Source organism: Eubacterium segne (assembly GCF_014287775.1).
Classification (GTDB): Bacteria; Bacillota; Clostridia; order Lachnospirales; family Lachnospiraceae; genus Eubacterium_G; species Eubacterium_G segne.
On sequence record NZ_JACOOZ010000004.1, the window covers coordinates 230686 to 288356 of the forward strand.

The window sequence follows — 57671 nt, forward strand, 5'->3', positions numbered from 1 at the left end:
TTAATTATATAGTTTTTTATGGTATCATTTGTTAATAAATATGGATTTTGGAGGAATATACTTAATGAGTAGCCGTACATCTGTTAATAAAAACACAAATCAGGAACAAAAAAACACTAAAAACAGTGCACCTTACATAATTATTGCATCTTTGTGCATTATTGTTGTCTTTGTGGTAGTAATATTCGCACTGAAATTTGGAGATTTCAATAAATCTGCACCTTCCAACCAGACAGCTGAAAGTCAGACGGCAAAAACCATTTCCGTTGTTGCGGAATCCGGTGCCCAGGATGGAACATGTAACGCTAAAATCACCAGCGAAAGAAAGATTAAATTTTCTGATTCCTACAAAGAAATAAAAAAATACGAAGATAAACAGTATGATACTGTAGATGGAGATTATAAGGAATCCACAGACGGTTACGGATATCTTACTTACAAATTTGATATTGCCAACACCGCTTCATTCTTTGGAATGTCTGTGGCACCGTCAGACCCCAATGCCCTTTTACAGTATGTTTTTTTTAATGATAAATTATTGGAAATCCGTATACAATACGGTTCTTTAGGAGAAACTTCCTATGAAACCATTTTATCAAATATTACGAAAAAATATGGTGACGCTACATATTCAAGAGAATATTCTAATGGAAATAAAGAGAGTTGGTGGAAAACCAAGTCTATAACCCTTACGGCTTATTACCAAAATGAGGGAGTAAGTGTATACTATCGTAAGAACTAATTTTTAGGAAGGATTGTGATAATCTTAACTGATTATCATGTTAAATTTATGTCATATAATGATTACGTCCGTGCCTCAAAAATGGGGCAAAAAGATTATCAGTCAAAACTTATTGCAGGTGAAATTCCTACTTTAGCAGCCCTTGATGATATTTTACACGAAACACGAAATTATAGAGAGGTTTCTATTGGATTGGTACAAATTCCATTAGACCAGATTGTCGGCACTAAAACCAGCGGAAGAAGTAATTCTTTTTCCAGCAATTTTATGCCTATTCTTGATGTGGACTCAGAATTTGCCTCCAAATGGATAAATCTTAGCATAAGTCAGGTTAATGAAGGAATTAATTCGCCTATTATTGCCTATGAATACATGAACAGATTTTATGTTTTAGAAGGTAATAAACGTGTCAGTGTTTTAAAGTACTTTAAGGCTACCTCTATAATGGGTGAAGTTACCCGTATTGTTCCGAGAAAAACTGACGATAAAAACATAAAAATCTACTATGAATATATGGATTTTTATGAACTTAGTCATATAAATTATATATATTTTTCAAGGCTTGGAAGCTTTGAAAAGCTTCAGGCAGCCGTAGGTAAAGGTCCTGATGAACATTGGTCTGACGATGAAATGGCAGACTTCCGTTCATTATACTTATTATTTAAAAGCGAATATATTTCCCACGGAGGAGATGAATTAAAACATATAACTCCGGGAGATTCATTTTTGTCTTTTATTACTTTATACGGATATAAAGAACTTTTAGCCAAAAGCGACAATGAAATTAAGAAGCTGATTTCCCTTAATTACACGGAATTTGAATTAATGTCCAAAAAACAGGTTGATTTGAGAATGACTGCTTCCATGAAAAAGCCTTCCGTTTTAACTAAATTGCTGACACCTTCACAAAATTCCCTGAAGGTGGGATTTATATATGAAAAGACCTCTGCCTCTTCTTCATGGACTTACTCTCATGAATTAGGCAGGGCCCATTTAGAAGAGAGTCTAAAGGACGAAATAACTACAGTATATTATGACAATGTTACTGTAAATACCATAGAAGCCACTTTGGCAAAGGCAATTGCTGAAAATTGTGATGTTATATTTACCACTTCACCTGCTTTTTCCCAGGCAAGTCTTAAATATGCCATTGCCCACCCTAAAATTCATATAGTAAACTGTTCTCTTCATGCTGCTCACAGTCATATGCGTACTTACTATGCACGTATGTATGAGGCGAAATTTATTATGGGTGCCATTGCCGGTGCCATGTCTGAGCATGACAAAATCGCTTATATTGCTGATTACCCTATTTATGGAACCATTGCCAATATAAATGCTTTTGCCCTTGGTGCTAAAATGACCAATCCCCGTGCCCAGATACACCTTTTGTGGCGCTGTCTTAAGGATTTTGATTTTGACAGACAGCTTTCGGATTTACAACCGGATTGCGTTTCAGACCATGATTTGTCTGTTCCCGAAGCCGGTAGCCGCTATTATGGTTTATATAAAATGTACAGTGACAGTGTCTGGAATCTTGCCATTCCCGTGTACCACTGGGGACCTTTTTACACCCAGTTAGTGCGTTCCATATTAGACGGCACATGGAAATCCGGTGAAGGCAAAGATGCCACAGCCATTAATTACTGGTGGGGAATGTCCCAAAAAGCCATAGACATTATTAGCTCTCCATGGCTTCCTGAAGGCATAAAACGTCTTCTGGGACTTTTAAAGAAAACTATCTGTTCCGGTGAATTTAACCCATTTTCCGGTGTTATTTATTCTCAGGACAGAACCATTAGAAACAGCGAAAATCAGACATTGTCTGTAAATGATATTATTACAATGGATTGGCTTTCTGATAATATTATTGGAAAAATTCCGGTTATTGAAGAATTAACGGAGCATGCCAAGCCTGTTACCCTGCAACAGGGATTACATGACAAATAACGGATTAATAAGATAAAGGACTTTAAAATGAAAATATTAGTAATTGCAGATGTAGAATCCCCTTATTATTGGGATTTCTACTCCGAGGACAAACTTAAGGGCATTGATTTGATTATATCCTGTGGTGATTTGGCACCTCAATATTTATCTTTTCTTGTAACCCTTTCTCATGTTCCTGTTTTGTATGTACACGGGAATCACGATGGATGCTACAAGGATACCCCTCCTGATGGATGTATTTGTATTGATGACCGCATATATGTACACGATGGATTGAGAATTATGGGACTTGGAGGTTCCATGAAATATCACACAGGTCCGTATCAATATACGGAAAAACAAATGCGAAGACGTTTTAAAAAGCTTATACCCAGGATTTTCCGGCATAAGGGGATTGATATTTTAGTCACTCATTCTCCTGCTCTTAAAATTAATGATGGTGAAGACCTTCCTCATAAGGGATTTGAAGTATTTCGGGAAATAATGGATAGGTATCACCCTAAATACTTTTTACACGGTCATGTACATAAATCATATACCAGCAAATTTAAACGCTATGATGAGTATCAGGGCACTATTATAGTCAACGGTTGCGAAAGATGTATTATAGAAGTGGAACAAAAAGACTGATTCGGAAAATTTCCGAGTCAGCCTTTTTGCGTAAAAAATCATTTTTTAATTTTCCACATACTCCACACTATATGTTGAGTCTCCTTCATTTATGATATTTATCACCATTTTATTTTTCACTTTTTTCTCCTCTACCAATGAAACTGCAACTTTAGATACCTTACTTTTTTATACTTTCATAAATCTTTTCTTTATCATATTCCGGTGCGAATTTTTGTGCTACCTCACATATACTTCTTATATTATCAATATTTTCTTCCAGTTCATCTGCTATCTGTTCAACCGATTTGTTTTTACTTAGCTTCCTGCAAACCATCTCAATAAGTTTTATTTCTGTTCCTTTTTCCACCCCTGCCTGTTCGCCTTCTTCGTAGGAGTCCTCCCGTATGTGTGCCATGGTTTTTGCCTCATCATATTCTATTTTGAGCATATCCGTCACCTCCGATTTATGCTCCAGCAGGAACTCCTTTAAAATGTCATTACTTATACAATACTCAATTGCTTCTACAATTGCCTCTTTTAGCTCCTGAGCATCCTGCCGAAACTCTCTTATTTTACCAATCAGTATACCATATTCGCCTAAAATTGAACACTGTTCAAGTAATTTTTGATTATGCCCGTGATTAATATTTAATACTACAGCAGTCCACTCAAACTTTCCCTCTTTTACAGGAACCTGAAATGCATCAGATAATTTAAGTACTTCCCTCTCCGGTCTTTCTTCTTCCCCATTGTAAAATACATAAAAGAGCCATACTCTAATGATTAATCATCAAAGTATCAGCCCTTTCATTTTAATTATAATGTTTTGCCTGAGTATTATACATATTGAAATACAGGCCTCTGGTGTTTTTCATTAATTCCTCATGAGTTCCCTCTTCAACTACCAAGCCATTCTCAAGAACTATTATTCTGTCGCAGAATCTGCAAGATGATAGCCTGTGAGAAATGTATATTGCCGTTTTTCCATGAACTAGTCTGTCAAAGTTTTTGTAAACCTCATATTCAGAAATAGGATCAAGAGCTGCCGTAGGTTCGTCCAGTACGACTATTGGTGCATTCTTATATAATGCCCTTGCGATGGCAAGTTTCTGACCCTGCCCTCCTGATGGTTCAACACCATTTTCCACAAACATCTTGTAAATATGGGTTTCATCTTTATCTTCAAGGCTGCCAATCCATTCTTCAATTCCGGCAATTTTGTATATTTCTTCTAAATCGACATTTTTATCCTCAAAAACTGTTACGTTTTCCTTAATCGTAAAAGCAAAAAGTCTGAAATCCTGAAATACCACAGATAACAGCCTTACATATTCTATGAAACTGTACTCTCCGGCTTCCCTGCCGTTTATTAATATTTTTCCTTCGTAATTATCGTATAGATGACATAGTAATTTTATGAAGGTTGTCTTTCCGGCACCGTTTTGTCCTACAATGGCAATATGTTCCCCTGCCTTGATTTTTGCAGATATATTTTTAAGAATATACTTTTCAGTATTTGGATATTTAAAGCTTACATTCTTAAATTCAATTTCACACTTATTAATTTTTGCCAAAATATCTTCTGTTTCTTCCAATTTTATATTGTCTGACAATCCGTTTTCTACTGTTGTTTTATCAAATTCATTATCTTCCACCGCCACATTTTCAACAAAATCAATATAATACTTCAATACTGAAGATGTATAATTCATCTCCAAATATGAATTAATTATTTTTCTAATTGCATGTCCAAACTCACCCGTTGCCTCAAACAAACTTGAAAACTCACCGATAGAAATATATTTTTTAAAAACATTTACCACCAGCAATATATAAATTGCCATATCACTTATAGCACCAAATATAATGTTTACATCCCAATATTTTAAAAATCCCATATGGTATTTCCTACTTATCCTATATATTCTGTCCACATATTCATCATATTTCTTTTCAAATATTGCAGATGCATCATAAAGACGAATGTCCTTGGCATACCTGCTTTCCTGCAATTCAGTATTAAAATATGTACTTCCTCTTTCCACCGTGCTCATTTCTTTGAAGAATTTACGTCTGCCCTTGTTTACTTTCGATGTAGTATAGGAGTTTACTGCAAAGGAAATAATTACCGGAATCATCAGCCACGGAATCCTTGTACAAACAAGAACTACAACTCCCAATGCTACAAAGAAATTAGTAATTATGTTTGCCAGTGCTGTAATAAGACCGTTAACCTGCCCTGTTTCGTTTAATGCTCTCTCCGCATTTTTAATAATATCTAAAACATCTGTGTCCTCTGTATTTTGAAACTTCATGTTAACGCAACTCATACACAAATTGGTTTTAAGTATTCTATCAAACTTTTCGCAAATCTTAGAGATGTTTTCTCCTGTCCACTTCTTCACATTTGCACAAATAAAGTTTCCGCCACAAATAAAGGCTACCCAGAACACAATCCACCCCATGTTTCTTTTAGATGCATCTGCAATTTCATCAATAAGGTACTGGGTTCCTAAAATTGTAATAAAAGGAGACACGGAATTAATAATTATGTTTACTATAAGAAACATATAATACATTTTATCATTTTCCCATGCGAATTTTCCAAAAAACTTAAAGCATCGGATACTTTCTTTACTATTTTTCATACTACTGTCCTCCTTCCATTTCAACTTTCAATGCTTTTGCATCTCCATTATTAGTTGTTTCGGTGCTTTCCGCATTATCGCTATTTTTTTGTTTTTCCTCATAATACTGGGACTGAATGCCAAACATATATGCGTATTTTCCATTCTTTGCCATTAATTCCTCATGAGTTCCCTCTTCCACAATCATTCCGTCTTCAAACATTGCAATCTTGTCACAAAATCTTGTACTTCCTAATCTATGAGATATGAAAACTGCCGTCTTACCCTTTATCATGTTTTCAAATTCACGATACATTCTGTCTTCTGCCAAAGCATCAAGGGCAGCTGTAGGTTCATCCAAAATAACAACTTTTCCATCTTTATACAAAGCTCTTGCCATGGCAAGTCGCTGTTTTTCACCACCTGACAAATCAATTCCCTCTTTATCAAATATTTTTAATAAATTGGTATGCACACCTTTTTCATAAGAGTTGATTTTTTCACCTAATCCGCTTTGCTCTAATACCTTATGTATCTTATTCATATCTGTTTTGTCTTCCTCGGCAAAGGAAATATTCTGATAAATCGGCATTGCAAAGCTTTCCACATTTTGAAATACAGGTGAAAACAGTTTAAAATATTCCTCTCTGTTATATTCTTTTATATCAATGCCATTTAAAAGGATTCTGCCTTCACTTGGTTCATATAACTTCATCATAAGTTTTATGAAAGTAGTTTTCCCGGCACCGTTGACACCAACTACCGCCAGTTTTGCTCCATCCTTAATGGTTAGATTAACATTCTTTAACACATAATTATCATGTCCCGGATATTTAAAACTTACATTTTCAAATCTAAATTCAAACCTATTAAGATTTATATCTGTAATATAACCGTCCTTTTCGTCCGCTGTTTCTTTATCCTCTTTCCAGTCTATAAAATTTCTGTAATCATTAATCATAAGACAATTGCCTCTTATGCTTGAATAAATCCAGTTAACATATCCCACTGAATTATGAAAAGTTGTTACCAGTCCCACATAAAGGACAAAATCCGATATTTGGTACGCACCTGTAACAACATTGTAAACAAGCCATGTATACATAAGAACCTTCTGAATAAGTAATATCAGTTCCATATCAACATTACACACAATCCATCTGTTATGATGTTCCTTGTTTTTAACATTGTAAACGTTATTTACGTCATCTAATTTTCTTTGGAAAATATTTGACATGTTAAAAAGTCTGATATCCTTCGCAAAATCAAAATTCTTAGTGGTTGACTCTAAGTAAGTCATTTTACGCCATGTAGGCGCCATGGCATCAGAAAATTTTTCCTTATCAAGCTTCGTGAAATAGGTTAATATTTTTGCCGTTCCAAATGATATTATAATAAAACATACCATCATCAGTAAATTTTGAATACCGATTAACACGGCTGACAAAATCATCAATGTCCCCTGAGCTATAAAATTTCTGCTTTCATATAACACTCCATGAAATCCACTTCCTCTGGTAACTGCTGTTTTCGCTCTTTGGGCATAATCAAGGAAATCCGGGGATTCCATATTTTTAAAATCAGTGTGAAATAGCTTGTCCATTCTCTTCTTTTCAACATAGCCCTCTGTCTTCCGGTATTCAAACTCAAAGCTGTTGTAACAGGAAGTGCTGATAATATCAAAAATCAACATTATCAGGCAAATAACTATTGTATAAATAATTATTGTTTTAAGGGGCAAATCATTCTCAATAAATGACAACACATATTTAGGAGCATATGAATTTAACAAAGTTCCCACTATGTCTCCTATAGGCTTAATTAATGTGATTGCCAGCAATCTTAAATTGCTTTTTCTCTCAATATTCAGGGCATAAATAAAATTATTTAAAAACCCGTATGTCTTCTGTTTTTCCATAAATCTCCTTATTATTAAATTCTTTTACTTATACCAATTCTAACAAATGTAACGTTTTTATACAAGGTGGATTATGATTTAGAAGAACTTCTTTTTAATGCAAAAATAAAAGGCACAAGCTGACCTGTGCCTCAAATAATCATATACGTTTTTTATAATTTTATAAATAATCTGCCACGGCCATGTAAACATTTACCAGAAAAATTGCAACGAATATAACCAGCAAAATCCGACCTAACCAGACTTCTCCTTTTCCTCTTTTTACCGTTTGTTTCTTTTTTTCAAATCCATTATCTTTTGCTATTTTTACTGCTTTTTCCCAGTCCTCATCACGAACCAGAACGCTCTTGTATATCATTACATCTGAGCCTTTTACCCTGAAGTAATCCCCGGCTCCTCCTGCACGAACATTTGTCTGAATGTTGCAACTCTCTAACAAGCCTACGAGCATCTGTAATTCCACTTCATTATTTGTTGAATATACTTCTTTCATTTCTTCCCTCCGTTAAGTATTTCTAAAATTTTATATGTAAGTTGTTTTTGCTAATACAAATTTTAGCAGATACCAGGTGTTAGTGCAAGTAGGGGGTGATTGGATTTACTTATAACGATTTACCTATAAATCTGTTTAATATTTTATTTTACAACTACCGACACGGCTTTGTTTTCATCGTTTATGATACTTATGCATTCCTTGATTTCTAATTTTTCCGCCTCTTTTTTAGTAATTCCAACAGTTTTCTTTGTCTTTATATCATATGCAAATGCATCTTCTGCCATAGCGTATACCTCTTTGTTTTCTGCATCGTCCCAAAATGTATCTCCCTTAGTAATTGTATAACCATCACTGCTTTTGCCCTCAGGATAAACCACTTTGAAATCCAGACCGTTCAGTACCTCTGACCATTCCATTAATGTAAGTTTAGAAACCTCTTGACCCCCATCATTTATGGTATGTTTATCATTAAAATTCAGAACTACCTTTTTATCTGATTTTTTAGAATACCCACACAAAGTAACAGATTTTCCATTTTCCCCTGATACTGATATCCAATCCTTACTATTTTCACAATATGCATTTATTGACACTAACGAACTATTATCCAAAACTTTATTTCCGTCGCATAAAATTATAATTTCTGATGGATAACATTTACATTGATCCATTTCTTTAATAGTAGTTGCTGCCGTTTTCAACACTGATGGTACATTCCTGGTATGTACTTCAACCTCTTTCTCCATAGTACCCCCTTCATTTCCTGATATCATTAATTCTGATATTTTATCATGATAAGAAAATGTAAAAAAACACATTCCCAGTATAAGCATTAGCGAAATCATACACACCATAATTGACAGAAACTTTTTCTTTTTACTTAACAACAAATCTCTCTCCTCCACTATATTTTTCATACACTATTTTTGTTGATGAATCTATGCAGAATGCCGGTCTCACTCCTGCACTATCAAATGCATTTTGTGTTGTTAACTTATTTTTTCCCGTATAAACGTAATTTAAAGATATTGTATAATTATCCGGAGTTCTTAGCATCCACGTGATTGGTTTTCCATCTAACAAACATAATCTATTATGATAGTTCTCAAAATACTTTATTTCTTCACCCTCTATGACATCATACTCTCCACTTAAACATAGTTCTTCAAGTGAAAGTAAAAATACTTTTCTGTTAATTTGATTACAAATATTTTCAGATTTACCTAACGCTTCCTTAGCAGCTATTGTAATGTCAATTGATTCTACCTTATCACTTATTTCATCTAAATAAGTTATGTATTCATTACTTAAGAACTGATCAATTTCACTGTCCTCATAATACGAACTGTAATCATTAAATCTACGTACTTCCAGCAAACATTCCTTTCGTAGCAACAAAGTTTTACCATCTTGATAATCACTCTGCAACACAAGAAATGGCACATACTTACCGTTTTCTTTAACATATACTTCGTATTCATCTTTATTATTATCATAGGAAATATCTGATATGGTTGCGTTATTTTTATCAAAACCACAAGAAGATAAGATAAACATCATAAGACAAATTAAAATACTTAGATAAGATACTTGAAATATTTTCTTCATTTTCTCTTTCCTCCATTTGAGCAAAACTATTCCAACAATTTGCACTTGCTCATTTATGTATTAGTGCAATAATGCATATTATAAACAATCAATTCAATAATACAATACTTGATTTTTATTTTATTCTATGTTATCGAAAACGTATCTCGTAAGTAAAACAGGTGTGCAATTTTCAATTTTGTACACCTGCCGTCTGTAAATCCTCCGTCTGAAAGTACTTGTTATCCGCATAGGAGCTCCCTCTGATAAAGAGTGCACAATAAGATTTGTTCATGTTTACTAACTTCTTGGTGTTTATTTTTGCTATATTTAATTGTTTGTCATGTGGTCCGAGATATCTGACACATATGGATTAACACTTCTTGTCAAAATCTTCTAAGCCCCAGAGTGACAAGTTTTAATGAATTTATGGATTGAGAGACATAAATTTGCAAAAAAGTAATCTTTACAAAAATCTACTTGACTTTGATTTTTATAATTTTAGTTGCTTCATAGTACTTTTTTGTTTTACACGCAACGATTTTTATTTTGTATATTCCTTTTTTTATGCCCTTCTTCAATGTTACTTTTCCTAATTTATTAACAGTTATATACTTTGATTTTTTGGATTTGCATACATAGTAACATAATCTTCCATCACCAGTTGTTGTTGCCTGCAATTTAAAAGATACTCTTTTATTTTTCAATTTTTTTGCTTTGTATCTTTTAATTTTTGCAGTCTTTATTGTTTGCTTCTTTAACACGGGTGATTTTGGAGCATTTTGCTTTGTTTCTTCTTGAATTGTTGTAGACTCTTCAATTTTATCAAATGTTATAACATTGTATCCATTATTTTTTGCATACCAATATGTCTTAGAATCACTATCACAATGAATTGTAACTTTTTCTGGTAATATTATATCTGAAATATCAATTGAATCACCATGAATATAAAAATCTTTTAGATTGCAATCTCTAAATGCACCCCAACCTATACTTGTTATATTTTCTGGTATTTCTGCAGTTTCAATCCATTTCCTCGCAAATACTACTCTGTTATTTTCTATACAAAGTCCTTGTTCTTCTTTATTTACTATAACCAAACCCGTTTGGGATAAATCACATGTTCCATTATATTCAAAGTTATCTTTTGTAACAAAGCATCCTATAAATGATTCTATACCCATTTTTGTTACACTATTAGGTATTATTATATTCGCTAAATTTATACATCCACTAAATGCATCACGACCTATACTAGTTGCATTTTCTGGAATAGTAATTCTATTTAAACTTTTACATCCACTAAATATCCCCTCGTTTATTTTTATAATATTTTTGGAAAGGTATATACTTTGTAAACTTTCACACTCAGCAAATGCATAACTTCCTATTTCCAAAACATTATCATCTAAAGTAATTTTTTCTAATTTCACACAGTCATTAAAAGCTCCACTTCCTATTCTAGTGACCTTATTTGGTATAACTATTTCATTTATTTTTAGACACCCTCGAAACGCATAATCTCCAATACTTGTTACATTATTTGGAATATTAATGTTAGCTAAATTTCTGCATCCTTGAAATGTGCCTTTTTCTATATTAATTATATTGTCAGACAATTTTACATCAACCAAACCTGTACAATCATCAAAAGCATAACTACATAGTTTTGTAATATTATTTGGTATCGTTATATCCGTTAAACCTCTACAACGATAAAAAGCATAACTGCCTATGTTCGTTAAACTGTCAGAAAATATAACTTCTGTCAAGTAATCACATCCATAAAAAGCTCGATTTGGAATACTTTTTTTCCATCCATATTCAATATTACATCCGCTTCCTATTGGGCCTGCTGTTTTTAGACTACTGCATCCATCCAACGCATATTGCTCAATATTTGAAATTTCCTCTGGAATAATTACTTTAACTAAATTTGTGAAATTTTTAAAAGCAAAACTAGGAATGTATTCATCCCATCCAAATTCAATATCGCATCCACTTCCTATTGGACCTGCTGTTTTTAAACTTTTGCACCCATAATATATATTGTCTCCTATTTTAACAATTTCCTTAGGAATAGTTACTTTTTTTAAATTAACACAATTTGCAAATGCATAACTAGGAATGCTTGTATCCCATCCGTACTCATAATCGCATCCACTTCCTATTGGACCTGCTGTTTTTAAACTATCGCATCCATAAAAAGATAATTTATTTATACTTGTTACACTCTGAGGAATTGTAATGCTTATTAAATTTCTACAATTATAAAATGCATATTTACCAATGCTTACAACACCTTCCGGAATAATAATGCTTACTAAACTACCACAGTTATAAAAAGCTTCATTGCCAATACTAGTTAAACTTTCTGGCAATTCTATATTAGTAAGACTTCTGCAATATTCAAAAGTTTCTTCATATATTTTATTGATTTGACCTAATATAATTACACTTTTTATGTTCTCGCATCTATAAAAAGATTTTTTGCCTATACTTGTTACACTTTTAGGGATAGTAATGCTCTCTAAACTACTACAATTGTAAAATGCTCCTTCACCTATGGTTGTTAAACTTTCTGGCAATACTATTTTTCTAAGATTGTTGCAATTTTTAAATGCATCATTTTCTATATTTGTGACTGTATTGGGGATTTCAACATCGGTTACCCCTTTTCTTACATGAATTACACTGCTGTCTTTTATGCATACTCCTTGAACTTCATCATCTAATAATGTTAAGCCATCTAAATCACAGTTACTGTTATTTATTATATTAACTTTGGCAATATAACAACCTGAAAATGCTCCACTTCCAATATCTGTTACACTTTCAGGTATCTCAATATACATTAAATTGTCACATCCACTAAAAGCATAGCTTTCTATATTTATAATTGAATTAGGAATATCAACTTTTTCCACCCATCTTCTTGCATATACTACTTTATTATCTTTTATACAAACACCGCCAATTTCATCGTCGATTACTGTCAATCCCCGTATTTCACAAGAACTCTGGTTAATTATATTGTCTTTTTTTACATAACATCCTGAAAAAGCACCATATGCTATATCCTTTACACTTTCAGGAATCGAAATATTAGTTAGATTAATACATCCGGAAAATGATGCACTATATATGTTTGTTAAATTATTTGATAACTTTATATTTTTCAAATTACTACATCCACAAAATACTCCATATCCCATATTTGTTATACTATCTGGTAATATAATGTTTATTAAATTACTACACCCAGAAAAAGTATAATTTCCTATAGTTGTTATGCTATCCGAAAAAATAACGTTTGTTAAATTACTGCAACCAGAAAATGTATTATTTCCTATACTTTTTAAGCTATTTGGAAAGCTTACACTCGTCAATTGTAAGCATGCTGAAAATACACCATCTACGATATTTGTTATTCCATTTTCTATCTTAATATATTTAATATCGTTCCTTATAGAATAATATGATGAATCAAAATAATCTTTTACTTCCCCTTCTCCAGATACAACTAATGTCTCAGTATCGCTATCATATGTCCACTTAATACTATCTCCACATTTTCCATTAGTGTCTTCTGCAAAAATGTTGTTAATTTTTATTCCATTAATCATACATATTGTCATTACAATAATTAAAATTTTTGATAATAATTTTTTCATGTAAGTACTCCATTAATAAATTTTGTATCATAAATACTACTTAGAAATTATTTTGTCTTCCTTTTTTTGCTCTTTGACCAATTCGAATACAAAACATAACCATCAACCTTTTTGAAGGTTCTAATTTTAACATAATAAATTTTATTCTTTTTTAATTTTTTAATAAATTTAGAATGCTTTTTATAAGTAAGCGTCAACGTCTTTGACTTTTTAAAACTTTTCTTCAAAGAATATTTTATTTGGTACCCACTAACTTTTGAAACTTTTTTCCATAATACTTTTAACCCTTTATTTTTAGCAATAACTTTTGTAATTTTTGATGTACCAACTTTAATTTTTTTAAATTTAGCGCTAACCGTTTTATTACCTTTGACGCAAAATCTATATTCTTTTTTATCAGAAAGCTTTTTGTTTCCACAATACCAACCTATAAATTTGTAACCGTATTTTGCTGTAGCACTTATCTGAGCAAAATTTCCATATTGATAAACTCCACCACCTAATACTACTCCTGCTTTTGAGTTATTATTTGTAAGTTTTACTGTATAATATGCATTCATTGCATCTTTTCCACGCAAGTCTTTTGACGCTTTAAGAATCTTGCCTAGAGTTTTAACTTCATAATTTACACTTGATCCATCTGTAATTCCACTTGTTAATTCATCAGAACTAATTGATGGGACATCTACATCAATTGCTTTTCCGCTTTTAAGACTGATGTCAAAATAATTTATATCCCTACTATAATCTCCTTCCCTTGAACTGTATTCATTTATTCCTATATTTACAGTTCCATCTTCTCTTGCTTTAATAGAAATATTATAGTTCTCGTCAGGTGGTAAAATCACATATTTCTCACCGTTCTCATCTTTTCCTGAAACAATACTACTGCCATTTATCTTCTTTGGAGACTCGTTAACGATACTAGCAACTATATTTCCATCGCTATCCTTAACAGTAATATCCACTTTACAATTAATCCTAATTATTCTATATACTCCACTATTAAGTGTTATCTCTGTGTTTTCAATACTGTCGCTATAATTTTCATCCATAGAAGCTAACCAAGAATAGCATAATTCAGGATAATGCGCAGAACCTATTCTATCTATGTTACAAATTGCCGTAGTCAAATAGTTCGGATGACTTGATGCAACTGCCAAAAGTAAATCACCTAGATATATTCCCGCATTTTCTATTTCATTGCTATTAATTCCTTTTATTCCAGAATCTTTAACGGCTTGGTTTAACCAACCGGAAACTATCTTTAAAGCATCTTTTTCAGTACTAAACGGATTTATGTACTCGAGTAGAAAATCAGACCAATTATTTTTTATTTGGTTAGTAACACTTTCAGTAAATTTTTCTGTTTCGCCATCTTCACATCCAAACATTACCTTGCATATTTCTCTGATTCCATTTTGATATTTGCTCACATAGTTTTCTCTTGAAATTATAAATTCCGTACTAATCTTCTTTATATAATTTTCTAAAAACTGACCTTGACTCATATTATTTTCTGAATCATTCTGTATTATCGTAAAATCCTCTCCACTAAATATTCCAGTTTTAAGTTTGATTTTTTTCATTTGGAAATCATCTATTGTATATGATTTTGTATTATCTAATGTATTGTAAATACTGCTCATTTTATCTTTCTGTGAAGAATACGATGCCGTCGTTCCTTCATTTGGTAAATAATAATCAATTCCATATCTAGAAAAACCCAGTTTTTTTGGAGCAACATAAGGAACTGGGTCATTTTTGTTTACAATATTAAAAATATTGTTATAAACACTTTTTCCATCAACATCACTAGCCAATGCTCCAGATGGAGGTTCAAAACAATATGTATATATGTCTTCTTTATTGTATGTGACACTACTACTTATTGTACTTGAATTATCCAGTTCCCCACCAACCAAATTGGCTGTTGCTCCAGCTCTGGAATATCCCGTTATCCATAATTTAACTTTGCCTGTTATATTTTGATTGCTTATATATTTTTTTAAAAAAGCAATTACATTATTTTTTGCTGTATTAAATCCTACATGTTGACCACTACTTCCTATTGTAAAATTACTGGCCCATTCTTTTTCGTATCCACCACCTCTTATTGCTACAGCAATTAATGTATAATTTTCCTCTCCTACTTTTATACTTTTGTTTCCTGCTATTACCCCTATTGAATCAGTCGTTGGTTTTGTTTTAAACCAATCATTAGTTTCAATGGTATTGTCTGAGACTCCTATTATTGAATTAAGCATATACCTGGCATTTTTACTTTTATTCTCATAATCATTAACTTGTCCGGCTCCAAAAGCAGATACAGCAAAACACAAAGACATCGTTGCCAAACTTGCATTATAATTGTAAGAACTCTCATTAAAATAACTGTCTTTATAATAACATCTTTCTGTGTAACCATTATCATATGTAAATTCTTTAGAACCATCTAAAATATCATCAGAAATGTCATCGAATGCAAATTCCAATTCTTCTGGATATATAACATCATAATATCCGGCATTTTGAATATCCTTCATAAATCTTCTTGCAAATAACAAGTCTTTACCAGTTGCATGATGAAAAAAACCTAAAGTATATATCTTAGACTTAGTTATACTTTTTGCTGTTTCATAACATTTATTTGCATATTCATAATTTTCATAGTCCCCATAAATATATTGACCAGAATATGAATATGAACCAGATTCCGGCAATCCATCAGTACAAAGAATTATGTTTTTCTTTGCTTTATCATCTGCATCATTTAGTAAATCATTAGATTCTCCCAATGCATCTGTAATATTAGTTCCACCATATGCCTCTAGTGCTTCTATCTTGTTTTCAAGAAGTGCATAATCATTAGTGAATTCTTGTATTACACTTGACTCTGTGTTAATTTCTACTATTGCCACATAATTTTCGCCCCCTGCTTTCAATGCAGAATCACAAAACTTAAGTGCAGCAACTTTTTGTTTTTCCATAGGCGTACCATACATACTACCTGAACCGTCGAGAATTAAAACTGAATACCTTTTAGAAGTTTCAGCTTCAATTTTTTCTTGATAATTAATTCCTGAAATTGTTAAAATACATGAAAGTATTAATGCGATAATTCTTTTTAATTTTTTCTTTTTACTTAACAACAAATCTTTCTCCTCCACTATATTTTTCATACAATATTTTTGTTGATGAATCTATACAGAATGCCGGCCTTACTCCTGCACTGTCAAATGCATTTTGTGCTGTTAACCTATTTTCTCCCGTATAAACGTAATTTAAAGATACTGCATAATTATCCGGTGTTCTTAGCATCCACGTGATTGGTTTTCCATCTAACAAACATAATCTATTATGATAGTTCTCAAAATACTTTATTTCTTCACCCTCTATGACATCATACTCTCCACTTAAACATAGTTCTTCAAGTGAAAGTAAAAATACTTTTCTGTTAATTTGATTACAAATATTTTCAGATTTACCTAACGCTTCCTTAGCAGCTATTGTAATGTCAATTGATTCTACCTTATCACTTATTTCATCTAAATAAGTTATGTATTCATTACTTAAGAACTGATCAATTTCACTGTCCTCATAATACGAACTGTAATCATTAAATCTACGTACTTCCAGCAAACATTCCTTTCGTAGCAACAAAGTTTTACCATCTTGATAATCACTCTGCAACACAAGAAATGGCACATACTTACCGTTTTCTTTAACATATACTTCGTATTCATCTTTATTATTATCATAGGAAATATCTGATATGGTTGCGTTATTTTTATCAAAACCACAAGAAGATAAGATAAACATCATAAGACAAATTAAAATACTTAGATAAGATACTTGAAATATTTTCTTCATTTTCTCTTTCCTCCATTTGAGCAAAACTATTCCAACAATTTGCACTTGCTCATTTATGTATTAGTGCAATAATGCATATTATAAACAATCAATTCAATAATACAATACTTGATTTTTATTTTATTCTATGTTATCGAAAACGTATCTCGTAAGTAAAACAGGTGTACAATTTTCAATTTTGTACACCTGCCGTCTGCAAGACTTCCGTCCAAAGGGACTGCTATCCACATAGGATCTACCTCTGAGAAAGAGTACACAATAAGATTTGTTCATGTTTACTAGGAATTACAGGCAATGCCTTATACTTTATTTATATTTTGAAGATGTAATATTTTCCTCTACTCACCATTTAAAATATTTTATTTTGAAAATTTATTAATAATGTTCATTATTTTTTCTCCTTGCTCTGAATCTATATCATAAAAATATCCAGACAAGATTATTTTTGTAGGTGTATTAATGACTAACTCCTCTGCATTATTATCACCACATATAACTATTTTTTATTCCAGCCTATGCTGTCAACTTTCATTTTATTATTTAATTTCAAACTATCTAGTGCTTCATACATTTCATCAAAATAATTCTCTTCAACGTCTGTAATATTTCCTGTATTTCCATCAACAATATAAATACGAGTTACATCTTCACGAGAAATATGTAATACTTTTGTATCGGTCATTTTTGAATAAAATATCATTCCCAACACAATAAGTATGACAATAGAACCTATTAATAAACCTACCCTTTTCATATATGCTCCCACCTTTATACTTTTGTTCCCTGCTATTTCCCCTATTAAATCAGTCTTCTTTTTATTTTTCTTTTTACTTAACAACAAATCTCTCTCCTCCACTATATTTTTCATACACTATTTTTGTGGATGAATCTATACAAAATGCTGGTCTTACTCCTGCATTATCAAATGCATTTTGCATACTAAGTTCATCATTAAATGTATAAACGTAAATCAATGAACCAAAAGATGTAACTGGTGTTCTCAACATCCACGTAACTGACTCACCATTCATCATACACATTCTATTTTTATATTCTTCAAAATAGTCTATTTTTTCACCCTCATTAACATTATATTTACAATCTTGACAAGACTCTTTTAATGAAGGTAAAAAAACCTTTCTATTTATCAACTTCGTTTCATTTCCTTCAATATTCAACGCTTCCTTAGCAGCTATTGTAATGTCAACTGATTCTACCTTATCACTTATTTCATCTAAATAAGTGATGTATTCATTACTTAAGAACTGATCAATTTCACTGTCCTCATAATACGAACTGTAATCATTAAATCTACGTACTTCCGGCAAACATTCCTTTCGTAGCAACAAAGTTTTACCATCTTGATAATCGCTCTGCAATACAAGAAATGGCACATACTTACCGTTTTCTTTAACATATACTTCGTATTCATCTTTATTATTATCATAGGAAATATCTGATATGGTTGCGTTATTTTTATCAAAACCGCAAGAAGATAAGATAAACATCATAAGACAAATTAAAATACTTAGATAAGATATTTGAAATATTTTCTTCATTTTCTCTTTCCTCCATTTGAGCAAAACTATCCCAACAATTTGCACTTGCTTGTTTATGTATTAGTGCAATAATGCATATTATAAATAATTAATTCAATAATACAATACTTGAGTTTTATTTTATTCTATAATACCAGAAACGTATCTCGTAAGTAAAATAGGTGTACAATTTTCAATTTTTGTACACCATTTGCCTCATAGTTTTGTAGTAAACTTATTTAATTTCTACAAGCTCTTCTTCATTAATGTAAACATTTCTTATCATACCTAAATCGATTAAATCATCAAATTGATTAGTGTATTGAACTTTGGTTGTACCGTTAAATTTACAACCGGATTTACTAAACATATTATCATTATTGCTAAGACTTTTGATAATGTTATCATTTTCGCCCTTTATAACAACATTCAAATCAGTCATTTCATTGTTTGTTAGAAGTCTTAATCCTAAAGGTGAAACATATAAAATATTATCATTATATTTATATTTTCTACAATTATCACTAAATTTTAAATCGAAAGTATATTGTCTATATTCGTTATTAACCTTTTCTTTAGTATCAATTATTTTAATACAATTATTTAAATCTATATTTTCTAAATCATTTGTGCTAATGTCAAATGATGCATAAACAAATAATTTATTATTTGCATATTCTGCATACTTATTAAACGTCCCCGATGCTTCATATTCAAATATAAATCGTCCGTCTTTTCCAAATGATTTTATGGTCTTATTATAGTCATTTATATTAGATTCAACTTTGTTACCATTTTTATCGCAAATTGAGAATACTAAATACCCCAATTGTGTATTCTTTTCGCATAAGCTTTCTTCTAGAGAAATAATATAATTATCAATTTCTATTTTCTGATTTCCCTGTGTTAATATTTTTTTAACAATACTTTCCTGATTTGCATTATTTGAAAAGAAAAACTGAAATAAACTTTTATTTAAATGAGTATGTATGACTATATTTGATGCCAAAATTAAAAGTATTATTGTAACTAAAGCAATCACTATCTTTTTCTTCATTGTTTAAAACTCTTTCTTATATATTATAATATCGCTCTTTTATGGTTAGGGTTATTTTTTAAGTATTATTATATTTAATGATTTTACATATAACTTACTTATTATGTGCACGACTGCAATTGTATCATGCTAAATTTAAGATAGCAATATATAACTTTATGGTATCCAATGCTCACTTTACTTTTATGAGTCACATTCAGCTCGATTTCGCTTCGCTTCATCTCGCTGATGCGGCATTCGCCGCATCAAAAAAACATCATATATAACGTCTTGTATGCAAGCATACAGACCGTTATATATGATGTTTTTTTATGTGACTCATTGCTTACGCACAAAGAAAAGTACCACCCCAGGCAATTTAATGTCCGAAACGGTACCCGCAAGTGCGCCTCCAGGGATGCGGTTGTCCTGTGGACAACTCTGCCCTTGGCAGAAGCATCGACCGAAATGACAATTGAGACCTCGAACCCTGCACACCCTGAAAGCCCTAGGGCATTTTATATCAGTTTATTAAGCATTATTTTGTGTTATAAAAATACCCGCAATCCCTTTGTTTATCTGGCATTGCGGGCAATATGAAACTTTATGGTATTTTATAATAAAATGTAAAAAGTTCAAGTGTTTGTGGGAAGGATTTTAGGTTTTTATTCATTTTCCTTATTAGTTCCTAATATCAGACGTCCATTATCCATAAAGCATACTCTGTCACATAGAATATTTATATCCTCCTTTGTATGACTCGCCATAATAATTGTTTTTCCCTGTTCTTTTAATGTCAGTAACAGTTTTCTGATTTGTTTTACTCCATCATTATCAAGTCCATTGAACGGTTCATCAAGAATTAACAAATCCGGATTATCAATAATTGCCTGTGCTAATCCAAGCCTCTGGTTCATACCAAGAGAAAACTTTCCAACCTTCTTTTTACTATCAGGATCCAGACCAACCAACTCAATTACTTCCCTGATTCTTTGTTTATTCACTTTTGAGTTAATGGAAGAAAGAAACTCAAGATTTTTGTATGCCGTATAATTTGGCATAAATCCCGGTGTCTCGATAATAAATCCGAGATTTTCTGCAAACTTATCCTTTACTCCCACTTTCTGATTATTCACTAGAATCTCCCCCTCTGTTACCGGAATAAATCCACAAATACACTTCATCAGCATTGTCTTTCCCGAACCATTTCTTCCTACCAAACCACATATGCTTCCTTTTTCTACACTTAAATTAACTTTGTCAAGAATTAATGCATCTTTTATATTTAATGTCACATTTTTCACTTTTACCATTTCATTCATTATCGTTGCCTCCTGTTATCTATGCTTATACCCTTTGTAAATTTTGCACTAACCATTACAATTGCCATAAGTATTAAACTTCCACCTATTAATACGCTAGTTGCATATAAGAATGTAGGATTCCATTGGTTCACTCCTGTTATCACTGACAATTTCATCAACGACACTGGTGAAAATCTATATAAACTGTCACTAAAGAAATTGTATATTGCCAAATCTCCAAATATAATCATTGCTGCTAACAATACTCCCACCTGATTTTTTAACAGATAATTCAAAGCAAATACCAACATTCCAATAAACCACAAAAGTAATGTACATAAAAAAATAGTTTTTGCAGTTGCTTCAATAGGCATATAATTCTCTACTACCGTCTGGTTGAAATCATGTATACCAAACTGTTGTGCTGCATCAGTTCTTGTTAAGGTAAGTATTGCCTTTCCCCAACTTGTGCCAAATTCAATTTTAGTTCCGAAATTTATAATGGTAAAAACATACATTGATAACGTATATAATGCAGAATAAGATAACATAAACAATGATTCACCTATTATCCATGATTTTTTCCCGCATCTTGCTACCAGAAAAAGATATCCATTACCTATAAATGGAGCATCGCATACTAGAATAAGGTATCCCAATAAAATTATAATTGGAAACACTATGTCATTCATCAATATGGGATACAAATATGGCTCAATACCAATTCCCACTGCTTTTAAGAAATCCATAATAGGTTCTTCATAGGCTCTAATATACAAAAACATTATTAAAAAGATAATTAAAGTTTTTATATTAATAATCTTTGAAATCATTTGAAATTTCCATACTGCATATATCTTTCTAATATTTTTCATATACCAATTTTCTCCTTAATCCTTTTCTAAACATAAACTGCCCTGCAATGATAATTAATATAAGAATTAATAATATTATTGTTTCAGTTTGCCAAAATGACTTTCCAATCTCTTGTCGTCCAAACAAATAGTAATCAATTCGCTGATTATATGGTATATTTATAATTTTAGAAATTTCTACGTAAATTCTATATATAAGGTATGGCGATACCATAACAAAATACTTATTTGTTATCAACGTGGACATACATATAGCAATTACGGATGCCAATGCTCCCACTATAAAATAAAGAGTTGCCATTATTATAATATATTTTATTCCACTATGAGTATTCAGTGTATATCCATAATTTGCTGTCGTTTTAAGATTTTCTAGTAACTCTGGATTAAGCAATGATACATTATGCATCTTTATGGATATCACATACAATATAAATCCAACTATTGCAATACTTCCTCCTGAAAGTGTTGCAAGAGAAACGTACAGTCTTGCATATTTTTTTAGCCCGCATTTTCTAACCATCCACGGAACAATTCCCGCTTTCCATTCCTCGCAGAAGCGTAATCCAAATCCTGCTGTAGATACTATATTTATCATTTGAATATACATTCCAAAATATATTGCATCCAGAAGAGTGCTTATAATATCCCATTCTTTTGCAGTTACACTCCAATGATAAGAAGAAAACATCATAGGTATTCCTGTATCTAGTTGAAACAATAAAAAAATACAGGCAACACACAAACAGAATCTTACATTGAATACAATTTCTCCATAGTTTTTAATTTCTCTTTTCAACATTATCGTAACACCTCTCCTGTTACGGCATCCACCATGTAAATCTCTTCACCATTATCGTCATCTTTATTTTTTTGTTCAAGCTTAACCATAACATCAAATATCCACACCGGTCGTATTTCTATTTTCTTATTGTCTGATGTACTAATCATTACATATCTAAATTGTGCATCTTTAATGGTCTTTTCATCTGTAAGTATAATTGACGTCAAATCATCTTTTAATGATTTTAATGCTTGTGCCACTGTTACTATTTCATCTTCCTTTCTATTCTTTACTTTAATAACACTACTGAAATCAACATACACAAAACCATTCTTATTATATATTATTGTTATATAAACAGGATTAATGTTTTTTCCATTAGACAACTCCATAGTCTCACCACTATTTATATTTATCCCATCCAATGACAATTCTGCTACAACATAATATGCATCGTCTTTTTTTCGCCAATTTTTTTTCCATTGTTGTTGTTCTTTATACTCCTCACGTATCATCTCATCACTACTTTTTTCCGCTTCCTCAAAATATTTATTTTGTATACTATTTAAATAATCACTTGTAAGGGATCTAACATTAAAATTTCCTACAGAAAAACCTGGTAAGATTTCTTTTATTCTTTTTTCTATTTTTTCATCCAATTTCTTTTTTGAAAGAAAACTTAGTTCATCTTCGGTACCTAGGTTTGTCGGCATATTATTCACATCCCATGCATCTGAATCATAGCCAAGAAATGCTCTATAATAATCACTTTCCTTTGTTCTTCCATTTGTTCCTTCTATTGTGGAATATATATATAACCCATTTTCTGATGTTAACTCTTCCATATCCGAGTCATCTTCTCGCTCTTCTTTCGTTATACTAGTTTTGCTTTTGTCTTTATCGAAAAATATATCTTTTATTTTTTTCACTGGTACTGACGTATATTCAACCTCATAAGAATTATAATTTTTTCTGGGAATATTATCTGCTTTAAAATCTGCCACCAATTTGTCATCTAACTTCTCTCTTTTCCACTCCTTTTGAGCCTTATTATAATTATTTGAAGTCTTACTATTATTGTTACACCCACACACAAACATACTTGCTAATGCAATTATCAAAAAGATGCCTACTCTATTTATTTTTAAATGCATAACCTTTCTCCTTTAATATTTTCAAATGCATGGGATATATATCCCATGCACCCACCTAAAATTTATATGTAATAAAAATATTTCAAAGCTTATGGAAGCCACACACCTTGCACTTTTAAACTAGAATAATCTCCGCTACTATCAATTTGTCCCACTAAATGATACTTTGTATTTTTATATCCTTTTGCCGTATATGGCAATTTATACTTCTTAATTTTCTTAATTAGTGTATAATTTGTTACTGCCGCATTATTAGATGCCTTTCTTACACGGCATCCAAATACATCACCTGATAAAAAATTACTGTAGTTCGTATCCTTCAATGTAACATATGCATTTTGTTCATTATCTTCTTTTGCATAATTAGCTGTCTGCTTTTTTAGTTCTTTAGCTTTAAAATCGAATTTAAAAGACTGGTTTGCCGCAAAAACTCCTGTACAACCTAATGACATACATAACGCCAATGTTAACGCTGTTACTTTTCCTATTTTCTTTCTCATTTTAAATTCCTTTCTTCAATTAATCTGTTTTCCCTATAAATATTTCTTATGTTTTTCAACGTTCCCAATAATAGTGTCAATGCAACTAAAATAATAAAGACTATCTCGCTTGATGCCATTGTTAAATTAAGCTTATAGAAAACTGCATACAGGACAAAATCAACAGCAATCATTCCATATATTATCTTTTTATTTCGCTTAATCTGGTACTTCTCCAATGGATGGTTTGAATTAATCAATGGTGAAAATACTATTATCACTATAATTGACAGTATCCCGAGTATTTGCATAACAATATTTACATATAAGTTTTCTGCACAATGAACCAACACTATTGACAGACCATATACTCCTATCGAACATAAAAAGCAAACCTCGCTTCTTTTACAATGATATCCTCCTGCAAGCATTCTCAGCGGTATAAAGAATAAAATGAAAGCCAGCATGTGAAATAATTCTCCTGACAATATGCTTATCAATAAACATGTTAATAAGATGCTTCCATTCAATATGATAACCTCTACTGCATACAGATAAATCTCATATGACTGAATATCTAACATTTTATTTTTTATTAATAAGAATGTAACATCTTCCGCTAAATGTTTAAACACTCTTATTTACCTTATGGCAACTCTTTTTTGTCTGCTTTTCTTTCAAAAGTTGCATAGGCATTTTAGGCTCATAAAAGCAGAAAATGGATGCTGATTCACTTGACACTTTTGCAACAGACTTTAAAATCTTACCGACTAATTTCTTGTTTTCTTTCATTTGTTTTCATCTCCTTTCATCATTTTAATTTTGTCCTTGAGTTTACCCCATAGCAATACTTTTGATTTCTGTATTGCTATTACAAATAGTATCAAAAAATATCCCACAAAACGAAAAATGGATTTTTTTGCTATTTTTTTGGATTATTTTGCAAAAAAAAATTAACTCTGGAATGAACTCCAGAGTTATCTTTTTTTGTTTAATATCATAATTTTTGTAATTACTTCGTCATCTTCTTTTATCATTTGATATGTTCCATCATACTTTTCTAAAATACTTTTTACATTTTTCAATCCAATTCCATGAAACCTCTTTTCTTTTTTTGTAGTCGAAAGTTTATCAGGTAATTTGCCCTTATATGAATTAATTACTTTTATGATTAGTAATTTTTTTATTTCCTTAACAATAATTTCAATACGTTTCTCACTTTGTGTTTCACATGCCTCTATGGCATTATCAATTAAATTCCCAAAAATACACACAAAATCTATATCTGAAACTATGCATTCCGGTGGAATTTTAACATTAACTGAAAAGTTTATCCCCTTTTTTTCTGCCAAATTTTGTTTTGTGTTTATAATGGCATCTACCACTTCATTACCTGTTTTTATGTAATAAATCTTCTGCGCCAGAGTCTCACTTTCATTTTCAATAAAATCTTTTAATTCTTCTATTTTTCCTTCATCTAACCAGTGTTTAATTACCAATACTTTATGTTTATAATCGTGTATGCTACTTCTCCATAAATTAAAGGTCTGTTCCGTATTTTTCTCAGCTTTTACATTCATTTCATTTTGTAATTCCAACAAAGCTAGCTCCTGTTTTTGTTGATAATTTTCCGCTAACTTTAATACCAAATCAAACATCACGATTATCATTACAATTGAAAAGAAAAAAAAGATAACCGAAAATAACCTTATATCCTGACTGTCGGATACTATACTTTTTTCAATAGTATAGTAATCTAAAGCAACTAATATAATTGCAATAAAACATATTACAACTATATACTTTTTAGGAATGTCTACTTTTTCATAATTATATTTATAAATTAAGTAAATTAAAATGCATAATATCAACTTACTAATGAAAACGCATCCACAACGTTCTAAACTTTGCTCGTTAAGCAGATAACTTGTCTTTACCGACATAAGGATTCCACCCATTTGTGCAATAACAAAATCAATTGCCGAATCTATTACCGCATAAATTAAAGTCGATAATATCAGTAAGTTATATCTCTGCCTGTATATAATACACTGTAGCGAAAACAACATAATAATTCCCAATATTCCATTAATAAATGAAAACAGCTCCATTTTGTTTACTGTCATAACCATAATGGACGCTAAACAGGAATATACAAATATTCTCATTTTACTATTTTTATCATTAAATGATTCATTTTTTATAAAAATTTTTACTAAAATACAACACAATATAGTTTCCACTAATGTTGCAAAATATTCTACGCTCCAATATAATACTATCATACTCTTCTGCTCCAATAACTTGATATGGCTTCTTTTACTTCTTTTATTCTTGGTCTGCTGACAATCAATTTTGTTCCATTATCCAATGTTATATCGTGACCTGAATATTCATCTATATATTTCACATTAACAATACAACCACTATGTATTTGGATAAAATCTTCATCATTCAATTCACTATAAAGTTTCTTTATGGTTTTTCTTCCTACAAGATTTCTTTTTTGATTACCGTTTGTAAATACACTCATCCTTCTTGCATATACTTCAAAATACATAATACTTGTATGTTTTAAGCGGACTTCTCCATCCTCTGTTTTAACTACAATGCTTTTAGCATTTTCACTGGAAATTCGTTTATATGCTCTTTTCAGTGAATATTCAATTTCTTCTTCTATTTTATTTTTCCTAATATATTTGAATGGATTATAATCAATAGATTCAAACACATACTGTTCATGTGCGGAAATAAAAATAAGTATAATATCAGACCCTGCATTTCGTATTTTTTTTGCGACTTCAAGACCGGAAATATTTGGCATGTCTATGTCTAAAAATAAAATGTCAAAGTCTTCTTTGCTGTTACAAATCAAATCTACCACTTCATTCCCATCCATATAAAGATAAGTTTCTATTGTAATGTTTAAATTATTTGCAGCTTTAACCAATTCTTTCTGAATAATATCTAAAGATGCCTGTTTATCATCACACACTGCAATATTCACTATCATTGATTTCACCCCCAACCAGTATTTTTAGATTACAATTCTGTATTGTAACAGAGAATACAATAAAACTCAAATTTGTCTAATTATGCAAATAATTTATTTAATGTATTCTTTTGCTAACATAAAAACAACTAACGCAACTCCAATCCCCCCACTTATTAATATCAGCACATAATTTCTTCTAACTATATCTTCAACATTCACCATCACTTTTATAATGGCATAAATCACCAACACAACCATTGCACCCATAACTAAATTGATTTTCCATAAATTATTTATTACATCTCCAAAAATAATTATTGCCAGTAATTCTGTTAATACAACTATAGCTGCGTTTCTATCTAATACTTTATTTCTAATCAGCTTTACGATTTTTATAACTAAAACCATTATTAACATAACGATCAACAAAAGCATTATTGTTATTCCAACATATGCCAATATTTTCACACCGTCTGCCATGTTTTTGTTACCTATATTACAATTTATTTCAAATCCGACAATGTTATATGCTTTTTTAATTAATCTAATTACTCTAATAAATATATTTTTAATCCAATTACCAATTTGAAAAATGTCTTTTTTCAAAACACTATTTCTATATGCAACGCATAACGAAAATACAATTCCATATGTAAGTAATATAAAAATCAATCCCTTATACTTTTTCTCCATTTGGTTTTCTGTTTTCAATTTTCCCATCAGGACTTGTTGACTTACTTCTTTTTGTAAGTCCTGCTTTCTTAATTCAAGTTTTTTCTCTTTTTCTGACAATTTTATTTCTTTATTTTCAAGTAATTTCTTTTGCACCTTGATTTCGTTTATTATTGCGTTGTTATCTTCTCTTTGCCTGTCTGTCTGTTCTTTTATTTTCATTGCTTCTTTCATCATTTCTTCTGCTTTCCTCAACTGCAAGTCGCTCTCGCTCAAGCTCTCTATTTTCTCGTTCAACAATTTTATTTTCTCTGCTTGATTCTGAATCTGCAATGATGCTTTCTGCAATGTCCGTTGCAGTTTTAAGTTGTCTGATGATTGTTTCTGTATCTTTGCTTTCTGCGTTAATATTGTTGTTTCCATCTGCTGTAACTCCGCTGTCAGTTCTTCTGCTAAGTCTGCCAGCTCGTTCATTTTTAATTTTTCTGATTCTGTCATCTATCTTACTACTCTCCTTCCTCATTCTTCTTTTGATTTCAGCAATTGCTGATTCTGTTGTTTTAATGTTTTGTTCTGTTCTATTAATTTTCTGTTCTGTATCATTAATGAATCTACCTGTTGACTCAACAGACTGTTTTCCTGATTCAGTTCTTCCATTAGGCTCAATGTATCCCCTACCTTTTCTATCACTGCCAATACTTCCTTTAACTCTTCCAACTCTTTCATATATCTGTTCAACCCTTTCCTTTAATATTTTTGTTATTTCAGCAATGCTCTTCTTAATCTGCATTACCAATTTATTTGATTCCTTAACTTTTCTGTTATACTCACATCTGTCTGATACTTTTCCCTTTTGTTCCATTTGTCTTGCTGCATAGCCTTCATGAATTGTAGGTTCAATATCTAATCCCTGCTCTTCAAAACTTCTATGATCTATTTTTTGTTCCTCTATAAGAAATTTATTGCAATAATCAGCCCAGTTTTTTCTCCATTCCTTAAGCTGTTCTTTTGAATTCCATTGATTTTGAATCACATCAATTCTTTTCCAAAGTTTTTCTTCGCCCTTTCCTTTTCTGATTCTTACCTTTTGTTTTCCATTTTCATCAAGCAATGGTATTTTGTTTCCATTATCATCACGTGCGAACTCTGTCTTTCGCATATTTGACCAACTTCCATCTTTATTAAATGCTCTCATTGTACACATACAATGCACATGATGATTTCCTTCTTTTTCATGATATGCCCAGTCTGCTGCCATTCCTTTATTTACAAAATTCTCCTTTATAAATTCCCGCATTCTTGAAATTGTCTGCTCCCGATTCCACTCATTGGGAACTGCTATTTCAAACTCTCTTGCATACTGACTGTTTCGTTTATTTTCCCTTTTTTCAACTGCATTCCATAAAGTTTCTCTATCAGCCAAATCTTCAGGTGCATTTTTAGGTAAGAGTACTTCTGCAAATACAACTTCTTCTTTTCTTGTATAGTTAAAAGATAAACCAAGTCTTGCATCCTTTAATTTTTGTCCTGAAATATATGCAGCTGACGCAACAACACATTTTCCAATACTTGATTTAATTATTCTTGTTGTAAAATGATATATTGCCATATTTACACCTCCATCCAAGTGAAACTTGGTGCTATCCAAACGCATAGTTTGGCTCCCTCTGAGTAAGAGCGCACAATGAGCAACGCGAATGTTTATAAACGTTGGGCTCCGCCCACGTATAAGTGCGCCCTTCTTAAAAGAAGAAGGGAATAGAAAAATATCTACTCCCTTTCACAAACTACTTATTTGAATTAACATTTGTTTCCTTAACTCCCATTGCTGTTGAAAAATATTTACCGTTTTGTTCCTGCTTGTTTAAAAATCCTATCAATTTAGGTATGTCATCTTTTTCAATAGTTTTTCCCAAAACTGATTCAACTGCTGCACCTACCTCAATTAACCTGTGATTTCGCTTTCTTCTATTTTCCTCAGCCTGCTTCTTTTCCAACTCTTTAATCTGTTCCTTTAAATTGTTTGCCTTTTCCAAATATGCAATTTGTTTCTTTGAAAGTTCATCTTTTCTTTCTTCATATGTTCTTTTTGCCATTTTAAATCCCTCCTATTATTTAATTGCTTCAACATCATTTCTTATTCTTAAATCTCTGCCTTCATTTTTTGACAAAAAATTTTCCAGCACATCTTTTTTAATAAGAAACTTTCTGCCTACCTTTATTACAGGTATTTTTTTCCACTCAATTAGATTTCTTAAAGTATTCTTTCCTATACCTGTAGATTTTGAAGCTTCTTCTACTGTATAAGCTAATTTAGCATTTTGCATGTTTATCATCTCCTTTCTCGCTTGCATATTGCAATTATTGTTTTATAATATAATTTGCTTTTTAAAATTTGTCAATATCTTTAGCAAATTAATTTCAATACTCAATATTGCATTATGCAAATATATATGATATTATTTTGTTATCTTAAAGAGAGGAGTTTATTCCTATGAGAGATAAACAATTATGTGCTGATATTGGAAAACGTATCAAGCAAAGACGTAAAGAATTAAATCTGAGTTTAGGATATATAGCTGACAAAATGGGCGTTAATATATCCACAGCTCAAAGATATGAAGCAGGACTTATTGATAATTCTAAAAAAATTGTTGTGGACAGTCTTGCTGAAATACTTCACACTACACCGGAATGGTTACGTGGAGAAACATCAGATTTAAACTCTGATGTAAAAGATTATATGGAACTGAAACTAATTGATTCATTCAATTCAGTTTTAAAATCTTTCTCTAATAATTTAACTGAAGACGCATCAATGTTTTCTAAAAACATGTTTTTATTATTATTAAATGAATTTGCAGAATTTAACAAATCTTTTGAATTTGCTCTTTCTAATTATTCTAATAATGATAATAGTGATATTGCTAAAACTATTGGGTTTAGTTCTTCAAATGAGTTTAATGAAGTTATGTTTTTAAGAGAGCTTAACAGTACAATAAATACTTTTACCGAGTTAAGCGATATTCTTAGAACTTATGCAAAAAATCCAACTATTGCAAACAACAGACTTAACGCTCTTTTGAAGCAATAATATTTAAATAATTTTATGTAGGAGGTATTTCACATGGTTACAAAAAAATAAAAAGTTAATTACTTGAAGAAAAATGATATATTAGCCTATTATCCTTTCCCAAGTACTTAACTTGGAAAGGAAATAATATGAATAATTTTGAGTCACTACAAACAGGAAGTGTAAGAAAAAAAGGTTCTCAATGGTATTACCGATTTAGAATAAAAGATCAGGATGGAAATTGGAAAATGCATGAATTCAAGGGCGGTCAAACTAAAGCCGAAACTACTTTTATGCTAAAGCAGGCTCTTGAAGAATATCGTCAGGATGGTTCTATATTTTATGCTGGTTCCTTAACTGTAGGACAGCTTGCCGATATGTGGTACAATGCCGAAATTGAAAATAGTAATCTTACCACTAATGGCAAATACGGATATAAAAATGTAATCAATAATATTCACAATAATTCTTTTTCTCAAATCAAATTAAAGGATTTAACTATAGAAGATATTCAGGAATATGTTGACGGATTATATTTTGGCATTTATGACAATGAAGGCAATCAAATTGCCAAACCTTATGCAAAAGCAACTATGAGGAAATTTTTTCTTGTCCTTAACAATATGTTTAAGTATGCAGTCTATCCCAAAAAACTGCTTAGAGAAAATTTAATGCAATATGTTAAAAAAAGAAAAGTTGCAAAAGATAATTCTCTTTTTGGTAACTCTAATGAAGCTAAAGTACAAACCATAACGCATCAGGAATTTTTAAAAATAATTAACTACTTATCTTCCGTAGAAGATTATTGTTATTTGGCATTACCAATTCAAATTGCTTACCATACAGGTATGAGAGCCGGAGAAGTATGTGGACTAACTTGGGATGATATTGATTTTGAAAATCAGGTTTTATATGTTAGACGTTCGATGTATTATGACAAGGATTTGAAAACTTGGGAGCTGAAAGTTCCTAAAAATGGCAAGCCACGAGCTATAGATTTTGGAGACAGTCTTGCCCATATTTTATTAATTGCAAAACACGAGCAACAACGAAACAAAAAAATCTATGGCGATTTGTATCAGAATCAGTTTTATCATACAACCGAAATAAGAGGTAAATCACATTGTCAGATTTATACGGACTATAACGAATCTTATATTAAGAATTCCACACGTTTTTGTCATGGAATTCATGTGGATGATATTGATTCCAACGTTTCACTATCTCCTTTAACTTTTGTATGTACAAAGCCTGATGGAGAATTACTTACAACTCAAACTCTCAAATGGTGTAACAAAGTAGTTCAGAAGAATTTGCCTGAAATCAGTCACTTTCATTTTCATTGTTTAAGACATACTTACGCTTCTACATTAGTATTAAATGGTGCTAACATTAAAGATGTACAGTCACTACTTGGACATTCAGATATAAAGATTACTCTGAATACTTATTCTCATGTTACTGAAAAATCCAGAAAGAAAGCTGTCAATATATTTGAGAATGCTATTTCTGATAAGATAGGATAGGATGAGATAAGATTTTTTACAAAATAATTTATGAATAGATATAAGAAAATATAATCGAAAATAACATCCTTCCCACAACTTGTGGGAAGATTTGTGGGAAAGGTTTACATAACATTGATTTTTTCGAACCTTTTTCCTTCTAATTTAATCTGATTTTTATTGATGTTTTTTAATGTTGATGTTGTTGTTACATTAATTTTTTAATAATGATTTTAAAACTGAAATATGTAGATTGGTAGTTATTTTAAGATTGTATTTTTCAGGGGAAAACAAGTTGCTTTTATGTTTCAGAGAAGTTTCTGGTTTTATAAGGGATTTTGCGGAATGTGCCTTTAAATAAGGCAGTGCACAGCTCGATTGCACTTAGTTTCATCTCGCTGATGCGGCATTCGCCGCATTAAATAAAAAGAAAAAAGACGCTCTGTCTTGAATGCAAGCATTCAGACCATATCGTCCTTTTTCTTTCCATTTTGCACTGCTCATTGCTAACGCACAAAAAAAGTACCACCCCAGGCAATTTAATGTCCGAAACGGTACCCGCAAGTGCGCCTCCAGGGGCTCGAACCCTGCACACCCTGATTAAGAGTCAGGTGCTCTACCAAATGAGCTAGAGGCGCAAAACCTATGTCTTTGTTCTTTAACGGAACGAATGCTATTATATAACAGTTTTTTAATAATTTCAAGTAATTTTTTACATTTTCTTCATTTTATTTTCTTTTTTGTGATTTGCCACAAAAAATTACTGTTATTTTCTCATTTAGCAGTTATTATTTCCAATTTTTTAACGGTTATTACAGCTTTTTCAACAATTCCTTCTTCTTGCTATTAAATTCTTCATCACTTAATATCCCCTTTTCTTTTAATTCAGATAATTTTTCTATCTGCCCTAGTACATCCACCTGTGCTTCCGTGGTATTTTGGGTTGTTTCCTTTATGAATTTGTCCGGAATGTCGTTTTGCCTTAGCACGTCCATAAATTCCACGCATTTTCCAGCCTGTCCGTATATACTTACTCCCGTTAGCATTTCCAAACGTATTAACTGGTTCTTGTTATCGCTGTCTATGTAGGATATTTCAATGTTATTTTTTTGCTCCATGGCTTTCATATCTGAACGTGAACTACTTAAAAGCCATTCTGCATTGCTTATTTTTCTTTCTACAATTTCAAGTTTTTTTATTTTTTCGTATGGAATCGCCATTTCCTCAAACCACTCCACTGTTGTCATTGTAGGTTTCAAATAAAAACAGTCCTCCAAAACATTTAACCCTATCTCCCCTGACTGAGCCTTAGGATATTTTGCCAAACCTCCATTATATGTAACGCCATAGCGGATTATTGCTCCCTCCACAGGTGCCTTCATGTTTTTACTCTCTGCATTATGCTGTTTCATCTGCTCCGAGGATTCCGCAAAGGCTTTCTTTGTTTTGTCGGTAGTGTCTTTTAATGTTTCCTTGGCTTTTTCAAACATTCCATCTATTTTGTCATTTCCAAACAATCCCATTTTTTCACCTTCCCTACATTATCAAATCTGTTATATGCTGTGCTGTTCTTACGGAATCCAATATAATCCATCCGTAAATTCCATAAGCTACTACCAATGGCATTATTACAACCACTATTGCAGGGATTCCTTTTTTCAGAATGTTCTGTTTTTTAAAACTTTTTTTTGCAAAATCTCCGAAATTCTTATCTGAAAAATCCTTGTCTCTTTTAATTTCTGATAATGCCATCCCAAAGCCCACAAAATACACCAACGCTCCTAAAAGTGACCATACATTTGCTATCAGGTAAATGCCTGCTATGGCTAAAACCCCCGTGATAACACCGTAAGCCGGAGCTGCCTCCTTCTTTTCCACCTTAACTTTGCTTTCTGTTATTTTTGCTCCGCAAGCTGTACACACGTTAATGTTATCCATTACTTCCTTTCCACATTTTGGACATTTTTTCATTATTTCTTTCCTCCTTTGATTTTATGCCCTAATTATATTCCTTCATAGGTACACACGTGTGTCTCCTTAAAATTTAATCGTCTTACTTTTACGAATTTTTTAAGTTTTTTTATTTCTTTGCAAATATTTCTTCCTATAATTATTGTTTTTTATTTTTATACTATTTATAATGTTCAAATAGGCACTTATAATTATGAATTTATGCTTTTAGGAGAAAAAGTTTTATGGACAATAAAAAAAATAAATTTGAAGTCAACAGCAGATATTTTACCATTGCAATTTACTGCATCGTATCTGTATTTATTATGGCAGTTTTAGTGCGTGCCGTTTTCTTTTGGGAGTCAACTTCAGCCACTCTCAACGCCTTCTTATCTGCCATGTCACCTTTTTTAATAGGAATACTTATTGCTTTCCTTATTAATCCGTTAGTTTCCTGGATGCGAAAAAAGGTATTCAAAAAGTTTTTCCATATAAAAAATGATGCTTTAAACAGAATGTTGGCAATTTTTGTATCTTATGGCATTGTTTTAAGCGCAACAGCTTTGGGACTTACTGTTCTTATTCCTGAATTAATTGACAGTTTGAACCAGCTTTTGGAGAAAATGCCTTCATGGGCTAATTCCATTATGGACTTTTTAAACAGACTATCGGAAAAGTACCCGGATTTGGATCTTAAATATATACAGGATACCATAACCAGTGCCGATTCAACTCTACAAAGTTTTCTTAGTGATTTTATAAAAAATATCACCACTACCATTGTTGTAACCGGTGTTACTGTTATTAAATTTGTATTTAATCTTATTGTTGCAATTATCGTTTCTTGCTATCTTCTTATTGATAAGAAAATGCAGATACGTGGAATTAAACGTATTGTTTTTGCTACTTTTAAATATGAGCGTGCCAACAAGATATGGAATATTATTAAAAGGTCTCTAAGAATTTTCATGGACTTTTTTGATGGCAAAATGATTGATTCCCTTATTATCGGAATTTTAACTTTTATTAGCATGATAATAATCAGCCTTTTTAATGTTTCCGGTTTTGCCGAGTGTGCCCTTTTAGTAAGTATCATTGTGTGCATTACCAATATGATTCCATACTTTGGCCCTTTCCTTGGGGGAATTCCAAGTGCCCTTCTTTTGTGCATTTACTCTCTTCAAAGCGGTCTCATATTTGGCATACTGATTATTGTTATTCAGCAGCTTGACGGAAATGTTATTGGTCCAAAAATTCTGGGAGATTCCACAGGTATGCGTCCGCTGTGGATAATATTTGCCATTACTTTAGGTGGATGGCTTGCAGGTGTTCCCGGTATGTTGCTTGGTGTTCCTTGTGTTGCCGTTATTACCGGATTAATGGAAGACCATGTAAACGAGAAACTTGCCGAGAAAAATATTAATTTGCCGGTTATTAAAAATGAAAAGGTCCGCAAAGGGAAGGATAAGGATAAGAACAAGAACAATAATAAGGAAGAAACTAAATCGGAAGATTAAAATACAGATAATGATACAAGAAGCCGGGGGATGTAAGACTTGGTAGATTGTGAACTTGTAGATTGTGAACTTGTAGATTGTGGCAGTTGGATTGTAATTTTTTTACAATTCAACTGCCTTTTTTCATATGGCCGATGAAGGCATAATTCCTACCGGGAATTTCTTATGAAATCAACCTTTTCCTGGTTCATTTTGCAGATTATATTCCTCTCACAGCATCCAAATGATTTGTGTACAGTTATTTTCTCAATTCTAGCTTTCCAACCGCCCACGCCTAATTTCCAACCAGCTTTCATTTAGCCTAATTCCCCTATTTTCTGCCATTTTCCCTTTCTACCCATTAGCCACCGGCTTGCCCGTCTACCTGTTAGCCACCAGCTTGTGTATAGGATTTCCCATTTGAGAAAACTTGCTTTCATATTCCGTCATTACATTTCCTTTAACCATTTCGCTATCATTATGAAGGTCCCATGTCTGTGCTACCAGATTCCATCCTGCCTCCGGCACCTGCTCTAAGGAAAACTGGAAAAGCAAATCATTATCTGTCTTAAATTCCACCACTCCGTCTTTTTTTAGAATATTATCATATCTCTCGAAAAACTGCTTTGACGTAAGTCTTCTTTTTGCATGTCTGTCCTTCGGCCACGGATCTGAAAAATTCAGATATATTCTATCAACTTCTTCCTTATTAAATACATCACAAATATACTCCGCCTCCATTCTTATAAAACGGAGATTTGGTACCTCTATATCCTGGCACTTTTCAATTGCTCTAATCAAAACGCTGGAATACTTCTCAATTCCTACATAATTAATATCCGGATTTTCAAGGGCTAACTGTGTAATAAACCTACCCTTGCCCATTCCTATTTCTATTCTTATGGGATTATTATTTCCAAACTCTTCATTCCATTTTCCTTTTAAAACCTGTGGTTCATTTATTGCTAAATTGCTTTCTGCAATAGCTTCCCTTGATCCCGGTACATTTCTTAATCTCATGCCTGTCTCCAATCTGTAAAATACATAAATTTATTTGCCTGATATAGATATTAACTAATCACTTATTATAATGAAAAATTCTAATTGGTTTCATTAATTTTTTCAAGTTTTTATTGTAATTTTTACAAAAAGTGTTAAAGTAGACTTAAAGTCTAAGAAAGGGTATTTGAGCAAATCTACCCTTGATGTGTAAGTCTCGGTAAGATTGTCACCGGGGCTTTTTGTCTATTATCTTTACTACATATTTTGTTAAATGTATTATTAATTATTATTTAAGGATAATAGTATAATAGAGGGGCAAATGTATTTTTAGTGCCACTCTGTTTTATGCCCAAAACCATATGATATAAAAATCTCACAACATAAAAACATATGGTATAAGATTATATGACATAAAACAATATAACTTAAAGTGAAGGAGGCTGCACATGAGTCAGGATATTAACAAAATCATAAACGAATTGGCAGAAATTGATTCAGCTTCAGCTAAAATTATGCAACAATCGCTTAATGAAAAAGCAAAGTATGCAGATTATATTAATCAGCAAAAAAAACAATACGACCGGGAACTTCAAATGGATGTGGACTCCTGTGTTAATGAATATAAAGAACAGTTAAATAAAGAAAACGAAATAGAAATAGATAAATGCCAAAAGGAATGTTTAAAGGATATAGAAAAGTTAAACAATCTCTTTGCATCAAAGGGTGAAGCCTTAGCGGAAGGTATATTTAACAACATTATAAAGGAGTGAGCCTATGAGAAACGGAAAATTAGTGGCTTACAGTGGCATGACTACCAAAATAAGGGCAATGAAAAAAGGTCTTATTTCCCAGTCTGAATATGATGAGATTGCAAACTTAAAAACCGTTCCTGATTTAATCAGTTATCTGCAAACCTTTCCATCATATGCAGATGTTTTGTCGGATTTAGATGCTTCCACAGCCCATCGTGGAGATGTGGAAAGCCGCATGACCTTTTCAACATACTATGATTTTTCTAAGATATTCCATTTTGCCGGAAACATGCAAAAACGATATTTGGAATTTTATTTTATGAAGTACGAAATTGCCACTTTAAAGGCATCCATGCGAAATATTATGGACAGCAGAAATTCAACTATTCCTGTCCTTGTTGATAAACATTTCAAGCGACATTCAAAGTTTGACATAGATAATCTTATAAACTCCTCCAACATGGAGGAATTTGTAAACAATCTTTCAGGCTCTGTTTATGAAAAAACAATTAGAAAGGTTTACGAACTTGACAGCCCTACACTTTTTGATTACGAAATGTCCTTAGACCTTTTCTTTTTCAATTATGTGTGGGGCAACAAAAATAAATTTATTCCAAAGGGTGAATGCAAATACTTCCTGGATTCCTTCGGTTCTCAGGTGGATTTGTTAAACATTCTCTGGATTTACCGCTGTAAAAAATACTACACGGTAACAGATTCCCAGATTTATTCGTTTCTGATACCCATTTATCACAATATTGAGAGAAACGACATAAAAGCCATGGTAGAAGCTGAAAATAACGAGGTATTTTTTGAGTTAGTAAACAAGAGCTATTACGGACGTACTTACGGGTTTGAGCCGGGAGAATCAATGGAGTCCCAGTTTGGTGGAATTTTAAATACTATATATATGGAAGATTTCCGAACTGCTCCATACTCCTTAGCAGCCATAAATGCATACTTCCACCTAAAAAATTTGGAGGTTGCAAAGGTAGTAACAGCAATGGAGTGTATAAGATACGGATATTCTCCGGAAGTCATTACCCGATACATTAATCAAAAGAAAGGGGTTTTGTAATGATTGAAAAAATGAGTTTTGTGACTTTAGCCGGTCCCAAAAATGAAATCGATTATCTCGTAACCCACTATTTAAGTAAGCATGATATTCACTTAGAAAATGCTTTGGCAGAATTTAGTTCTTCCGACCAGTTCACCACTTACAACGAGGAAAATCCTTTTAAGGATGCCCTTAACAAAAGTCACGAACTTATGGGACTTGTGAAGAACCCTGAAAAGGTAAAAATTGAAAATATCAGTATTAAAAGTGCTGAAGGCTTTATAGATAAAATTGATGACAGGCTTTCAGACATAGAGGATGAGATTTCAAAGCTTAATACTCAGATTCAGGCTCTTGATGCCGACTTCAACTCCCTTGCCCCATTTAAAGGGCTTAATTACACATTAAAGGGAATTTATGATATGGATTTTTTCAAATACCGTTTTGGCAAAATTCCAAAAGTCAATTTTGATAAGTTTGAGTCGTACCTTGACCCTGATATTAACGCAATTTTTATTACTACTTTAGCAGAAACGGAATATGTTTACGGGGTATTTTTTGCACCTAATGAATATTTTGAAGAAGTTGCAAAAGATTTTAAGAACATAAATTTTGATGAAATTGCCATTGCAAAAAAATATAAGGATTTTCCTGACAAGGAATGTGAAAATATTTTAAGTCAGAAAGAAGATTTGCAAAAGCAGGTTCAGGCAAAGGAAGATTCCATAAACGACGTTATTGAAGAAAGCAAAACTAAACTTGTTTCCGCTATCAGACGAATAGAAACTGCATATAGTAATTTTGACGTAAGGAAATTATCAGCGGTTACAAGGGAATCCGGTGTGAATTTTCAGGTTTTATGTGGATGGATGGCAACTAAGGAGGCAAAAAAACTCCAGAAGGAAACCGACGACGATGTAAATATTGTGTGCATTGTCAGCGATGATGTCACGGAGCATAAAACTAAGCCACCAACAAAATTAAAGAATTTAAAAATTGTAAAGCCTTTTGAATTGTTTGTAAAAATGTACGGACTTCCGGCTTACAACGAATTTGACCCTACTTTATTTTTAACCATAACCTATGCCTTTATTTTCGGCATAATGTTTGGTGATTTAGGTCAGGGGCTATGCCTTTTTATTGGTGGAGCTATTTTATACAAAGTTAAAAAAATGGATTTGGCAGGAATTGTCTGTGCCGCAGGAGTAAGCTCCTGTATATTCGGTGCCCTGTTTGGAAGCTTTTTCGGATTTGAGTTTGATTCCGTCATAAGCCCTCTTAAATCCATGGTAACGCTACCGTTTTTAGGAGAAATTAATATTGTTCTTGTAGCAGCATTTCTCTTTGGTTCGTTTGTTATATTAACCACCATGGTGCTTAATATTGCCAATGCTATAAAGCAGAAAAACCTTGGCAAGGCATTGTTTGGGCCTAATGCCGTAACCGGTTTTATCTTTTACGCCAGCGTTATAGCAGTTATTTTACTTTACATGACAGGAAAGCCGTTGCCGGGAACAGTGTTACTTATAATAATGTTTGTTGTTCCCCTTGCTTTAATATTCTTTGAGGAACCTCTTAAGAATTTAATTGCAAAGAAAAAGCCTATAGATGAATCGGCAGGAATTTTTGCGGCAACAGCGTTTTTTGAATTGTTTGACTACCTTATAACTTATTTGTCAAATGCTCTATCCTTTTTGCGTATCGGAGTTTTTGCCATAAGTCACGCAGCTATGATGGAGGTTGTTATGACCTTAGCCGGTGCGGAAAATGGTGGCATGCCAAATATACTTGTAGTCATTATTGGAAACATTATTGTTTTAGGTATGGAGGGACTTGTTGTTGGAATACAGGTACTCCGTCTTGAATATTATGAAATTTTCGGACGTTTTTATGATGGAAGCGGACGTGAATTTGTTCCATTTAGGAAGAATAATAAATAAAAACATAAAAACCAGGAGGAAATTAACATGTTAATTAGTATTTTATTTTTAGTAGCTTTAGTACTTACAATTGTACTTCCAATTATTGTTTATTTTGTAGGTGAGCAGAGTAAAGGTCGTTTTAAAAGAACAATGCTTACTAACTGCATTACATTCTTTAGCGTATTTCTTTTTGCAACTGTTTTCTTATTCACAAACACTGCCAGTGCTAAAGTAGCTTCAGATTCTACTATTTCAAGTGGTATCGGTCTTATTGCTGCCGGTCTTGCCATTGGACTTTCATGTATAGGTTCAGGTTATGCCGTTGCAAGCTCAGCCAGTGCAGCTCTTGGTGCATTAAGCGAAGATTCAAGCATTTTCGGTAAAGCCCTTATCTTTGTAGCCCTTGCAGAAGGTATTGCTCTTTGGGGATTTATCGTTGCTTTCCTTATTTTAACACACGTTGCATAAATAACGTTTTTGGAGGCGTATATGAATATGTATTTAATTAGCGATAATGTAGACACTTTAACAGGCATGCGCCTTGCCGGAGTTGAAGGTGAAGTTGTACATGGTCGCAAAGAGACAAAACAGGCAGTTGAAAAGATTTTAGAAGACAAACATCTCGGTATTCTGCTTATTACGGAAAAATTAAGTTTTGAAATTCCTGAAATAATTGATGATATCAAACTTAACAGGAAACGCCCTCTATTAGTGGAAATTCCTGACCGTCACGGTTCAGGAAGACAGCCAAACTTCATTACCAATTACATTAATGAAGCTATTGGAATAAAACTTTAGAAAGGATGTGGCGCCAATGACTATAGAAGAAAAGATGGAACACTTCAGGATGATTTCCCTTGAAAGTGCCAATAATCAAAGTGCTGAATCATTAAGTAGCTACAAAAAATCCTTAGACGATGATTTAGAGGTCTATAAGGACAATTCTAAACGACTTGCAGAAGAATCAAAGCGTGCAAGAATTAATCAGGTTAAGTCTGATTGCAAAAAGCAGCTTGCGTCTTCCCAAATGGCAATAAAAAAGGATTTAACAAAAAAACAGTCTGAAATTAAAGTTAAAGTTTTTGACATTGTCCGTAAAAAAATTGCTGATTACAGAACTACTCCTGAATACATTGCAAACATTAAGCATCAGATACAGTCTGTTTTAGATGAATATGGTGATTCTGAGCTTACGGTTTATATTGATTCAAATGACTCAGCTTTACTTGATGAATTAAAATCAGATTTTAACTGCAATATACAGGTTTATGATAAGGATTTTCTTGGAGGCACAAGAAGCATTATTCCTGATAAAAATATTCTGATAGACTATTCTTTTAAGACAAAGCTTATGGAAGAACAGGAAAAATTCGCAATTACATTGTAGGAGGCAGCCAATTGGAAAAAACAGGTATTATATATGGCATTAACGGGCCTGTCGTTTATATTAAAGGAAAAACAGACTTTAAAATGGGCGAAATGGTTTACGTTAGTTCTGAAAGATTAGTTGGTGAGGTAATCGGACTTACTTCAGAAATGACTACAATTCAGGTATACGAAGAAACCAGTGGTCTTAAACCCGGAGAATTGGTGTATGGTACTGACAGTGCTATTTTCGTTACACTGGCTCCCGGCATACTTGATAATATTTTTGATGGTATTGAAAGACCTTTAAGTGAAATAGAAAAACAGTCAGGAGCCTTTATTTCAAGAGGTGTCAGTGTAGATTCCCTTGATACTAAAAAGAAATGGAAGGTTCAGATTAAGGTTTCCGTGGGAGAATATGTTTCCGGCGGTACAATCATTGCGGAAACTCAGGAAACCCGGGCTATTGTCCACAAATCAATGGTTCCTCCATACATCGAAGGAACAGTTATTGATGTGGCTGAAGATGGTGAATATACCATTAACGACACCATCGTTACTATAAAGAAAGAAAATGGAGCTATTGTAGACCTTTCTCTTACCCAGAAATGGCCTATCAGACAGCCACGACCTATTGCAAAGCGCTATGGAACAACACAGCCTCTTGTTACAGGTCAGAGAATTATGGACACATTATTCCCATTGGCAAAAGGCGGTACTGCTGCCATTCCGGGAGGTTTTGGTACCGGAAAAACCATGAACCAGCATCAGATTGCCAAGTGGGCTGATGCAGATATTATTATTTATATCGGATGCGGTGAGCGTGGTAATGAAATGACTCAGGTTCTTGAGGAATTTTCAGAACTTATCGACCCGAAATCCGGCAATCCTTTAATGGATAGAACAACACTTATTGCAAATACAAGTAATATGCCTGTTGCAGCCAGAGAGGCTTCTATTTATACAGGTATTACTCTTGCAGAATATTACAGGGATATGGGATATCACGTTGCAATTATGGCTGATTCCACATCCAGATGGGCTGAGGCTCTCCGTGAGTTATCAGGACGTTTGGAGGAAATGCCTGCTGAGGAAGGTTTCCCGGCATATCTTGCCAGCCGTCTTTCGGCATTCTACGAAAGAGCCGGTTATATGGAAAACCTTAACGGAACTGAAGGTTCCATTAGTATTATTGGCGCAGTTTCACCTCAGGGTGGTGATTTTTCGGAACCGGTTACACAAAATACCAAACGTTTCGTACGTTGTTTCTGGGGTCTTGACAAATCCCTTGCCTACGCAAGACATTTCCCGGCCATTCACTGGCTTACAAGCTACAGTGAATATGTGGACGAACTTGCCAACTGGTACAACACAAATGTAGGCCCTGATTTTACCGAATGCAGAGCTAAAATACTTGCCCTGCTTAATCAGGAAAGTTCTTTAATGGAAATTGTAAAGCTTATTGGTAGTGACGTTTTGCCGGATGACCAGAAGCTTACTTTGGAAATTGCAAGAGTTATAAGACTGGGATTTTTACAGCAGAATGCATTTCATGACCAGGATACCTGCGTTCCGCTGAAAAAACAGCTACTTATGATGAAAACCATACTTTATTTATATGACAAGGCATCAAGTCTTATTTCATACGGTATGCCAATGTCAGTTTTAAAGGAAAATAAGATTTTTGAAAAGGTTATTGCCATAAAATATGATGTTCCTAATGATAAATTAGGTATGTTTGATGATTATACAACCGCTATTAATAACTTCTATTCAGAAATAATGGAAGAGAATGCATAAGGAGGGTACCATATGGCTATAGAATATTTAGGATTAAGTGAAATTAATGGACCACTTGTTGCATTAGAAGGTGTAAAGGATGCGGCTTTTGACGAAATTGTTGAATTTTCCATTAATGATGGTGAGGAAAAACGTCTTGGACGTATTATTGAAATATATGAGGATAAGGCAATAATTCAGGTTTTTGAAGGCTCGGAGGGTATGTCTCTTACCAATACCCATACCAAGCTTACAGGACACCCTATGGAAATTGCCCTTTCTCCTGACATTTTAGGACGTACTTTTAACGGTATTGGCCGCCCTATTGACGGTCTTTCACCTATCAATGGCGAAAAGCGTGATGTAAACGGCAAACCTTTAAATCCGGTAAGCCGTGAATATCCCAGAAACTATATAAGAACCGGTATTTCCGCCATAGACGGACTTACCACATTGATTCGTGGACAGAAGCTGCCTATTTTTTCCGGCAACGGACTTCCACATGACCAGCTTGCAGCCCAATTGGTAAATCAGTCTTCCTTAGGAGACAGTGATGAAAAGTTTGCCATTGTGTTTGCTGCCATGGGCGTAAAAAATGATGTTGCTGACTTTTTCAAAAAGTCTTTTGAGGAATCCGGTGCCTTAGAACATACCGTTATGTTCCTTAACATGGCGAATGACCCTGTTGTAGAACGTCTTATTACCCCTAAGGTTGCCCTGACAGTTGCAGAATATCTTGCCTACGAAAAAGATATGCATATTCTTGTAATTCTTACTGATATGACAACCTATGCAGAAGCCATGCGTGAGGTATCTTCTTCTAAAGGGGAAATTCCTTCAAGAAAAGGTTATCCGGGATATTTGTACAGTGAACTTGCTACAATTTATGAGCGTGCCGGCATTATTAAAGGTGCCAAAGGTTCCGTAACCCAGATTCCGATTCTTACAATGCCAAATGATGATATTACTCATCCAATTCCTGACCTTACAGGATATATTACGGAAGGTCAGATTACTTTAGACCGTTCATTAAATGGGCAGGGAATTTATCCTCCTATTAATGTTCTTCCGTCTCTTTCAAGACTTATGAAGGACGGTATCGGTGAAGGATTTACAAGGGATGATCATCAGGATGTTGCAAACCAGCTGTTTTCGGCTTACGCCAAAGTAGGTGATGCCAGAGCTCTTGCTTCAGTTATCGGTGAAGATGAATTATCTCCAACAGATAAGAAATACCTTGAATTTGGTAAAGCCTTTGAGACTGAATTTGTAGGTCAGGGTCTTGGAGTAAACAGAAATATTATTGAAACATTAAATCTTGGCTGGAAGCTTCTTCATATTCTTCCTAAAGAAGAACTTGATAGAATTGACACAAAGATACTGGATAAATACTATGATGCATTTGGAGAAAATTAAAGTTTTTCCACTTAAATTGCTAAATGTGATTACACCACTTTTGGTAATTATACACTTACTAAAATAGGAGTGGGTTTATTATGAATTTAAACACAGTACCTACAAAAGGTAATTTGATGTCCGCAAAAAGCTCCCTTACCCTTGCAAAACAGGGATTTGAGCTAATGGACAAAAAAAGAAATATTCTCATTCGTGAAATAATGGATCTTAACGAAAAAGCAAAAGGTATTCAAACAGAAATTGATATGACCTTTAGGGAAGCCTATAGCGCTCTTGAAAAGGCAAATATTGAACTGGGAATTAAAAACGTGGAAACTTTTGCTTTTAACGTTACTCCTGAGAATGACATAAGGATAAAATCAAGAAGTGTTATGGGTACGGAAATCCCTCTTGTAAGACATAAGGAAGAAATCCGAAACCCCGTATATTCTTTTTATGGCACTACGGAATCCCTTGATATGGCAAAATCCTGTTTTGAGAAGGTTAAGGATTTAACCATCAGACTTTCCATGATTGAAAATGCCGCTTATCGTCTTGCTTACAATATCAAGAAAACCCAAAAGCGTGCCAACGCCCTTAAGAATATAACCATTCCAAGCTATGAAGCATTAGTAAAAACCATTGAAAATGCTTTGGAAGAAAAGGAACGTGAGGAATTTACAAGACTTAAGGTTATAAAATCAAGGGTTAAATAAAAAAAACAGTAACCATTGGACAATATTAACTGTTCATTAGTTACTGTTTTTTATTATTCTTATGCTATAATTTACCCTTTACTACGTCAATATTATATACATACAACTATTTATTTCCACTACCTTTTTATCATTATTTTTTTATTCAATATATGATTTATTAAAAATATTTTGTAAATTAATTGCATTTTGCCTTTATTTTATGTAAAATGTAACTTATATGATTATATTTTGGAGATTACAATGATTACATATAGATTTAAAAAATTTCTATCAGCATTGCTTATTATGATGCTGGTTCTGGGAAATATTTTTATCCCAATTACTGATTCTAACACCGGATTAGGAATTGCAGATGTTTCTGCAGCCCCTAAGAAGACAAGCACCAATTGGCCTAAGGCACCTACTTTATACGGTGAATCTGCTATATTAATTGATGCATCCACAGGTACTATTTTATATGATAAAAAGTGTAACAAAAAAATGTATCCTGCCAGCATTACAAAAATAATGACGGCACTTTTAACAATAGAGAATTGCAAATTAGATGAAACAGTAGTTTTTTCAAAAAATGCCATTAACGGATTAGAATATGGTGATGCCAATGCCGGTTGTCAAATTGGTGAAAAGTTATCTGTTAAGGACTGCTTATACGCATTAATGCTTACATCCGCCAATGAAGTTGCCACCGCACTTGGCGAACACATTGCCGGCTCCACAAAGGAATTTGCTGAAATGATGAATGAGCGTGCCGAAAAAGCCGGTGCCACAGGAGTTCATTTTGCCAATGCCAACGGTCTTCATGACCCAAATCACTATGTTACGGCATATGGCATGGCTATGATAATGCGTGATGCTCTTAAATATCAGACTTTCAGAGACATTATTAACACATCAGAATATACAATTAAAAAGAATAACAAAAGAAAAGAAAATTTTAATTCTTACCAGCGTCATAAAATGGTTAGACGCTACAGCGGATTTTACTACGATGGAATTATTGGTGGAAAAACCGGATTTACTAATCAGTCCGGGACAACCCTTGTTACCTCTGCCGAGAGAAACGGCATGACTCTTATTACAGTTGTGCTTAACTCAAATGGTAACAATGTTTACTATGACACCAAGGCTTTACTTGATTACGGCTTTGACAATTTTCACAAGGTTAATGTTGCCCAAAACGATTCCCGTTTCAAAAATACAGAAAGTGTTACTTTGAAATCACCTTTCTGTAACGACAATAGCAGCATTTCCATAGATGATTCCGCCTGTGTGGTTATTCCTAAAAAAGTAAAGTTTGCAGATTTAACATCTGAAATATCCTTTGGAATTTCTAATGATAAATTTGCAACTATTACTTACAAATATGGTTCAAAATCTGTAGGAACAGCTGGTATTAAATACACTAATACCGTTGCAGATACCCCAAACGAGTCATCTACAACTTCTGTTGCTGAAAGTGGAACCACAAACTTAAGTTCAGAAAGTGTACAAAGCACAACCGCTTTAGACACTGAAAATAAAACTGCAGCCGCAAATAGTGATAATTCAAAGAAATCTAACTTCAAGGTACCAAAAATTCTACTGCCTATTATTATTGGTATCGTAATTGTTGTTATTTTAATATTAATCATTGTTATGCAGCATAGAAGATTAAATAAAATAAGAGCGAATAAACGAAATAGAAATCGCTGATTATTAATTTAGGAGGTATTAATATTATGAATTGGGTAGCACCTATTAAGGACGAAGACACACTTCGTCTATTTGGCAACGCACTTAAAGAAGTTGACTATAAGTACTACATCATGTTTGAAGTTGGTGTAGGCACAGGACTTCAGCTTCAGGACATTCTTTCATTTAAGGTTAAGGATGTAAGAGACAAAGATGAAATAACTGTTGAAATTGGAACAAAGAACATTAAGAACATTTTTAAGGTTCCGGAAGATTTAAAGAAAACAATCCATACTTTCACAGAAGGTAAGGATCCGGATTCTTACTTAATATTAGGACATAACAGTTCTAACAAGCCTCTTTCAAGAGAACAGGCATACAGAGTTCTTCGTGCAGCCGGACATAGCATCGGACTTAACTCTATTGGAGCTCAGACCATGAGAAAAACATTTGCATGGAAATATTACAATGAAACAGGAGATATTTACTATCTTCAGAATTTATTTAACCATGCTTCTCCATCTATCACATACCGTTTTATTGGAGAAAAACCTAATATGCAGGTTGTTTTAAAGAAAATGACTCCACAGGAAAATGAAAAGAGCCGTTATATGCTTTACTTAAATGGTAGTGGTAAGAAACGTCTTAATGCTGTTATTGATGCGGTAACTGAAATCCGTGACAAATTCGACGATCCTATGAACAACGATTCATTCTATGGTAAAGTTGATTGTCTTTTAACAGAACTTGAAGCTCTTATGGAGAATTATAAGGAAACTAAATAATAAACAAAAAAGTAGCTGCTTATCCTTTTCGGATATACAGCTACTTTTTTATTTAATCGTCATCCTCATTTTCATCCTCATTTTCATCCCATAACTCATCTATGACGATTTCTTTATCCAGAGACCTCTGTCTTCTCTCACGCCTCTTTTCCCTAATAGATTCCTGTTTGTCGTAAATACTTTTCGCCCCTTCTTCGTCAGTGGATTTCATAATTTTAATTGCAAAGAAACTGTCATCTTCCACTTTCTTTATCTTAATCTTTCCTCTGACATAACCATGCACGGCACATTTTCCTAAGCAATAATAAGTCTTTCCACAGTCGGAAAACCAATCCAGTTCCTTTTTCAAATATTTGCCACATTTATTACATTTCATGTCGCTTACATCTTTATCTTCGAACATTTCTTCTTTAGAAAGGAATTCCCTTGTTACTAACTTGGTATACTCATCAAACCTAACGAAAATCTCTTCTTCCTTAATTCTAGGTGAATAAAATGTATCAATAGATAATCGGTTCTTATATTTGTCAAAGTCCATGGTCTGCATAACTCTGGCCGTGTAATAGGCATCGCTCAAAGCCCGGTGGAATTCATGATCCTCATCAATTTTCAAATATTCAACAGCACTTGTGAGAGTTCGTTTCATATGTCCATCGTCATATCGCAAACTAAACATTTTCTGCAAATCCACAAAAAATAATGGGAAATCCAGCACTCTCTCTAACCTGTAATGTTTCATATTCTTCTGGAGTTCCGTTAAATCCATAGAACCCCATGTACAGAACATATAATCATCTCCGCACCAGTCAAGAAATTCAATAATTGCTCTCTTGAAATCCTTTCCTTCCTTCAATTCTTCTTCAGTAAAATGAGTTATTTCCCGAATTTTATAATGAAGTTTCTTATATACTCTTGGTCTTATAACCTGTTGGTAAGAATCCAGTATCTCTCTGTCCTCACTAACTCTCACTGCACCAATTTCTATGATTTCAAATGGCAGGTCCGGATAATAATTACTTTTTCCATATGGATTTTGATTCCACTCTAAATCCATTACAATATAGTCCATTATCAATCTCCATATTTAGTTTTATATCAGATAATTATACTACGATTGTAGTAATATTTCAACTTGCGACGTTTTTGGGTATAACCACCCAAAATTAAAATTTTAAATTCCACTCCCGCATCTTACAGTGAAATTTTCTTTTATAAATCAGCTATGTATAATTGTGAATTTTGTATTTTACTTTCCACTATATATTTCGGTTACCTCTTCCATATCTTTTCTCTCATAACCTTTAAATATGCCTATCATAATGAGCGTAAAAAGCAAAAAAAACAATGATGTAATTCCTTCAGTTTTTATTATTTCCATATTACTTTCATCAATTCCATCTAAAATTATAGTCAATAAAGTAAAAAGCAAAAATAAAAATGTCATTAAACACATTGCAAAAAATGGTAATGATATCATTTGTGTAACATGAATAACCACACCATTTTCTGTTTCTTCAAATCGTCCCACATTTACCGGTCTTGCGATATTTTGCCTAATAAAATATTCCGTACTTCCATTAATTGATATTTTAAAGCCCTTATTATTGACTCTCCCAAAAAAATTGGCTTTTCTGTAGTTTCCTAATTTAGGCAGATTTTCTTTTGTATATTCTATACACTGTTCTTTAGACATATTTGTATTAATAATGTATTTCATCTTATTCACCTCAATATATCATAATTTATTTTCTCAACTTTTATCCTCTTGATTTAATGTACTCAATGATTCTATTGTCACTACTTTTTACTTTTTTTAACAATGATATTATTCCAAATAATATTAAGTACCCTATTAAAGCTCCAATAGTATTAAAAATTAAATCATTAACATCAAAGGTTCTAAAATTATATCCTATTAACATATTCACTAACAGCTGTGAACTCTCGACTACAAGACTTAAAATAAATCCCACAATAATAGTTTTTTTCCAATTATTCTTTACTACAAATCCCTGCAAAAATCCTATCGGAATAAACATAACAATATTCAATAGACTTGTCATATGAGCAAAATCATTAAAAGGAATCAAATTAACATCCCTGCCCAATTTTATTCCACCTAATTCAGTTTCCATAACTTCATTATTAATAAAGATTGGAAACTGAGTTTTATAAATTATCAAAATAAAATAAAAGCATATTAATAATAAAGCAATTATTTCTTTTATCTTCCATACAAACGTATTAACATAAAATGCAGCAATGAATCTACAACCATTGCTGCATTTTATAATGTTCCCAGCGGGAATCGAACCCACAACTAGTGCTTAGGAGGCACTTGTTATATCCATTTAACTATGAGAACAAGTGCCGGCTTAAGACTATGGAAAAACCCGTAATCCATAACCGGCATTTTATTTTTTAACCAGTATATATAATACTATTTTGCTTCTATTTTTTCAAGTCCACCCATGTAAGGTCTTAAAACTTCAGGAATTACAATACTTCCATCTGCCTGCTGATAATTTTCCAAAATAGCTGCTGTTGTTCTTCCGGCTGCAACGCCACTTCCGTTTAATGTATGAACAAATTCAGCTTTATCACCTGCATTATCCTTATACTTAATGTTTGCACGTCTTGCCTGGAATGTTTCAAAGTTACTGCAACTTGAAATTTCAACATATCTGCCGTAGCTTGGCATCCAAACTTCAATATCGTACTTCATTGCAGCTGTGAATCCTAAATCTCCAATACAAATCTTAACAACTCTGTACGGAAGTCCAAGCATCTGCAATACATCTTCTGCATCTCTTGTAAGTTTCTCTAATTCATCATATGAATCTTCCGGCTTACAGAACTTAACTAACTCAACCTTGTTAAACTGATGCTGTCTTATAAGTCCTCTTGTGTCTCTACCTGCTGAACCTGCTTCAGCTCTGAAACATGCTGTATATGCACAGTGCTTAATTGGAAGCTGTGAGCCATCTAAAATCTGGTTTCTATACATATTAGTTACAGGAACTTCTGCTGTAGGAACTAAGAAATATTCCTTTCCATCTCCCTGTACCTTATATGCATCTTCCTCAAACTTAGGAAGCTGTCCTGTACCTGTCATGCTCTCACGGCTAACCATAAATGGTGGAAATACTTCTGTATAACCATGCTTTGATGTATGTGTATCAAGGAAGAAGTTTACAATGGCTCTTTCAAGTCTTGCACCTAAATCTCTGTATACTGTAAATCTTGAACCGCTTATTTTAGCTGCTGTTTCCGGATCAAGTATTCCTAAATCCGCACCTAAATCCCAATGTGCCTTTGGCTCAAAATCAAAATGAGTAGGCTCACCGAACTTTCTTATTTCTACATTATCTTCATCTGTCATTCCTGCCGGAACAGAAGGATGAGGAATATTAGGTATTGTAAGCATATAGTTGTTTAAGTCTTCTTCTGCTTTACTTAAATCAGCGTTTAATGTCTTAACCTTATCTGAAATTTCTTTCATTTCTGCCATAATAGGTGCAACATCTTTTCCCTCTTTCTTATACTGTGGAATCAACTTAGATGTAGTATTCTGCTTAGCCTTTAATGCTTCAACCTCACTTAAAAGATTTCTTCTCTTTTCATCAAGGTCCTTAAAAAGACTTAAATCAAAATCTTCGTTTCTTGTAGATAAAGCCTTTGCAACTTCATCAAAATTATTTCTCAATAACTTTATATCTAACATTTCTCCTCCTACGAGTCACTTTTCTATTTGTGTTATTAACACGGAATGACTCTTATTAACAATCTTTTCACGGTATTTCGATTATACCCCTAACCTCCTATTTTTGCAAGGATTATGGCAAACATCGTCAATATATGTTATACTATTCTTAATTTCATTATAATAATACATTTTATTTAGGAGAAGGTAAAACATATGAATCTTGAATTAGTAAACGAAAGACGAAATAACAGTATTTATACTGATGGAAATAATACTTATAAGATTTTTAATAAAAATTATAAGAAAACTGATGTATTTTTGGAATCTTTTATTACATCTATGGTTGAAACAACAGGCATCAATGTTCCTTCTATAGAAGAAGTATCTGTGATGGATGGAAAATGGTATTTTAAATCTTCTATTATAAAGGGCACTACTTTGTTTTCCATGATACAGTCAGACCCTGATAATGCTGATAAATATTTAGATAAAATGATTGAAATTCAAACATCAATTCATAAAAACAGACTTGATAAACTGCCATTCCAAAAGGAAAAATTTGCAGATTATATTAAGTTTTCCAACTTGGATAAAAATCTTAAAATAGACCTTATTGACATGTTAAACACCTGTCCACGTCATAGGAAATTGTGCCACGGTAATTTAACACCTCATAATATTATTATTAATGAAGGTGAGGCTTGTGTTCTTGACTGGAATCATGCATCCCAGGGAAATGCCAGTGCCGATGTTGCCAGAACATATTTGTGGATGAAAATTAATATGCCTGATTTGGCAGAATCATATCTGGATAAATTCTGCGAAGCAACAAGCACAAGCAAGCGTTACGTTCAAAACTGGATTCCTATTGTTGCCGCAGCAAGAATTGCAAAAAATAATCCTGAAGAAATAAAAATATTAAAAAGTTTCATATCAGTTGTGGAATATTAAAATTTTCATTGAAAAAAGCAGAGTTTGTAGAAACCCTGCTTTTTCTATGCTAAAAATCATTTTATTTTATACCCTTACTATTTCCACTGCTCCTAATTTAATAGTACCTGATAAAACAACAACAGTATCATTTACTGCATCTCCTTCATAGTGCCCGGTTTCATCCAATGCCCCTAAAGTCGCTGTTGTAAGATTTTTAACCTTCCAGCTTTTTGGAATATATATTTCAACTCCGCCACACATACATTCAACTCTCACGTAAACCTCATTGCCCGCCGGAACTGCCTTATCCATATAAATTTCGCAACCACCAAACTTATTTATAATTTCCACACTTTTTAAATTTTTAGAGTCAATATACTTTTCAGCCCCTGAAAATTTAGTTACGTGAACTATATTTTCTCCCTCTGCATGACTTGAGGTAAAATTTCCATACCCATCTTTTTCGTCATATCCCTTTTTACACGCCTTTTTCCAGTTACGTCTTTCCTTGTTTCCGAATATAAGTGAAAATCCTATACTTAACAATATTGCCGAGCCTACAACCGGCCATGGAGTGATACTTTCTATTTTTAATTCATGTTGCCATACAATTCCAAGAAAGGCAATACTCATAAAAATAGAGAAAAACCCTCTATCCAAAATTCCCTTTACAAGCCATGCTGCCCACAGCAATGTAAACGCTATTTTTCCAAATTGCACACCGGGAAATATATCTAATTTGGTAATTATCCATATTACCGCAATAGCTATAAGTGCTATTCCCCAGAAAATATTTTTTCTTTTCATTATTCTTTACTCCTTATTTCATCTAATTTACTTTTTAAAGGTTTAAAATATCCTCGTGAAACAAATACGTGTTTATGACTGTCTTTAAATTCTATTTCACTTGAAGCAGTTATATTTTTAGTAATTGCATATACCTTTTTTACGTTTAATATTGCAGACTTTGAAATTCTGCAATATGTCCATGGCAATATTTTCTCAAGTTCATAAAGTCTGTAACCTGTGTCAAAAATATCATCCCTTGTATGTGCCTTAACCATGTCTCCTTCTGTCTGGAAAAACAAAATGTCCTCAATATCAATATAATAATCCTTCTGATCCTTATATAGCTCAAGTTTAATGTTTTCAGATAAACTATTGCTTATATTTCTTTGAAGCATGGCAATTTTTTCGTCAAATTTTAAACACTTTATTATTACCTGGTTTTCTATGCAATTTTCATCAATATCAATGATAACCTTCATATAACTTTCCTACTAATTAAACCTCTCTGTTTCTAATTAGAATTTTATTTTATTACTATATAAATGTAAATAGTATTTAGGCAACAGGTTAATTATCTCCTGTGACAGGTTGATTTTTTGCATATAAAAACCGCCATGCTAAGTTTTTAATTTAACATAACGGTTCTTATATCTATTAGAATTCAAAATATGGCTTTCCATTTTCCAGTTTGCAGCCTTTAGCCTCTGCCATTTCAGACACTGTAACTAACTGATATCCCTTTTTTAGTAGTTTTGGAATAATCTTTTTTACTGCATCTACTGTCCATCCATGAATGTCATGCATTAACACTATATCTCCATCATGAGCATCATTCATAACAGACCTTATTGTTTCCTTTTTACTTTTTGTCTTCCAATCCAATGTATCCACAGACCAGCAAACCATAGGTGCCTTTACATATTTGCTTACCTTCTTATCTCTGATTCCTGCTCCGTAAGGTGGTCTCACAAATTTAGCTCCATGTCCTACATGTTTCTTAATTAAATCATTAACCCCTTCCACTTCCCATTTAATTTTTTGGGAGGATAATGTTGGCAATGACTGATGATCCATTGTATGATTTCCCATGTCGCATCCTAATTCATCCATTTTCTTTAAAATTTCTTCCACCTTTATATCGTTTCTGGAAAGACTTGTGCCACACATAAAAAATGAAGCTCTCACATTGTATTTTTCCAATGTTTCCAACAATTCCAGGGTTCTCTCCCCCGGTCCGTCATCAAAGGTTAAAGCAATCATAGGTTTATTAGGATCAATTACTCTTTTATTATCTTTTGTTGTTTTCTCTTCAGTTTTACTGGTTTCTTCCTTTGTTTCAGTTGAAGTATTTTCACTGTTATCTGCAACATTCTTTGTTTTTTCAACAACTCCACCATTAACTCTGACAACTTTTTTACTCTCTTTATTTTTTTCTATTAAAGCGCAACCGCCTGCTACAATTACCAAACAAAATATTAATAACGTGGATATCACACGTATTTTAAGTTGTCTTATTCTCCTTTGTTTTTTTTCATTTCTTGTCATCTTATTCATCTCCATCATTTATATTTATGTTTCTTAATTATTTAAAATTTTTTTTACTATATCTTTTGATATTACAAACTTAGGTGCCCCTGTACATCCTGGTCCTACTTCGTACTCATCAAATGCTATTACTATATTTCCCTCATTATTTATATAATAGTTTTGATTACCTGAGATTTCTTTAAATCCTGTAGAAATACCATTATCTTTAATAAAATATACAACGTCTTTAGTCAACATTTGCTGTTTCATTTGTCGTTTTATATCATTACTTATAATCTTTATATAATCAGATTTTTCCTTAAATATATCTTTTAGACTAACAATTTTTCCACTTGATTTATCTATATTGTAATATCTATGAAATTCATATCCACTTGCTCTGGTTTCGTTTATTGTAAATGCTATTGTAAACCACTTATCATTATTAATAACAATTTTATAATCCATATATAAATCACTAAATCCACTTGAACCTAAATCAACTTTATATTGATTTACTATCTTGTTTGTATATTTTTTTATATCATTGTTTAACTTTTCAACTGTTTTTTTATTTTTAATATCTCCATTAGAATCTATTTTTGCCATATTAATTTTGATATTTTTGTCTTCATCATATTTTCTAACTGTTATTACACTAAAAATATTTCCCACCAAAGGTATATTTTTTAAAGATGATGCTAATGTTTCATTTGTATTTGGCATAATTACAACTAACAACAATGCAGCAACAGAAATCATCCATCTTGTAATTATAACTTTTTTTCTTTTTCTTTTTCTATCTATCTTAGCATACTCTAAAATTTCATTTAATTTATTTTTTTCATCATCAGGAACTTCAACTCCAATATATTGATCTTTTAGTTTTTTTAACATTTCATCATTTACCATCTTAATTTCTCCTTCATATCACAATCTATTTAACTATCATATACTCTTTTAACTTTTCAAGTGCCCTATATATTCTACTTTTTACTGTACTTAAGTTTTCACCTAAAATGTACGCAACATCATTTAAACTCATTTCTTCAAAATATCTTAATACAATTACAGCCCTTTCTTTATCTGTTAATTTATCCAACGCCTGTTTCAATTCAATCTTATCGTCTTCAATTTTAAACATATCTTTTTCATCTTTCATTTCACTTACAATATCTTTATCCCAATTAAACCTGTTTTTTTTGATATAACTAATTGCTTCATTTATAATAATTTTACATATCCATGTATCTGCATATTTTACCTGACGCAATTTTTTCGAATTATATATAGCCTTATATGCTCCTTCTTGTACTATATCCTGTGCATCATTTTTATTTTGTGTATAACTATATGCTATGTGATAATATTTGTCATAATTATTTATAAGAAGTTTACTAATTATATCTTCTTTTTTCTCTTTCAATTTTATCTCCTTTATTCTTTATATTATTTAGACTATTCAAAGTACCAAAAAGTTTCATTTTTTTTAAAAAATTTTTCTTCTACACTTCAACTCCCCTATCTTCCAATTATGAGAGGTCATTCAATATATCCTATAAACTTATTGCCTATATTCATTACTATTATTTTTTTCTCATAATATATAGTCTGAACCTCCCACTTTTCATATAATTACAACTTTTTATAAAATAAAAAAAGAATGTAGCATTTTTGTACCACATTCTTGTTTAAATTATGAATTAATTGCTTTTTCTAAAGCTTCCTTTTCTTCTTCACCTAGTGTTGCGTACGCCTCACCTTTTATAATTTCCTTTATGTAACTGTAACTACTGTCACGTCCATGCATGGTGTTTAAAATAAATCCGGTGTTTGTATCATCTAACAAACAAAGAGCAAAACTTAAATTACCACCCATTTCCTTAAAGGCATCATACTTAACAATTCCCAACTTATGAAATGTTG

Annotated in this window: 56 protein-coding genes and 2 tRNA genes (1 of these 58 running past the window's edge); 18 read left to right on the forward strand and 40 right to left on the reverse strand. The window is 32.4% G+C overall.

Annotated elements, in window-relative coordinates; translation table 11 throughout:
• The first annotated feature begins 64 nt into the window (after positions 1–64).
• Genes H8S00_RS07450 through H8S00_RS07460 form a run of 3 tightly spaced genes read left to right on the forward strand, consistent with a single transcriptional unit; the run spans position 65 to position 3322 of the window.
• Positions 65–742: a hypothetical protein gene (locus H8S00_RS07450; protein ID WP_186840337.1), complete on the forward strand. Its 678-nt coding sequence runs from the start codon at positions 65–67 to the stop codon at positions 740–742.
• A 15-nt stretch (positions 743–757) separates the two neighbouring features.
• Complete coding sequence (locus H8S00_RS07455) at positions 758–2692, forward strand: BMP family ABC transporter substrate-binding protein (RefSeq protein WP_366459610.1); 1935 nt, start codon at positions 758–760, stop codon at positions 2690–2692.
• Between the two features lie 27 nt (positions 2693–2719).
• Positions 2720–3322: a metallophosphoesterase family protein gene (locus tag H8S00_RS07460; RefSeq protein WP_118589820.1), complete on the forward strand. Its 603-nt coding sequence runs from the start codon at positions 2720–2722 to the stop codon at positions 3320–3322.
• A 160-nt stretch (positions 3323–3482) separates the two neighbouring features.
• Here H8S00_RS07460 and H8S00_RS07465 read toward each other — a convergent pair whose 3' ends face one another.
• From H8S00_RS07465 to H8S00_RS07585, 25 genes are all read right to left on the reverse strand, one after another.
• Positions 3483–3752: a hypothetical protein gene (locus tag H8S00_RS07465; RefSeq protein ID WP_186840338.1), complete on the reverse strand. Its 270-nt coding sequence runs from the start codon at positions 3750–3752 to the stop codon at positions 3483–3485.
• Positions 3753–4116: 364 nt separating this feature from the next.
• A complete protein-coding gene (locus H8S00_RS07470; RefSeq protein WP_186840339.1) occupies positions 4117–5952 on the reverse strand; it encodes an ABC transporter ATP-binding protein in 1836 nt (611 codons plus the stop codon).
• Between the two features lies 1 nt (position 5953).
• Positions 5954–7849: an ABC transporter ATP-binding protein gene (locus tag H8S00_RS07475; protein WP_186840340.1), complete on the reverse strand. Its 1896-nt coding sequence runs from the start codon at positions 7847–7849 to the stop codon at positions 5954–5956.
• 160 nt (positions 7850–8009) lie between these two features.
• Positions 8010–8342, reverse strand: coding sequence for a putative signal transducing protein (locus H8S00_RS07480; RefSeq protein ID WP_118589816.1), 333 nt, complete (start codon positions 8340–8342; stop codon positions 8010–8012).
• Positions 8343–8485: 143 nt separating this feature from the next.
• Positions 8486–9235, reverse strand: coding sequence for a hypothetical protein (locus H8S00_RS07485; RefSeq protein ID WP_186840341.1), 750 nt, complete (start codon positions 9233–9235; stop codon positions 8486–8488).
• Positions 9222–9953: a DUF6273 domain-containing protein gene (locus tag H8S00_RS07490; protein WP_186840342.1), complete on the reverse strand. Its 732-nt coding sequence runs from the start codon at positions 9951–9953 to the stop codon at positions 9222–9224. Before H8S00_RS07490 ends, H8S00_RS07485 begins: the two co-directional genes overlap by 14 nt.
• Before the next feature lie 455 nt (positions 9954–10408).
• Positions 10409–13609: a leucine-rich repeat domain-containing protein gene (locus tag H8S00_RS07495; RefSeq protein ID WP_186840343.1), complete on the reverse strand. Its 3201-nt coding sequence runs from the start codon at positions 13607–13609 to the stop codon at positions 10409–10411.
• 47 nt (positions 13610–13656) lie between these two features.
• A complete protein-coding gene (locus H8S00_RS07500) occupies positions 13657–16791 on the reverse strand; it encodes a VWA domain-containing protein (RefSeq protein WP_186840344.1) in 3135 nt (1044 codons plus the stop codon).
• Positions 16751–17482: a DUF6273 domain-containing protein gene (locus tag H8S00_RS07505; protein ID WP_186840345.1), complete on the reverse strand. Its 732-nt coding sequence runs from the start codon at positions 17480–17482 to the stop codon at positions 16751–16753. Before H8S00_RS07505 ends, H8S00_RS07500 begins: the two co-directional genes overlap by 41 nt.
• A 496-nt stretch (positions 17483–17978) precedes the next feature.
• Positions 17979–18323 carry a hypothetical protein gene (locus tag H8S00_RS07510; RefSeq protein ID WP_186840346.1) on the reverse strand — a complete coding sequence of 115 codons (345 nt, stop codon included), beginning with the start codon at positions 18321–18323 and terminating at the stop codon, positions 17979–17981.
• A complete protein-coding gene (locus H8S00_RS07515) occupies positions 18310–19041 on the reverse strand; it encodes a DUF6273 domain-containing protein (protein WP_186840347.1) in 732 nt (243 codons plus the stop codon). Before H8S00_RS07515 ends, H8S00_RS07510 begins: the two co-directional genes overlap by 14 nt.
• 214 nt (positions 19042–19255) lie before the next feature.
• Positions 19256–20077 (reverse strand): hypothetical protein, encoded by an 822-nt coding sequence (locus H8S00_RS07520; protein ID WP_186840348.1) that lies wholly within the window; start codon positions 20075–20077, stop codon positions 19256–19258.
• A gap of 644 nt (positions 20078–20721) precedes the next feature.
• Entirely contained in the window at positions 20722–21378 is a 657-nt protein-coding gene (locus H8S00_RS07525; RefSeq protein WP_118024952.1) for an ABC transporter ATP-binding protein, read from the reverse strand.
• Entirely contained in the window at positions 21378–22235 is an 858-nt protein-coding gene (locus tag H8S00_RS07530; protein ID WP_118024953.1) for a hypothetical protein, read from the reverse strand. Before H8S00_RS07530 ends, H8S00_RS07525 begins: the two co-directional genes overlap by 1 nt.
• Positions 22222–23037 carry a hypothetical protein gene (locus H8S00_RS07535; protein WP_186840349.1) on the reverse strand — a complete coding sequence of 272 codons (816 nt, stop codon included), beginning with the start codon at positions 23035–23037 and terminating at the stop codon, positions 22222–22224. The genes H8S00_RS07530 and H8S00_RS07535 overlap by 14 nt, the downstream gene beginning before the upstream one ends.
• Positions 23037–24173, reverse strand: coding sequence for a hypothetical protein (locus tag H8S00_RS07540; RefSeq protein WP_118024955.1), 1137 nt, complete (start codon positions 24171–24173; stop codon positions 23037–23039). Before H8S00_RS07540 ends, H8S00_RS07535 begins: the two co-directional genes overlap by 1 nt.
• An 89-nt stretch (positions 24174–24262) precedes the next feature.
• Positions 24263–24673, reverse strand: a complete 411-nt coding sequence (locus H8S00_RS07545; RefSeq protein ID WP_118024956.1) for a hypothetical protein — start codon at positions 24671–24673, stop codon at positions 24263–24265.
• Positions 24670–25287, reverse strand: a complete 618-nt coding sequence (locus H8S00_RS07550; RefSeq protein ID WP_118024957.1) for an accessory gene regulator ArgB-like protein — start codon at positions 25285–25287, stop codon at positions 24670–24672. The genes H8S00_RS07545 and H8S00_RS07550 overlap by 4 nt, the downstream gene beginning before the upstream one ends.
• The gene (locus tag H8S00_RS07555; protein WP_118024958.1) at positions 25280–25444 is read right to left on the reverse strand and encodes a cyclic lactone autoinducer peptide; all 165 of its coding nucleotides are present in this window, start codon (positions 25442–25444) and stop codon (positions 25280–25282) included. The genes H8S00_RS07550 and H8S00_RS07555 overlap by 8 nt, the downstream gene beginning before the upstream one ends.
• 185 nt (positions 25445–25629) lie before the next feature.
• The gene (locus H8S00_RS07560) at positions 25630–26937 is read right to left on the reverse strand and encodes a sensor histidine kinase (protein ID WP_118024959.1); all 1308 of its coding nucleotides are present in this window, start codon (positions 26935–26937) and stop codon (positions 25630–25632) included.
• Positions 26934–27665 carry a LytR/AlgR family response regulator transcription factor gene (locus tag H8S00_RS07565; RefSeq protein ID WP_118024960.1) on the reverse strand — a complete coding sequence of 244 codons (732 nt, stop codon included), beginning with the start codon at positions 27663–27665 and terminating at the stop codon, positions 26934–26936. The genes H8S00_RS07560 and H8S00_RS07565 overlap by 4 nt, the downstream gene beginning before the upstream one ends.
• A 93-nt stretch (positions 27666–27758) precedes the next feature.
• Positions 27759–28556 (reverse strand): DUF6040 family protein, encoded by a 798-nt coding sequence (locus tag H8S00_RS07570; protein WP_118436609.1) that lies wholly within the window; start codon positions 28554–28556, stop codon positions 27759–27761.
• Positions 28501–29928 (reverse strand): MobQ family relaxase, encoded by a 1428-nt coding sequence (mobQ, locus tag H8S00_RS07575; RefSeq protein ID WP_158573370.1) that lies wholly within the window; start codon positions 29926–29928, stop codon positions 28501–28503. Before mobQ ends, H8S00_RS07570 begins: the two co-directional genes overlap by 56 nt.
• Before the next feature lie 178 nt (positions 29929–30106).
• On the reverse strand, positions 30107–30415 hold the full coding sequence (locus H8S00_RS07580; protein WP_118024963.1) for a relaxasome subunit MobC: 309 nt from the start codon (positions 30413–30415) through the stop codon (positions 30107–30109).
• 15 nt (positions 30416–30430) lie between these two features.
• Positions 30431–30646 carry a helix-turn-helix domain-containing protein gene (locus tag H8S00_RS07585; RefSeq protein ID WP_021953575.1) on the reverse strand — a complete coding sequence of 72 codons (216 nt, stop codon included), beginning with the start codon at positions 30644–30646 and terminating at the stop codon, positions 30431–30433.
• Between the two features lie 167 nt (positions 30647–30813).
• On the opposite strand from H8S00_RS07585, the gene H8S00_RS07590 reads away from it, so the two are divergent.
• Together H8S00_RS07590 and H8S00_RS07595 are read left to right on the forward strand one after the other, a co-directional pair.
• Complete coding sequence (locus tag H8S00_RS07590; protein ID WP_118024964.1) at positions 30814–31413, forward strand: helix-turn-helix domain-containing protein; 600 nt, start codon at positions 30814–30816, stop codon at positions 31411–31413.
• 128 nt (positions 31414–31541) lie between these two features.
• On the forward strand, positions 31542–32918 hold the full coding sequence (locus tag H8S00_RS07595; protein ID WP_186840350.1) for a tyrosine-type recombinase/integrase: 1377 nt from the start codon (positions 31542–31544) through the stop codon (positions 32916–32918).
• Between the two features lie 544 nt (positions 32919–33462).
• On the opposite strand, the gene H8S00_RS07600 is transcribed toward H8S00_RS07595, so the two are convergent.
• From H8S00_RS07600 to H8S00_RS07610, 3 genes are all read right to left on the reverse strand, one after another.
• Positions 33463–33535: transfer RNA gene (locus tag H8S00_RS07600), tRNA-Lys, on the reverse strand.
• Between the two features lie 174 nt (positions 33536–33709).
• On the reverse strand, positions 33710–34420 hold the full coding sequence (locus H8S00_RS07605; protein WP_118589810.1) for an SHOCT domain-containing protein: 711 nt from the start codon (positions 34418–34420) through the stop codon (positions 33710–33712).
• A 13-nt stretch (positions 34421–34433) separates the two neighbouring features.
• A complete protein-coding gene (locus H8S00_RS07610) occupies positions 34434–34868 on the reverse strand; it encodes a zinc-ribbon domain-containing protein (RefSeq protein ID WP_021953579.1) in 435 nt (144 codons plus the stop codon).
• 224 nt (positions 34869–35092) lie between these two features.
• Between H8S00_RS07610 and H8S00_RS07615 the strand changes: the two genes are divergently transcribed.
• Positions 35093–36364: an AI-2E family transporter gene (locus H8S00_RS07615; RefSeq protein WP_186840351.1), complete on the forward strand. Its 1272-nt coding sequence runs from the start codon at positions 35093–35095 to the stop codon at positions 36362–36364.
• 360 nt (positions 36365–36724) lie between these two features.
• Here H8S00_RS07615 and trmB read toward each other — a convergent pair whose 3' ends face one another.
• Positions 36725–37363, reverse strand: a complete 639-nt coding sequence (gene trmB / locus H8S00_RS07620; protein WP_021953582.1) for a tRNA (guanosine(46)-N7)-methyltransferase TrmB — start codon at positions 37361–37363, stop codon at positions 36725–36727.
• Positions 37364–37791: 428 nt separating this feature from the next.
• On the opposite strand from trmB, the gene H8S00_RS07625 reads away from it, so the two are divergent.
• The 11 genes from H8S00_RS07625 to H8S00_RS07675 all read left to right on the forward strand — a co-directional run bounded on the left by H8S00_RS07625 (position 37792) and on the right by H8S00_RS07675 (position 48790).
• Positions 37792–38115, forward strand: a complete 324-nt coding sequence (locus H8S00_RS07625) for a hypothetical protein (protein WP_021953583.1) — start codon at positions 37792–37794, stop codon at positions 38113–38115.
• A gap of 4 nt (positions 38116–38119) precedes the next feature.
• Positions 38120–39175 carry a V0D/AC39 family V-type ATPase subunit gene (locus H8S00_RS07630; protein WP_186840352.1) on the forward strand — a complete coding sequence of 352 codons (1056 nt, stop codon included), beginning with the start codon at positions 38120–38122 and terminating at the stop codon, positions 39173–39175.
• The gene (locus H8S00_RS07635) at positions 39175–41094 is read left to right on the forward strand and encodes a V-type ATP synthase subunit I (protein WP_186840353.1); all 1920 of its coding nucleotides are present in this window, start codon (positions 39175–39177) and stop codon (positions 41092–41094) included. Before H8S00_RS07630 ends, H8S00_RS07635 begins: the two co-directional genes overlap by 1 nt.
• A gap of 27 nt (positions 41095–41121) precedes the next feature.
• Positions 41122–41544 carry an ATP synthase subunit C gene (locus H8S00_RS07640; RefSeq protein ID WP_021953586.1) on the forward strand — a complete coding sequence of 141 codons (423 nt, stop codon included), beginning with the start codon at positions 41122–41124 and terminating at the stop codon, positions 41542–41544.
• A 21-nt stretch (positions 41545–41565) separates the two neighbouring features.
• A complete protein-coding gene (locus H8S00_RS07645; RefSeq protein WP_186840354.1) occupies positions 41566–41874 on the forward strand; it encodes a V-type ATP synthase subunit F in 309 nt (102 codons plus the stop codon).
• 16 nt (positions 41875–41890) lie between these two features.
• Entirely contained in the window at positions 41891–42463 is a 573-nt protein-coding gene (locus tag H8S00_RS07650) for a V-type ATP synthase subunit E (RefSeq protein ID WP_118590208.1), read from the forward strand.
• Between the two features lie 11 nt (positions 42464–42474).
• Positions 42475–44241: a V-type ATP synthase subunit A gene (locus tag H8S00_RS07655; RefSeq protein ID WP_186840355.1), complete on the forward strand. Its 1767-nt coding sequence runs from the start codon at positions 42475–42477 to the stop codon at positions 44239–44241.
• 12 nt (positions 44242–44253) lie between these two features.
• On the forward strand, positions 44254–45636 hold the full coding sequence (locus H8S00_RS07660; RefSeq protein WP_021953590.1) for a V-type ATP synthase subunit B: 1383 nt from the start codon (positions 44254–44256) through the stop codon (positions 45634–45636).
• Between the two features lie 80 nt (positions 45637–45716).
• On the forward strand, positions 45717–46331 hold the full coding sequence (locus tag H8S00_RS07665) for a V-type ATP synthase subunit D (protein WP_186840356.1): 615 nt from the start codon (positions 45717–45719) through the stop codon (positions 46329–46331).
• A gap of 243 nt (positions 46332–46574) precedes the next feature.
• The gene (locus H8S00_RS07670) at positions 46575–48026 is read left to right on the forward strand and encodes a D-alanyl-D-alanine carboxypeptidase family protein (RefSeq protein WP_186840357.1); all 1452 of its coding nucleotides are present in this window, start codon (positions 46575–46577) and stop codon (positions 48024–48026) included.
• 26 nt (positions 48027–48052) lie between these two features.
• Positions 48053–48790, forward strand: a complete 738-nt coding sequence (locus tag H8S00_RS07675) for a tyrosine-type recombinase/integrase (RefSeq protein WP_186840358.1) — start codon at positions 48053–48055, stop codon at positions 48788–48790.
• Positions 48791–48842: 52 nt separating this feature from the next.
• On the opposite strand, the gene H8S00_RS07680 is transcribed toward H8S00_RS07675, so the two are convergent.
• The 5 genes from H8S00_RS07680 to serS all read right to left on the reverse strand — a co-directional run bounded on the left by H8S00_RS07680 (position 48843) and on the right by serS (position 52514).
• The gene (locus H8S00_RS07680; protein ID WP_207721410.1) at positions 48843–49859 is read right to left on the reverse strand and encodes a 3'-5' exonuclease; all 1017 of its coding nucleotides are present in this window, start codon (positions 49857–49859) and stop codon (positions 48843–48845) included.
• Between the two features lie 177 nt (positions 49860–50036).
• Positions 50037–50507, reverse strand: a complete 471-nt coding sequence (locus H8S00_RS07685) for a hypothetical protein (protein ID WP_118590198.1) — start codon at positions 50505–50507, stop codon at positions 50037–50039.
• 40 nt (positions 50508–50547) lie between these two features.
• Complete coding sequence (locus H8S00_RS07690) at positions 50548–51108, reverse strand: VanZ family protein (protein ID WP_366459628.1); 561 nt, start codon at positions 51106–51108, stop codon at positions 50548–50550.
• Positions 51084–51155 (reverse strand) — tRNA-Arg (locus tag H8S00_RS07695). The genes H8S00_RS07690 and H8S00_RS07695 overlap by 25 nt, the downstream gene beginning before the upstream one ends.
• 75 nt (positions 51156–51230) lie before the next feature.
• Positions 51231–52514 carry a serine--tRNA ligase gene (gene serS / locus H8S00_RS07700; RefSeq protein ID WP_118590194.1) on the reverse strand — a complete coding sequence of 428 codons (1284 nt, stop codon included), beginning with the start codon at positions 52512–52514 and terminating at the stop codon, positions 51231–51233.
• Positions 52515–52709: 195 nt separating this feature from the next.
• Between serS and H8S00_RS07705 the strand changes: the two genes are divergently transcribed.
• Complete coding sequence (locus tag H8S00_RS07705) at positions 52710–53447, forward strand: phosphotransferase (protein ID WP_118590192.1); 738 nt, start codon at positions 52710–52712, stop codon at positions 53445–53447.
• Positions 53448–53513: 66 nt separating this feature from the next.
• Here the strand turns inward: H8S00_RS07705 and H8S00_RS07710 are convergent, their stop codons facing one another.
• The 6 genes from H8S00_RS07710 to H8S00_RS07735 all read right to left on the reverse strand — a co-directional run.
• A complete protein-coding gene (locus H8S00_RS07710) occupies positions 53514–54236 on the reverse strand; it encodes a LiaF transmembrane domain-containing protein (protein ID WP_118590190.1) in 723 nt (240 codons plus the stop codon).
• Positions 54236–54697 (reverse strand): LytTR family DNA-binding domain-containing protein, encoded by a 462-nt coding sequence (locus H8S00_RS07715; protein ID WP_118590188.1) that lies wholly within the window; start codon positions 54695–54697, stop codon positions 54236–54238. Before H8S00_RS07715 ends, H8S00_RS07710 begins: the two co-directional genes overlap by 1 nt.
• 175 nt (positions 54698–54872) lie before the next feature.
• Complete coding sequence (locus H8S00_RS07720) at positions 54873–55763, reverse strand: polysaccharide deacetylase family protein (RefSeq protein ID WP_158576908.1); 891 nt, start codon at positions 55761–55763, stop codon at positions 54873–54875.
• Between the two features lie 33 nt (positions 55764–55796).
• A complete protein-coding gene (locus H8S00_RS07725; RefSeq protein WP_118590184.1) occupies positions 55797–56657 on the reverse strand; it encodes an RsiV family protein in 861 nt (286 codons plus the stop codon).
• Positions 56658–56682: 25 nt separating this feature from the next.
• Complete coding sequence (locus H8S00_RS07730) at positions 56683–57171, reverse strand: RNA polymerase sigma factor (RefSeq protein WP_207721411.1); 489 nt, start codon at positions 57169–57171, stop codon at positions 56683–56685.
• A gap of 270 nt (positions 57172–57441) precedes the next feature.
• Positions 57442–57671: the 3' end of a DUF4446 family protein gene (locus H8S00_RS07735; RefSeq protein ID WP_021953603.1), read on the reverse strand. Its footprint extends 241 nt past the window's final position; only the last 230 of its 471 coding nucleotides appear in the window; its start codon lies off the right edge, out of view; it ends in the stop codon at positions 57442–57444.

What these genes read in the sequence shown, in the direction of transcription:
- H8S00_RS07450 (WP_186840337.1), top strand. Translation starts at nt 65, where the DNA reads ATGAGTAGCCGTACATCTGTTAATAAAAACACAAATCAGGAACAAAAA.
- H8S00_RS07460 (WP_118589820.1), top strand. Translation starts at nt 2,720, where the DNA reads ATGAAAATATTAGTAATTGCAGATGTAGAATCCCCTTATTATTGGGAT.
- H8S00_RS07465 (WP_186840338.1), bottom strand. Translation starts at nt 3,752, where the DNA reads ATGCTCAAAATAGAATATGATGAGGCAAAAACCATGGCACACATACGG.
- H8S00_RS07470 (WP_186840339.1), bottom strand. Translation starts at nt 5,952, where the DNA reads ATGAAAAATAGTAAAGAAAGTATCCGATGCTTTAAGTTTTTTGGAAAA.
- H8S00_RS07475 (WP_186840340.1), bottom strand. Translation starts at nt 7,849, where the DNA reads ATGGAAAAACAGAAGACATACGGGTTTTTAAATAATTTTATTTATGCC.
- H8S00_RS07480 (WP_118589816.1), bottom strand. Translation starts at nt 8,342, where the DNA reads ATGAAAGAAGTATATTCAACAAATAATGAAGTGGAATTACAGATGCTC.
- H8S00_RS07490 (WP_186840342.1), bottom strand. Translation starts at nt 9,953, where the DNA reads ATGAAGAAAATATTTCAAGTATCTTATCTAAGTATTTTAATTTGTCTT.
- H8S00_RS07495 (WP_186840343.1), bottom strand. Translation starts at nt 13,609, where the DNA reads ATGAAAAAATTATTATCAAAAATTTTAATTATTGTAATGACAATATGT.
- H8S00_RS07500 (WP_186840344.1), bottom strand. Translation starts at nt 16,791, where the DNA reads ATGAAAAATATAGTGGAGGAGAAAGATTTGTTGTTAAGTAAAAAGAAA.
- H8S00_RS07505 (WP_186840345.1), bottom strand. Translation starts at nt 17,482, where the DNA reads ATGAAGAAAATATTTCAAGTATCTTATCTAAGTATTTTAATTTGTCTT.
- H8S00_RS07515 (WP_186840347.1), bottom strand. Translation starts at nt 19,041, where the DNA reads ATGAAGAAAATATTTCAAATATCTTATCTAAGTATTTTAATTTGTCTT.
- H8S00_RS07520 (WP_186840348.1), bottom strand. Translation starts at nt 20,077, where the DNA reads ATGAAGAAAAAGATAGTGATTGCTTTAGTTACAATAATACTTTTAATT.
- H8S00_RS07525 (WP_118024952.1), bottom strand. Translation starts at nt 21,378, where the DNA reads ATGAATGAAATGGTAAAAGTGAAAAATGTGACATTAAATATAAAAGAT.
- H8S00_RS07530 (WP_118024953.1), bottom strand. Translation starts at nt 22,235, where the DNA reads ATGAAAAATATTAGAAAGATATATGCAGTATGGAAATTTCAAATGATT.
- H8S00_RS07535 (WP_186840349.1), bottom strand. Translation starts at nt 23,037, where the DNA reads ATGTTGAAAAGAGAAATTAAAAACTATGGAGAAATTGTATTCAATGTA.
- H8S00_RS07540 (WP_118024955.1), bottom strand. Translation starts at nt 24,173, where the DNA reads ATGCATTTAAAAATAAATAGAGTAGGCATCTTTTTGATAATTGCATTA.
- H8S00_RS07545 (WP_118024956.1), bottom strand. Translation starts at nt 24,673, where the DNA reads ATGAGAAAGAAAATAGGAAAAGTAACAGCGTTAACATTGGCGTTATGT.
- H8S00_RS07555 (WP_118024958.1), bottom strand. Translation starts at nt 25,444, where the DNA reads ATGAAAGAAAACAAGAAATTAGTCGGTAAGATTTTAAAGTCTGTTGCA.
- H8S00_RS07560 (WP_118024959.1), bottom strand. Translation starts at nt 26,937, where the DNA reads ATGATAGTATTATATTGGAGCGTAGAATATTTTGCAACATTAGTGGAA.
- H8S00_RS07565 (WP_118024960.1), bottom strand. Translation starts at nt 27,665, where the DNA reads ATGATAGTGAATATTGCAGTGTGTGATGATAAACAGGCATCTTTAGAT.
- H8S00_RS07570 (WP_118436609.1), bottom strand. Translation starts at nt 28,556, where the DNA reads ATGATGAAAGAAGCAATGAAAATAAAAGAACAGACAGACAGGCAAAGA.
- mobQ (WP_158573370.1), bottom strand. Translation starts at nt 29,928, where the DNA reads ATGGCAATATATCATTTTACAACAAGAATAATTAAATCAAGTATTGGA.
- H8S00_RS07580 (WP_118024963.1), bottom strand. Translation starts at nt 30,415, where the DNA reads ATGGCAAAAAGAACATATGAAGAAAGAAAAGATGAACTTTCAAAGAAA.
- H8S00_RS07585 (WP_021953575.1), bottom strand. Translation starts at nt 30,646, where the DNA reads ATGCAAAATGCTAAATTAGCTTATACAGTAGAAGAAGCTTCAAAATCT.
- H8S00_RS07590 (WP_118024964.1), top strand. Translation starts at nt 30,814, where the DNA reads ATGAGAGATAAACAATTATGTGCTGATATTGGAAAACGTATCAAGCAA.
- H8S00_RS07595 (WP_186840350.1), top strand. Translation starts at nt 31,542, where the DNA reads ATGAATAATTTTGAGTCACTACAAACAGGAAGTGTAAGAAAAAAAGGT.
- H8S00_RS07605 (WP_118589810.1), bottom strand. Translation starts at nt 34,420, where the DNA reads ATGGGATTGTTTGGAAATGACAAAATAGATGGAATGTTTGAAAAAGCC.
- H8S00_RS07610 (WP_021953579.1), bottom strand. Translation starts at nt 34,868, where the DNA reads ATGAAAAAATGTCCAAAATGTGGAAAGGAAGTAATGGATAACATTAAC.
- H8S00_RS07615 (WP_186840351.1), top strand. Translation starts at nt 35,093, where the DNA reads ATGGACAATAAAAAAAATAAATTTGAAGTCAACAGCAGATATTTTACC.
- trmB (WP_021953582.1), bottom strand. Translation starts at nt 37,363, where the DNA reads ATGAGATTAAGAAATGTACCGGGATCAAGGGAAGCTATTGCAGAAAGC.
- H8S00_RS07625 (WP_021953583.1), top strand. Translation starts at nt 37,792, where the DNA reads ATGAGTCAGGATATTAACAAAATCATAAACGAATTGGCAGAAATTGAT.
- H8S00_RS07630 (WP_186840352.1), top strand. Translation starts at nt 38,120, where the DNA reads ATGAGAAACGGAAAATTAGTGGCTTACAGTGGCATGACTACCAAAATA.
- H8S00_RS07635 (WP_186840353.1), top strand. Translation starts at nt 39,175, where the DNA reads ATGATTGAAAAAATGAGTTTTGTGACTTTAGCCGGTCCCAAAAATGAA.
- H8S00_RS07640 (WP_021953586.1), top strand. Translation starts at nt 41,122, where the DNA reads ATGTTAATTAGTATTTTATTTTTAGTAGCTTTAGTACTTACAATTGTA.
- H8S00_RS07645 (WP_186840354.1), top strand. Translation starts at nt 41,566, where the DNA reads ATGAATATGTATTTAATTAGCGATAATGTAGACACTTTAACAGGCATG.
- H8S00_RS07650 (WP_118590208.1), top strand. Translation starts at nt 41,891, where the DNA reads ATGACTATAGAAGAAAAGATGGAACACTTCAGGATGATTTCCCTTGAA.
- H8S00_RS07660 (WP_021953590.1), top strand. Translation starts at nt 44,254, where the DNA reads ATGGCTATAGAATATTTAGGATTAAGTGAAATTAATGGACCACTTGTT.
- H8S00_RS07665 (WP_186840356.1), top strand. Translation starts at nt 45,717, where the DNA reads ATGAATTTAAACACAGTACCTACAAAAGGTAATTTGATGTCCGCAAAA.
- H8S00_RS07670 (WP_186840357.1), top strand. Translation starts at nt 46,575, where the DNA reads ATGATTACATATAGATTTAAAAAATTTCTATCAGCATTGCTTATTATG.
- H8S00_RS07675 (WP_186840358.1), top strand. Translation starts at nt 48,053, where the DNA reads ATGAATTGGGTAGCACCTATTAAGGACGAAGACACACTTCGTCTATTT.
- H8S00_RS07680 (WP_207721410.1), bottom strand. Translation starts at nt 49,859, where the DNA reads ATGGACTATATTGTAATGGATTTAGAGTGGAATCAAAATCCATATGGA.
- H8S00_RS07685 (WP_118590198.1), bottom strand. Translation starts at nt 50,507, where the DNA reads ATGAAATACATTATTAATACAAATATGTCTAAAGAACAGTGTATAGAA.
- serS (WP_118590194.1), bottom strand. Translation starts at nt 52,514, where the DNA reads ATGTTAGATATAAAGTTATTGAGAAATAATTTTGATGAAGTTGCAAAG.
- H8S00_RS07705 (WP_118590192.1), top strand. Translation starts at nt 52,710, where the DNA reads ATGAATCTTGAATTAGTAAACGAAAGACGAAATAACAGTATTTATACT.
- H8S00_RS07710 (WP_118590190.1), bottom strand. Translation starts at nt 54,236, where the DNA reads ATGAAAAGAAAAAATATTTTCTGGGGAATAGCACTTATAGCTATTGCG.
- H8S00_RS07715 (WP_118590188.1), bottom strand. Translation starts at nt 54,697, where the DNA reads ATGAAGGTTATCATTGATATTGATGAAAATTGCATAGAAAACCAGGTA.
- H8S00_RS07720 (WP_158576908.1), bottom strand. Translation starts at nt 55,763, where the DNA reads ATGACAAGAAATGAAAAAAAACAAAGGAGAATAAGACAACTTAAAATA.
- H8S00_RS07725 (WP_118590184.1), bottom strand. Translation starts at nt 56,657, where the DNA reads ATGGTAAATGATGAAATGTTAAAAAAACTAAAAGATCAATATATTGGA.